Source organism: Glutamicibacter sp. PAEs-4, assembly GCF_051161755.1.
Lineage (GTDB): Bacteria > Actinomycetota > Actinomycetes > Actinomycetales > Micrococcaceae > Glutamicibacter > Glutamicibacter nicotianae.
Genome location: NZ_CP195017.1, coordinates 2,754,626 through 2,812,296, shown reverse-complemented (window position 1 = coordinate 2,812,296; position 57,671 = coordinate 2,754,626). Strand labels below are relative to the sequence as shown.

The following is a 57,671-nucleotide window of genomic DNA, read 5'->3' as shown; positions in this document are numbered from 1 at the left end:
GGCGATTTCGCGCCTGCAGGAGAACGGGTTGGCGTTGGCCATCGAGCGGGAAAACGAGCCCAAGCGCGGACGCGTACCGGAGCACTATGCGCTGGACAGCAGCTTCGGCCACCTGCTGGCCCTGTGCCTGCAGGCTGAATTCCTGCAGGTCCGCGCCACCGACCTGGCCGGGCAAACCCTGGTGGACCGCCTCTACCCGCTCACCGCGCAAACCACTGCAGCGGAAGTAGCGCAAATGGGTGCCCGGGAGATTTCGCGCGTGGCCGCCGAGCTCGGCTCCCCGCTGCTGGCCGCGGCCGTGAGCCAATCGGCCCCGGTGGAGCGCGATGGCGAGCTGCGCGTGCTGGCTACCCCGATTTTCCCTTCCTCCGGAGCTGACCTTGCAGGCCAATTCGCTGACGGTGTTCCGGTGCTGCTGGATAACGACGTGAACTGGATGGCCCTGGCCGAAGCGGGCGATCAGGCAGACTCCTTGATGATGATCTATATCGGATCTGGCCTGGGCGCAGGACTGGTCATCGACGGTGCGCTGCACCGCGGCAAGCACGGCACCGCTGGCGAGCTGGAGACCCAGGTGGTGGGCGGGACAAACCTGCGCGAAGCGCTCGCCGAGGCGGGGATGTTCCAGACCCGCGTGCTTTGGGAGAAGCTGGCCGACGAACGGAACTGGCCGGCATTCCTTACGCCGTTCGGCCAGGTCCTGGCGAACTTGATTGGCTTCGTCGATCCGCAGCGGGTGGTGGCCATCGGTCCGGGCCTGACCCCTGAATTGTGCGCGGCACTGGAGAGCAAGCTGAATGGGTTGCTGCCCAAGCCGGTCCATGTGCAGCTTTCCGCATTGGGAACCGAAGCCGCGGCACGCGGGGCACTGGCTGGTGCCCGGGAGCTCGCCTTGGGCAACTTGTGGGAAAATTACCGGGCACGTTGACCAAAGTGATCCAAGCTATATATTGTAAAGAGTCCTTAAAATTCTATTTGCATCACCGGGGAGACCACTGATGGCACCATCTGACGCATCGGCATCCACGTCGCAGTTCGCTGCCATCGGCCTTGATCTGGGCGGCTCGTCCATCAAGTACGGATTGGTTGGAACCGACGGCAAGCTCGTTGAGAGCACCTTCAGCAAGGCCGCCACCCCAGAAGGCGCGCATCCGGAGGCCGTCGCCCAGGTGATGACAGGAATCATTGCCGACCTGCAGGAGTTCACCGGCGATGAGCTGGCCGGGATCCCCGCCGGTGTCACCGTGCCCGGCATCGTCATCGACGGCGTCGTGCACTCTGCGGCCAATATCGACAAGGCCTGGATCGGCTTGGATGTCACCGCCTCGTTCAGTGCGCTCCTGGGCCGCGACGTCTTTGTGCTCAATGACGCGGATGCCGCCGGCGTCGCCGAGGTCTACGCGGGTGCGGGAGCCGAGAATGGCAAGCCTGTCAAGGGCAGCACCTTGCTGCTCACCCTGGGCACCGGCATTGGCTCGGCCTTCTTCCGCGACGGAGTGCTCTTCCCTAACGTCGAATTCGGCCACCTCGAAATCGACGGCTTCAATGCCGAGAGCAAGGCCGCCGCGCGAGTCATGCACGAGGAAAACCTCAGCTGGGAACAGTACATCGCCCGCCTGCAGCGCTACCTGTCCCACGTGGAATTCCTCTGCAGCCCGGATCTGATCATTATCGGCGGAGCGATCTCCGAAGACCACGAGAAATTCCTGCCGCAGCTGGAACTGCGTGCCAAGATCGTGCCCGCCCGCTTCAACAACGCCGCCGGGGTATTGGGCGCCGCGCATCGCGCGCTGAATCCCGGCAACTAGGAACCCATGCATACGATTGACCCGAACGCCCAGATCAAGCTCGTCGCCGTTGACATGGACGGCACCTTCCTGGACGGCGAGGGCCAAATCCCGGAGGCATCCTGGGCGCTCATCGACCGGCTCCAGGAACGCGGCATCAAGTTCGTGCCGGCTTCCGGGCGCCAGTTCGCCACCCTGCGCGAGCAGTTCGCCCCCTTGGGCGAGATCGCGATCATTGCCGAGAACGGCACCGTCGTGATGCATGGCGAGAACGAGATCTACTCCAACATCATCGGTAAGTCCTCGGTTGACGCGGTCATCCAGGCCGTCCGCGCGCAATCTGCGCTCGATGCCGGATTGGTGCTGTGCGGACGCCGCACCGCCTATGTGGAGCGCGCCGATGAAGCGTTCGCCGCCGCGATTGCACCGTATTACCGTGCAGTGCAGGTGGTTGAAGACCTGGCCCAGGTCGACGACGAGATCATCAAGATGGCCGTCAACGTCGGCACCGGCGCCGTGCAGGAAATGGCGGCAGCGCTGGAAGTTCCGCTGCAGGTCGTGATCTCCGGCAGCCACTGGGTGGATGCCATGAACCACGGCGTGCACAAGGGCTTGGCTCTGAACGCGCTGCAGGAGAAGCTGGGAATCAGCGCCGATGAAACAGCAGTTTTCGGCGACTACCCCAACGACCTGGAAATGATCAAGGCCGCCACCTACTCTTTTGCGATGGCTAATGCCCACCCCGTGGTGGCAGAAGCCGCGAATTTCACTGCGCCGTCCAACCTTGATCACGGCGTGCTGCAGGTGCTCGGCGCCTACCTCGACGGGCGCGCCCAGCTCTGACACGCCGGGGAAGCTGAAACAGCTCAGGGTCTGGGTGAAGGAAATTTTCCTTCACCCAGGCCCTACGCGCTCTTGTTGGCTAGTTAGGCGCCGAGATAATGGCGAATTCCGGCCAAGGCTGCGCGCACGCCGGAATCCAACGCTCCACGGTACTCAGGCAGGAAGAACGGGGAGTGGTTGCCAGCCGGTGCCGGGTCCTGCGGGTCGGCGCCGCCGAACATCCAGAACACATACGGCACGCCGATGGCATCGCCCAGCGAACCGAAGTCCTCGGATCCCATCAGCGGCGGCACCAGGCGGACCTGCTCCTCGCCGAACTCCTGGCGCAGCGCGCCGACGACATTGCCGGTGTGCTCCGGGTCGTTGTACAGCCGCGGGAAGGTGTAGAGCTGCTCGATCTTCGGCTGCGGTGCTCCCGAGGCGTCTGCTTCGGCATTGATGATCCGGGTGACTGCTTCCAGGACCTTCTCGCGCACCGGCTCGGTGAGCGTGCGGATGTTCAGCGTGAATACCGCGGTGTCGGGGATGATATTTTCCTTCAGGCCCGCGTGGAAGGAGCCGCAGGTGACCACGGCCGAATCCAGCGGATGCAGCTCGCGCGAGGTGATGGTCTGGAGCCGGGTGATGATATTGGCTCCGAGCACAATCGGGTCGATGGAATCCTGCGGCTGGGAACCGTGGGCCTGCTTGCCGTAGAGGGTGACCTCCAGCGAGTTGGCCATGGCCATCGCCGATTCCGGGGTGATATGAATGGTGCCGGTGGCAAAGGGGAATACGTGCTGGCCGAGGACCGCGGTTGGCCGCGGTGCCCGATCCCACAGGCCGTCAGCGAGCATTGCGGCGGCTCCCGCGCTGGTTTCCTCGCCGGGCTGGAAGATGAACACCACGGTGCCGGCCCACACATCGGTGCTGCGCACGAGCACCCGGGCCGCGCCCAGGGCGCTGGCCACATGGGTGTCATGGCCGCAGCCGTGCATTACCGGGACCTCGGTGCCATCTGCCAAAAAGCCCTTGGCGGTGGAGGCGTACTCCGCCTTGGTGTCCTCGGCAATCGGCAGGCCGTCGCTGTCGGCGCGGAAGGCCACCACCGGGCCTTCGCCGTTGCGCAGGATGCCCACCACGCCGGTGCCGCCGCAACGGAAGTGCTCGATGCCCAGTTCGCTGAGCTTGGATTCGATGAACGCAGCGGTGTTGTGCTCCTGCATGGACAGCTCCGGGTTGCGGTGCAGGTGCAGGTAGTCCTCGTGCAAGGCCTGGGTTTCGGCGTCGGTGAGTCCGTAGGTGTTCAGCATGCGATGATCCTCTAGCTTTCTGAAGTGTGGATTTTCTTGCGGTCGCGCAGGACCCAGGAGAAGACAATGGAGGCGATGACCACGATGGCGGTGGCGAACATGCCGATGGCCGGAGCCATCGGGACAACGACGAAGTTCATCACCAGGGCCAGCACGATCGCGATGACCGTCGGGCGCAGGGACTTCATGGCCACGATGCATTGCACGAGGACCGCGCCCATCAGCGACGGCAGGATGTACAGGCGGGCCACATCAATGACATCGGCGGGGATCATGGACACCAGCCAGGTGCCCAGCAGGCCGACGAACAGCAGCAAGCTGGTCAGGTGGACGGTGGCGGCACCGCAGATGGCCATCACCGCGGCCAGGTCGCCGCGCTTGGTTCCGGGCCTGGCGCCAATGGTCGATTGCGCCACGATGGCCGCGGGCAGCAGCTTGTTGGAGATGTTGCCGATCATGAAGGCCTGGTACATGGCGGCCGAACCCAGGATGGGGAAATAGGTCAGCGGCTCGACGAACCAGAGCACCCCGAAGGTGCCGGCTACGGTCAGGAAGGCCACCCAGATCATTGTGCTGGTGATCTCCAGCCCGCTGAAGAAAGCGATGTAGATCGGGCCAATCAGGGACAGGACCAAGCCGATGAGCATCGTGATGGACCCGTAGCGGGAAGTCTGCTTCTCGAAGCGCGCCATCGAAGCGTCGGCGCTGGACAATTGGGATGTCGTAGTCATGATCGGTCCTTAGGCGGTGTGCAGGAAGTAGGCGGCGACGATGGAGATGACGATCGAGATGCCCAGGGCCCATTCCTTCAGCCACTTGAGCTCCAGCACCTTGGCCAGGTAGAGGCACAAGCCCATGGCCGCAGCGGAGATGCCGACCAGGATCAGGTGCACATTGGACTTGGGCAGCTCGGCGATGGTCAGGGCGGAGAAGGCGCCGAGCAGGGCGGCGGCGGGGATCAGCGCCATCACTGCCGGGTTGCGCTTGGCCAGCGTGGAGCCGCCCTTCTTCAGCAGCGGTGTCATGATCAGCGTGCAGATCATCCACATTGCGCCGGACAGGCTCATCGCCATGAATGCGACGCCGAAGACCTGCTGCGTGTAGCTGTCGCCGCCCAGCTGGGCGCCCATGGTGCCCGCGGCGATGCTGGCCGAAGCAGTTTCGGCCGCGGCAGAGCCGATCAGGCCGATGCGCACCAGCACAGCCGGAGTGCCGAACAGGGCCAGCAGGGCAATAGCCACGAGGACCACGGCCAGCGAAGGCCCGATGGAGGCTACCGCGCCAGCGCGGAAGGATTCCTTGACCTCATTGATTGGCATGTCCACGTGCGGGGCGGCCTTCTTCGCTGCACGCGAGTACAGGATGCACTGGACGAAGATGACCGCGAAGACGCCCAGAGCGCAAATCCAGAGAACGGGGGAGTTGGCGACAGCCCAGATATCGGTTGAACCAGGATCACCTGCCGCCATGACGAGTTGCGGATTCATTTGCGCTCCTAGGGTCTGAAAATCAATGTGAGGTGGATCTCTTTCGGGTTCAACGATCCGGGATTAGAATGCTTCTGGCAAGATATGGATAGATTGGCCATAATTCTGGCCAATTCCTCCAAATCGACCCGAATTGCATCCCGGATATCGGGGATTTAGACGAATGTATCGGGCGTTTTTTCGTATAGTTCGTAAAAGTACCGGCGATGAACGACGGTTGTGGCCTGAAAGTAGGAATGATGAAGGATTTGACCGAGCTCAGCGACCTGGAACGCCGAATTATTGTCGCGTTGCAGGTGGATGGCAGGGCAACGTGGCGCAAGATCGCCAGGGTGATTGGCGAACCGGAACGCACCGTAGCCCGCTACGGATCAGCGATGCTTGAGCAGGGCAAGGTGAAGATCGCGGCCATTTCCCATCGCTCCGGCGCTGTCATCGCTTCGCTGAGCTGCGCGCCGGGAACGATCCCGGTTGCCAGCCAGGCGCTCTCCGCGCGAACCGACACCAGCTTCACCTATATGGTCACTGGTGAGAGCGACGTCGTGAGCGAACTGCACTATGACGGCGGGCTGCAGGACATCCTCACGCTGCAGCTGCCAGCGACACCGGGCCTGAGCAATATCCAGATCTACCCGATCCTGAAATACTTCAAGACCATTCGCGCCTGGCGCGGCGGGGAGCTGAGCCAGGGGCAGGAAGCGGCGTTGTCTCCCAGCGCAGGAGGCGAATTAATTGCATGGAACCCTATCGGGGAGCTAGGCGAAAGCGATCACCTCATAATCGACGTGCTGCGCAAGGACGGACGCGCCAGCATCGAGGCCATTTCGCGCCAGGTGCGCATGAGCGAAACGTCGGTCTCCCGCCGGGTCGACTGGCTGTTGCGCGGCGAGCACATCAGCATCCGTGCACTGGTTGACCCGGCACTGATGGGGTTCAAGGTCGAAGCGCTGCTCTGGGTCCAGGTCTCCCCTGCCGATGTGGATGCGCTGGGAACCCTGCTCGCTGGATTGCCGCAGGTCAGATACGTTGCAGCGGTGGCCGGTGATGCCCAGCTGCTGGTCGATGTCACGGTGCCAACCCAGCGGGATCTCTATGAATTCATTGCCAAGACCAACTGGGGCGAAATGGTCCAGCTGCGCACCTCGATGGTGCTCGGGGCGCGCAAGCGCGGCGGGCAGCCCGCGGAATCCTGAGCGGTCGGCAAGGCAAAAGAATTCAGCGATAATTCACCGGTTTCTGGCTCTTGCTTCCGGTTCATTCCACCTGCGGTAAACGCTGGGTGAACACTTCATCGAATGACGAAAATAATGCGTAATATCGCCGAAACGGTTCGAAACGGTTCCGGAAGTGGCATAGTCTCTCGATACCGAGCGGGGCAGCTGTGCTCGCGCGGTTAACAACCAGTTAACTCTGCAGGGGCGAAAGGAAGACCGGCAACCGTGAGCAAGAGGTTGACCTACGGGACGAACCAAGGAACGGCGACGCCCGAAAGCGCGTGGCGCAAGCGCAAGGATGCGTGGGAGCACTTGGGTTATGTACTCAGCGAGATTTCTTCTGAATACCAGGAGGAAGAACGCCGCACAGAACATGAGCTGGAAGCCGGCCGGTTGATGGGGCTACTGGCAGCCATCGAACCGTACTGGGCGAATCCCGGCATCGACTACTTCAACGAGGTTTCCCGGCTCATGTCCGGCGGGCAGTATGAAGATGCCATGAAGCTGGTCTACCAAGCGAACCAGACCTTCAGGAACCAGACCCAATATGTCGACATGGACGGCCATGAAGGGGCGGAAGCGGATCCGGCCCAGCTGGGCAATGTCGCACCGGGCCCCGGCAAGGCACAGGTCCCGATGGTGGAAATCCTGCTGGTGGACAATGGGCCTGCGGAAGAAATTGAGCGTTTCAAGGACGAAATCGCCGAACAGCGCCAGCATACCGATCCTTTCCACTACAACTTCGTGGTGGTGCCCAGCGTGGAAGACGCCTTGGCCGCGATCCTGATCAATCCCGGCATCCAGGCGGTCGTGCTGACTGCCCGCTTTGATGTCTGCACGCGCCGCCGGCTCTCCTCGACGCTCAAGAATTTCATTGCCCGGCGGATGGAGGGCTACTTCCAATCCACCAAGCAGATCCGCGGCCTGCTGGATTTGGAAAACATCCTTGACCAGTTGCGGCCCGAAGTTCCGGTGTACCTGATCGCGGGAGTTGCGTTGGAATCCATCGCCCACGAAATCACCGGGCGCTTCCGCAGGATCTTCTCGCGCAACGACCGGATGGACCTGCACCTGTCGATTGTCTCGGAAGTGCTCGAACGGTACCAGACCCCGTTCTTCAATGCCCTGCAAAAGTACGCCAAACGGCCCGGTGGAGTCTTCCATGCCATGCCGATTTCCCGTGCCGGATCGGTGCAGAACTCCCCGTGGGCACGGGACCTGGTGGACTTCTACGGCAAGAACCTGCTGCTGGCAGAAACCTCGGCCACCTCCGGTGGGCTCGATTCCCTCTTGGATCCGCAGAGTTCCATCAAGAAGGCCCACGAGCTGGCGGCCCGCGCTTTCGGCAGCCACCGAACCTACTTCGTCACCAACGGCACCTCGACGGCCAACAAGATCGTGCACCAGTCGATCCTCGCCCCGGGGGACATCGTGCTGGTGGACCGCAACTGCCACAAGTCGCACCATTATTCCCTGGTGCTGGCCGGAGCGAACGTGAGTTACCTGGAGGCCTACCCGCTCAACGGGCACTCCATGTACGGGGCGGTGCCGCTGGAAGAGATCAAGGGACGGCTGCTGCAGTTGCGCCGCGAGGGCCTGCTGCACAAGGTCAAGATGCTGACGCTGACCAACTGCACCTTCGACGGGATCATCTATGACCCGCGCCGGGTGATGGAAGAATGCCTGGCGATCAAACCCGATTTGGTATTCCTCTGGGACGAGGCCTGGTTCGCCTTCGCCGGGTTCCACCCGGTGTACCGACGGCGCACCGCGATGACCGTGGCTGGGGTGCTGGAAGCAGAACTGGACAGCGCCGAATACCGCGAGCGCTACGCCGCGCAGCAGCTTGCGCTGCCGGAACCGGGCACCATTGCGCACCCAGAGAACGACCAGGCCTGGCTGGACACCCGGTTGATTCCGGATCCGGAGCAGGTCCGCCTGCGCGTGTACTCCACCCAGTCCACGCACAAGACCCTGACCTCCTTGCGCCAGGGCTCGATGATCCACATCTATGACCAGGATTTCGCGGTGCGCAACCTCAACGCCTTCCGTGAGGCCTACATGACCCACACCTCCACCTCGCCGAACTACCAGATCCTTGCCTCGCTGGATATCGGCCGCCGGCAGGCAGAGCTGGAAGGCTATGCGCTGGTGCAGCGACAGGTCGATTTGGCGCAGTCGATTTCGCGGGCCATGGCGCGCAACGAGCTGCTGGGCAAGTATTTCAAGATCCTGCACTCGACGGATCTGATTCCGCAGAAGTACCGTCACTCCGCGACGCAGAACCCGGTGCGCGACGGCCTGGCGGCTTGGGACGAAGCCTGGGCGGCAGACGAGTTCGTGGTGGACCCCTCGCGCTTGACCTTGGACATCAGCCGCACCGGCGTGGACGGGGACACCTTCAAGCACGAGTACCTGATGGATGGGCACTCGATCCAGGTCAACAAGACCAGCCGCACCTCGGTGCTGCTGATGACCAATATCGGCACCACGCGTTCCGCAGTGGCGCACCTGATCGAGGTGCTGGTGAAGATCGCCGAGGAACTGGACCGCAAGCGCCGGCTGGATGGCCGCGTGCTGGCGCTGGGGAAGAAGCCTGCGACCGAAGAGATTCCACTGCCGGACTTTAGCGCCTTCGCTCCTGAATTCTCCCGAGGCGGCGGAAGCGGCGACATGCGCTCGGCCTACTACCTGACTTACCAGGATCCGGCGACGCATTTCCTGTCCTCGGCGCAGATCCGTACCCAGCTGCTGGCGGGGGACCGCGTGGTCTCGGCGGTGTTCGTCACCCCGTACCCGCCGGGCTTCCCGGTGCTGGTTCCGGGGCAGGAGATCACCTTGGGCATCTTGGACTACATGGACCGGCTCGATACCCGCGAGATCCACGGGTACCACCAGGACTTGGGCTACCAGGTATTCACCTGCGAAGCCCTGGAACAGGTCGCGGCGCAGCAGTCCTGAGCGTGCAGAGCGGCTTGAGCTGAACACAGTGCGAATCCGCCCGGTTTTGCCGGGCGGATTCGCGCATCAGTTGTGCAGGGACTGGAGCGCAGGATGGCCGCCGGCACAACGTCCTAGGCCCTGGTTCGCGCACGATGCGCAAACCAAGGCCTTGGCCAGTGGCCTGGAGGCTATACTTTCCGTTCCGCCAGATGCGCCGAGATCGCCTCGAACGCGCGAATGGTCGGGAACAGCTTGGAAGCGTCCTGCGGCAGCGGCCAGCTGGAGAGCTTGACCGCGACCAGCTTGGTCGCCGGATCCATGTAGATCATCTGTCCATGGATGCCCAGGGCCACCGCGGCCCCGGTGGCAGGGTTCGGGAACCAGATCTGGTTCCGGTAGTGCCCGCCGGGCATCATGTTATCGCCCGGCGATTGGGAAAAAGCCTGGACCAGCGCGGGATCATCGATGAAGGTATCGGCAATCCATTCCTCGGAGAGCACCTGCTTGCCGGTCAGCGCCCGCCCGCCATTGACATAGAGATGGCCGAACCGCGCCAAATCGCGCAGGCAGGCGTTGAAGCCGCCATCGAACATGCCGGTGCCGAACTGGTCAACACCCATCACCAGGTCTTGCTGGGCCCCGAGCTTCGACCAGACATAGTCTGAGAGCAGTTCCTGCATCGGGGCGCCGCCGGCGGCTTCCAGCACCCAGCCGAGGGCATCTGTTTCGCAGGAACGGTATTCGAACACCGAGCCGTGCGGTCCCTTGGCCTCCAAGGTCAGCAGGAACTCGTACATCCCGATCGGGCCGATGTCGCCACGCTGCGGCGCCCAGCCGATGGCTTCCTCCAGCTGGCGCACCTCGGCCTGCGGATCCAGGTACTCCTCGGAAAACCTGATCCCCGAACGCATATCCAGCAGGTCGCGCACGCGGGCGCCGGCATAGCCGCTGCGCTCCAAGGCCGGCACGTAGGTGGTCACCGTCTGCTCGGTATCGAGCTTTCCGGCATCCACCAGCGCACCGGCCAGGGAGCCCACCAGGGTCTTGCTGACCGACATCAGCAGATGATCGGTCAGCGAGGTCATGGTGTTGTAGTACTTCTCCCAGAGGATCCGTCCGTTGTGCATGACCAGCACGGCATCGGTATTCGTCGCGTGCATTACCCCGCGCACGGTCAGTGCAGGGTCGGTAATGCTCGCTTTGGCAACTTCCAGCTTGCCCAGCTTCTCCTCGGCCAGGTGCAACCTGACGATCGGGCCGTCTCCGCGCGAAACCTTCACGGTGGGATGGATCCGGGCGATGTTCTGGAAAGAGCGCTTGATGTTCTGCGGGTACTGCCAGGTGGCGATGTTCAGCGCCTTGCTGGGAGGACCTGCGAGGTTAGCCGCCATGTGCCCGGCGGCATCAGTCGCTTCAGTTGCCATGCTCTGCTGGCGGAACGTCAATTCCCTTGTACTGGGATCGGATGCAGGAGATGAAGTGCTTGGCATCGATGCTGAGCTTGGTTTTCTTCTTGCCTTCGTACTGCAGCTTGGCCTTGGTGACCAGGACCCCAAGATCGGCTCCCTTCCATCGGTAATCCTCAACGCCGTAGATGCGCAGGAAGAATGCTTCCTTGTGGGTCTGCAGCTGGTGCCAGTCCAAGGCGGAACGGGAGAACTGCAGCTTGCCCCGCGAGTCGAGGTAGTAGTTGCCAGTGCGCGGCGCGTGGGTGATGTACTGCAGGATGTCATCGGTTTCCTTGATGATCATGTGGCTCCAGACATCGGCCCCGCTCATCTCTTCCCAGCGGGCGTTGATCTCGTCGACATCCAGCTCGAAGTCCACATCGAGGTATTCGAGCAGGTGGAAGAGGAACAGCGGCACGTCGGCGTAGGCGCCGGCGGTGACGTTGGTGATGGCGCTGGCTCCGGAAATGCGCGGGTTCAGCTCGCCGAGGTACACCTCGTCGGTGTCGGTGTCCACCAGCACGTCCACCTCGAAGAACCCGCGGTAGCCGGTGTCCTTGAGGCCGTTGCCCACCTTGCGTACCAGGTCGATGGCGCGCGAGCGCTGGGAATCGGTGACCACATCCGGGTGCATCTCGTTGCCGCACCAGCCGCCCTTGTACGGGGTCAGCTCCTTGTATCCTGCCAGTTCGGTCAGGATCGGACCGACCACGGTGCCGCATTCGGTCAGCACCGCTTCGACGGCCACCGGCTGGTTGTTGATGCGCTTCATGATCTTCAGCTGCTCGCCGATGATGTTCTTGGAATGCTGCTTGAACTGCGCCTTGGAATCGATGAAGAAGGTCGTCTTGCCCGAATCGCCGTACGGGGTTTGCACCACCAGGTCATCGCCCAGGCCGGCTTCCTCGGCCAGTTTTATGAGCTCCTCGTAGCTATCGGTGGTGCCCAGCACGTTGGGCACCGATGGGGCGCCAGCCGCATTGCCCAGCTTGGTGGTGACGATCTTGGAATCCAGTTCGGTGCGCAGTGCCGCCGAAGGCAGGATCAGGTCGTAGCCCAGCTCCTCGCAGATCGCTTCGGTTTCCTCGTCGAAGAAAACCATCGCGATCTTCGGGCGCGGACCGCCCGGGGTGCACTGGGAATCGATGTATTCGCGGACCTCGGAGTTCTCCAGCAGCCAGTTGTTGATCTCTTCGGCGCTCTGGAAATCGACATAGGGCTTCTCGGCGGGGGTGAAGACCCGCGGGTGGTGGCCGTCCCAGCCGTCGTAGTAGGTGATGTAGCTGAATTTGCGGACCCAGCGGTCAAGGCCCAGCAGGTTGACCGGGGTGGCGCCGAGGAAGAAGATCGGGGTGGTGTTGGTGCGGAAGAAATGGCGGACTTCGCTCATGTTCTTCAGCTTGCGGTCCATGCGCAGGACCTTAGCCGGGAGATTTGCCGGTTCGGACTCGTTGTAGGCCGCGTCGACCGCGACGTTGGCGCTGAGCTGATCGGTGACGGTGCGTGCCTTGTGGCGCAGCTTGTCGAGATCGCTGGGTTTGGGCATGCGGTGGCGAGAAGCCGGGGCGTGGGCTTCAAGAATGTTGGCCATGATGTGGAGATGTCCTTTGAAACTGTCCGAAGTAGGGCAATGGCACGGCGCAATGCGTGACAGTTTCATGCTCAGGGCTCTTTGCAAGCACCGGCACACGTTCTGCTTAACGGGTGGTGAACATTGCGCCAGCACCCGCTGTTGCAGCTTGTGACTTGGCATGCAACGGCGGGCGCGGGATCAATGCGCGGTGAAGATTACTCCTTATTGCAGCAGGGCACGGACGCTAGCTGGATACCGTGGCCGCGAAATCCAGCTGCTGGAACTCGAATCCTGCCTGCTGCAGGACTTCGCTGGTGACCTTGCGTCCGGTCAACGCGACCCGGGCGTTGGAGCCCATGACCGCGGCGCCGACCTTCGGAAGCACCGAACCGGTGGGCAGGCCAGGCAACCCGGCGATGGAGCGCAAGGCTGCCATGACCTCGGCATTGCGCAGCGGTTTCGGGCAGGCTGCATGCACCAGGCCGGCAGGGATGGCCGGCTCCTCGAAGCCGAGCAGGCAGCGGATCAGGCGCAACCAGTCTTCCAGCCCGATCCAGCTGAACCACTGCTTGCCATCGCCCATCGGACCGCCCAGGCCGGTATTCACCAGCAGGTTCAGCGGGCCGAGCAGCGGAGCGTCGGGGTGCATCACCAGCGAGGTGCGCAGCAGGTAGCGCTGCTCGGCATTGACCTCGGCCCCGGTGAAGGCCTGTTCCCAGGCGGAGGCGACCCCGGTCATTTCCGGCAGGGCGCGCTGGTCGGTGGGAACCGGGCTGGATTCGGTCAGCTCCTCTTCGCCGGCATCGCCGAAGATCGCGGTGGTGCTGGCCTGGATCCAGGTGGCAAGCTTCGGTGCCGCCGCAGCGGCTTCGGCCAAGGTCTGGGTGGAGGCCACGCGCGAACCGGTGAGCGCCGCCAGGTTTTCCGGGGTGTTGCGCTTGTCGACGCGCTCGCCGGCCAGGTTGACCAGGTGCACCGGATGCTTGCTGGCCAGCACATTGGCCCAGGCACCTTGGTGGACTCCGTCCCAGCTGTACTGCTCGGCAGGGAAATCATCCTCCGGGTTGCGAGTCAGCACCGAAACTGACATGCCGCGGCAGACCAGGTCCGCGACCAGGTTGCGGCCGAGGAATCCGCGTCCGCCGGAGATGACCACCTGGGCATCGCGCTTGCGGTGCGCGCTCGGGGCGATGATCCGGTAGAGGCGGGCCGCGGCGATGGCGAAGTCCTTGCACAACGCGTTGGCCACGGTGAATTTGAAGGCGGTGGTGCCCGGGCCGTTGAGCTCAACGGTGAAGCGCAGCACGCAGCCGTGGTCATGCGGCTCGACCTGCCAGCGCAAGACCATCTCGCCGGCGGGCTGCGGCTGGGTGAACTCCACCATCAGGGTGTCCTGGTTGCGCCGGGTGATGGAACCCAACGGGGCGGTGCTGCGGTGCAATGGGCCGAAGAGCTTGCCCGGCGGCAGCAGGTCGACCTTGGTGCCCACCCCGCGCTGGTCATCGTGCACGATGAAGCCGTCGAAGCTCTTCATCCACTGCCCGGTCTGCGACAGGTTGCCCACGATCGAGTAGACGGCTTGCGGGTCAGCGGCCAGGAATTGCGACTCGGTGCGCTGCCAGTGCGTGAACTTGCTCGTGGTGCTCATCTTGGAATCGTTCCTTCCAGCTCGGTTGCTCGGGCATAGCTCTAGGCTACTGTGCCCGGTGCGCTTCAGCGGGCAGGAGCTGAAAGCCTGGCCGAACTGTTACACCGGGTCCTGCAATGGGAAAGCTCCCCTGGCCCAGGTGGCCAAGGGAGCTTTGCACGGGAGCGACGGCTAGGCGGTGACCTTCGCGCCGACTTCCTGTTCCATTTCGGTGAACTCGGCTTCGATCTCCGCGTTCGGGCGGTAGGTGGCCTTGGAGACCAGCCATGCGACCACGAGGGCGGCGAGGAAGCCCGGGACGATTTCGTACATGGCCGAGGCCAGCACGTCCACGTTGCCCCAGACGAAGACCACGACGGCACCGGTGACCATGCCGGCGAAACCGCCCACGGCGGTCAGCTTGCGCCAGTACAGGGCCAGCAGCACGATCGGGCCGAAGGCGCCGCCGAAGCCTGCCCAGGCGAAGGAGACCAGCTCCAGGATCGAGGAGTTCGGGTTCAGCGCCAGCAGCGCGGCGATGATCGCGATCAGCAGCACGCCGCCGCGACCCAGGTTGACCAGGGCCTTCGGCGAGGCCTTGCGGCCGGTGATGTTGTACAGGTCCTCCACCAGTGCTGAGGAGCAGACGATCAGCTGCGAGGACATGGTGGACATGATCGCGGCCAGCACCGCGGCGAGCACCAGGCCGGCGATCAGCGGGTGGAAGAAGATCTGGCTGAGCAGCAGGAAGACGGTCTCGCTGCTGGCCTCATCCAGCGGCTCCTTGGCGAAGTAGGCGACGCCGATGAACGCGGTGGCCACGGCGCCCAGGGTGGTCAGGAACATCCAGCCGATGCCGATGCGTCGTGCGGTCTTGGCCTCGGCGGGGGTGCGCAGCGCCATGAAGCGCACGATGATGTGCGGCTGGCCGAAATAGCCCAGGCCCCAGGCGGCGGTGGAGAAGATGGCCACGGTGGCAAGGATCGCACCGTTGTCATTGAAGGAGGAGAACAGGTTGAAGGCTTCCGGGTTCACCGCGGTGATGCGCGAACCCAGGGTCTCGATATCGCCAATGCGGATCACCGCCACAATCGGCACGGCAATCAGCGCCGCGAACATCAGCACGCCCTGGACCATGTCGGTCAGCGAGGCGCCGAGGAAACCACCGAACAGCGTGTAGAGCAGGGTGATCCCCGCAACGACTAGCATGCCGGTAAGGTATTGCCAGCCGAAGGATGCCTGGAAGAACTTGCCTGCGGCCACCATGCCCGAGGAGACATAGAAGGTGAAGAACACCAGGATGATCAGCGAGGAGCCGATGCGCAGCAGGTGCGCCTTGTCCTTCAGGCGCTTTTCGAAGAAGCTCGGGATGGTGATGGCGTTCTGCGCGATTGCGGTGTAGGAGCGCAGGCGCGGGGCGACGAACTTCCAGTTCAGCCAGGCGCCGATGAGCAGGCCGATGCCGATCCACGACTCGTGCAGGCCGCCGAGGTAGATGGCGCCGGGCAGGCCCATGAGCAGCCAGCCTGACATGTCGGAGGCGCCGGCGGACAGGGCGGCAACCCAGGGCTTCAGGCCGCGGTCGGCCAGCATGTAGTCGTCAATGTTGTTGGTGCGGCGATATGCAATGTAGCCGATGCCAAGCATCGCGGCCATGTAAATTGCGATCGCAATCATCTGGAAAGTCTGGTCGGACATTTTTCCTCATTACCGTTTGTGCCCGCGGCTATTCCCAGCCGCCAAAGGCGCGGATTTCTGTGGTGCGAGTCACCACTATGGCACTATTTCCCGGGTTTGTCGCCGGGTGCCATTCGGTCTGTGATCTATCTGTTATCTAGTCGACCGTATCGAAGTCTGCGGGTGTAGCCAAAATCGCCGAGTTGCTTGCATCACTCATTCCGGGCTGGGCATGCAGCGATTTGCGTACCGCGCGGATGGCCGGAGACTGGACGGAAGAATGCCTCATGGCGGTGAAGATCGTGCGCTCGGGAGCGCCGGGAAGATCCACAGTGCGCAGCGCGTGGCGCTGGTCGCGCAGCACCAGATCCGGGAGCATCGCCACGGCATTTCCCGAGGCGACAAGCTGCACGTGAGCCTGCAAATCAGCGGTTTCGTAGCGCAGGTCCGGCTCGAACCCTGCAAGCCGGCAAGCCTGCAGGGCCCAGTGCCGGCTGGCGGCCCCGTCGGGCTCGACCACCCAGGGCAGGGAATTGGCGTGCTCCAGGTGGTGCACCCGGTCGAATTCGGCGTTCCCGGCTCCGCCTCGCGCTGGCAAGGCCAGGCGGATCGGATCGTGAGTCAGAACACGCCGATCGAGGTTGCCGTAGTGCGGCGCCGAGTGCCCCGAGTACTGCTCGGCGACCACCAGGTCGAAGTTGCGGCTGCTGGTTTCATTCAGTGCATCGGCTGGTTCCTGCTGGCTCATTTCCACTCGCAGGTTGGGGTGCTTGGTGCGCAGTTCGCGCAGCGCCGGCGGCATGAGGCGCAGCATTGCGGTCTGGAAAACCGCTAGTCGGACGGTTCCTGAAACGGTGGACATGGCCGCGGACAAATCCGCTTCGGCGCGCTCCATGGAGTCGAGCAGTTCCTCGGTGTGGGCCACCAGGATCTGCGCCTGCGGGGTGAGCTTGAGCGTGCGCCCGGTGCGCCGCAGGAGCTCCACCCCGGTTTCCGCTTCCAGCTGGCTCAGCTGCTGCGACACCGAGGAGGGCGAGTAGCTCAGCGCATCGGCCACCTCGGCAATGGTTCCGCGGATATGCAGCTCGCGAAGCAGGCGCAATCTTCTCAGTTCAAGCACGGTTTTACCGCCATTCAGTTAATGCGGACTCACGGAGCCCAGATACTTTGGCAAAACCGAACGATCATCTTCGGCTTTGTTCACTTTTGCTTAAGACAATAAGGGTTCATACTCGATCTTGCACACAGCTTTTCCTTGCGCTCCGCCGGCCACGGCGAAACGCCAAGAAAAGCCATAACGACATCAGCGTTCGGTGCCGAACCACAAGTACGAATTGCATCGAAGGGACCACCAGTGTCTTTCACCCATACCCAGCAGGCAGTGCCAGCCGCACTGGATGCCGACGGCAACCCGCTCACCTCGCCGGCCGAACTTGCTGACGACGTCATCAAGCTGGTGCGCCGCTGGCTCACCGAAGCCTCCGACTACCCGGTGGATGCCGCCGCCGCCCGCCTGGCCGGCGTGCTCAAGGATCCCAAGGGCCTGGACTTCACCGTGGGCTTCGTCGACGGCGTGATCCGCCCCGAAGACCTGAAGGTCGCGGCGGCCAACCTCAAGCAGCTGGCCCCCATGGTTCCAGGCTTCCTGCCCTGGTACATGCGCAAGGCCGTCGCCGTCGGCGGCGCCCTGGCCCCGGCTATGCCTCAGGTAGTTGTCCCCATCGCCCGCAGGGTCCTGCGCGAAATGGTGGGCCACCTGATCATCGACGCTTCGGATGCCAAGCTCGGCGGCGCGATCTCCAAGATCAAGCGCGAGGGCGTGCACCTGAACGTCAACCTGCTCGGCGAGGCCATCCTCGGCGAAGGCGAAGCCGCCCGCCGGCTGGATGGCACCACCAAGCTGCTTGAACGCGATGACGTGGACTACGTATCGATCAAGGTTTCCTCCACCGTCGCCCCGCACAACCACTGGGCCTTCGACGAAGCAGTGGAGCACATCGTTCAAAAGCTGCAGCCGCTGTACCAGCTGGCTGCCAGCAGCCCGAAGAAGAAGTTCATCAACCTGGACATGGAAGAGTACAAGGACCTGGAGCTGACCATGGCGGTCTTCACCAAGATCCTGTCCAAGCCGGAGTTCAAGGAGCTGCCAGCCGGCATCGTGCTGCAGGCCTACCTGCCCGATGCCCTGGGCGCGATGATCCAGCTGCAGGAATTCTCCGCGGCCCGCGTGGCCGACGGCGGCGCGCCAATCAAGGTCCGCGTGGTCAAGGGCGCCAACCTGCCTATGGAAACCATGGAAGCAGACATCCACGGCTGGCCGCTGGCCACCTGGCACACCAAGCAGGACTCCGACACCAGCTACAAGTCGGTGCTGGAATACGCCCTGCGCCCGGAACATGTGGAGAACATCCGCATCGGCATTGCCGGGCACAACCTCTTCGATGTCGCCCTGGCCTGGCTGCTGGCCAAGTCGCGCAACGTCACCGACGGCATCGAGTTCGAAATGCTGCTGGGCATGGCCACCGGCCAGGCCGAAGCGGTGCGCAAGGAAGTCGGCTCGCTGCTGCTCTACACCCCGGTGGTGCACCCGCAGGAATTCGACGTGGCCATCGCCTACCTGATCCGCCGCCTCGAAGAAGGCGCCAGCCAGGAAAACTTCATGTCGGCAGTCTTCGAGCTGGCCAAGAACGAGGAATTGTTCGAACGCGAGAAGAACCGCTTCCTCGCGTCGCTGGAAACCATGACCAATGTGGTTCCCGCCCCGCACCGGGTGCAGAACCGCCAGGTCCAGGACCCCGAGCTGGGCGCCCGCGTGGCAGGTTTCGCCGACGGCACCACCAGGTTCTTCAACACCCCTGATACCGACCCGGATCTGGCGCAGAACCGTGCCTGGGGACGCGAGATCCTGTCCAAGATGCAGGACTCGCCGCTGGGCAAGGACCTGGTGAAAGGCAATACGCTGAACAGTGCCGGCGAGCTCGACGAAGCCATCGCCATGGGCGTGGCTGCCGCCGCCGGCTGGCAGCAGCTGGGCTCGGCCGAGCGTGCGCAGATCCTGCACCGCGCCGGCCTGCTCTTCGAGGAGCGCCGCGCCACCTTGCTGGAGGTGCTGGGCTCCGAATGCGGCAAGACCATCGACCAGGGCGATGTGGAAGTCTCCGAAGCCATCGACTTCGCGCACTACTATGCCGAACTGGGCCGCGAACTGGATGCCGTGGACGGCGCGAAGTTCGTCCCCTCGAAGCTGACCGTGGTGACCCCGCCATGGAACTTCCCGATGGCGATCCCTGCCGGCTCCACGCTCTCGGCGCTGGCTGCCGGGTCCGCGGTGATCATCAAGCCTGCCACCCAGGCCGCCCGTGTGGGCGCCGTCATGGTGCAGTGCCTGTGGGATGCCGGGGTGCCCAAGGACGTGCTGCAGCTGGTCTTCGTGGGCGACCGCTCGCTGGGCCAGCAGCTGGTTGCCGATGAGCGCGTTGACCGCCTGATCCTCACCGGCGGCTACGAGACCGCCGAGCTGTTCCGCTCCTTCCGCAAGGACCTGCCGCTGCTGGCCGAAACCTCCGGTAAGAACGCCATCATCGTCACCCCGAACGCGGACCTGGACCTGGCCGCCCGCGATGTCGTGGCCTCGGCCTTCGGCCACGCCGGACAGAAGTGCTCGGCCGCCTCGCTGGTGGTGCTGGTGGGCTCTGTGGCAGAATCCCGCCGTTTCAACAACCAGCTGATCGACGGGGTGAAGTCGCTGAAGGTCGGCTACCCGTGGAACCCGGAATCGCAGATGGGCCCGCTGATCGGCGAGCCGGGCGAGAAGCTCAAGCGCGGTTTGACTACCCTGGGCGCCGGGGAGCGCTGGGCCATCGAGCCGAAGCAGCTCGATGATTCGGGCAAGCTCTACTCGCCGGGCGTGCGCTACGGCGTGGCCCGCGGCAGCGAATACCACAAGACCGAATACTTCGGTCCGATCCTCGGCGTGATGACCGCCGATACGCTGGAAGAAGCGGTAGAGATTGTCAACGAGGTGGACTACGGACTGACCTCGGGCCTGCACTCGCTGGATTCGGCGGAGATGGGCTACTGGCTGGAGAACATCCAGGCGGGCAACATCTACGCCAACCGCGGCATCACCGGCGCCATCGTGCAGCGCCAGCCATTTGGCGGCTGGAAGAAGTCGGCCATCGGCGCAGGCACCAAGGCCGGCGGCCCGAACTACCTGGTCGGCATGGGTTCCTGGACCGATGCCCCGGCCAAGCAGGGTGCGGCGCTCTCGGCCTTCGATGAACGCCTGCTGAACACCGCCGAACTGGAAGCCGATCAGGCGCAGTGGCTGCGCTCCGCGCTGGCCAGCGACAAGCTGTGGTGGAACAACGAGTTCAACCAGGCCAAGGACCGCTCGGGCCTGCTCGCAGAACGCAACATCCTGCGCTACCGTCCGGTCGATGTCACCGTGCGCTTCGAGGAAGCCACCAGCGGCCACGGCCTGGCCGAGGCGCTGCGCGTCATCGCCGCCGGCGTCACTGCAGGGTCCCGCGTGCTCTTCTCCGCTGATGTGCCGCTGCCGCTAGGCGTGCGCAACCTGCTGGCCGAGAACTCGGTCACCGTGGTGCGCGAGGATGCCGCGGCCTTCGCCGCCCGCGCGGCGAAGCTGGCTGCGAAGACCGGCCCGGATTCCGCTGCCCGCATCCGCCTGATCGGCGGCTCGGTGAAGGCGGTTGCCGAGGCGACCAACGGCAAGCCGGACGTGGCCGTCTATGCTTCTCCGGTAACCGCTGCCGGGCGTGTGGAAATGCTTCCGTTCCTGCATGAGCAGGCGGTATCCATTACCGCGCACCGCTTCGGCACCCCTAATCACCTCAGCGATGAGTTGATCTAGCGAGTAAGCACATATGGCTGTGGCCAGCATCCAGGTGAATGGATGCTGGCCACAGCCTTTTTCTTGAGAACTATCTACTTCTTGCGTTCCTTGAGCTTGGCGGCCAGGAAATCGGCCGCGGCGGCGAGCAGCGCAGGAACAAGGTAGCGCGCCAAGGTCGCCAGGGTGAAGGCGAAGACGGATCCGCTGGCTGAACCTGCAACCGACAGGGCAACGAAGCCCAGGCCCACCGCGGAGAGCAGGCCGACGATCCAGCCGGCGAGCTTGCGCGGACGCAGGATGAACCAGCCGGCCAGCGACAGCACCGGGAGCACGATGCCCCACACGGTGAAGTAGCCGGTGTACATGCCGGTCAGATCCAGCGCGGAGACCAGGAACCAGTCGCCGTACTCCACGGTGTCCAGCACTGGCAGCTTCAGCAGGATGTCCAGGACCAGCGACAGCAGGACCAGCAGCATCGCGAAGATCTTCGTGTCCTTGCGTGCTTCGAGCAGCCAGAAGCTGCCGATCGCCACGAGCCTGATCACCCAGAGGGCAATCAGCGAGAACAGGCTGCCACCGGTGACATAGTCGGCGGTGGACAGCAGCGTGGATCCGGTAATGCCAACGATCAGCACCAGCCAGACAATGATCAGGCGGGCCGGCAGATGCAACAGTGGTTTTTCTTCGCTCACTTGTTCAAGTCTAGTGACGCTGGCTGTGCAACGTCTTGGTCCCGCTTCACCGGCTCAGACCTCGAGCTTCAGTGCCTTGCGCAAGGTCAGCGCGCCACCGGTGTGCATTACCGCCCGGCGGTAGATCCGCTCCGCGAACAGCAAGACGAGCCAGCAGGCGGCAAGCAGGATGGCCAGGGAAAGCACCGGTTCCCAGATCGCTACTTCGCCGGAGAGCAGGCGGATGGGCATCGCCGCCGAGGAGACGATGGGAATGTAGGAAGCGACCACCAGGAAGCTGCCCTTGGCATACAACCCGATGAACAGCACCGCCATCAACAGCCCTACCACCGGCCCGCTGGACTGTTGCAGATCCTCGGTGCGGGTAGCCAAGGACCCCAGGGCCGCCCAGATCCCGGCCAGGAGCAGGAAGCCGCCGAAGAAGAACACCACGAACCATCCGGCCACCTGGGTGACGATTCCGAGGAACGGGATCTGGATCGGGGAAATGTAGGCGGCCAGCAAGCCGATGCTGAGGAAGGCCAGCAGCTGGAGCATCGCCAGAATGACATTGCCGATGATTTTTCCTGCCAGCAGCTGGCGCAGGCGGATGGTGCTGGCCAGGATCTCGACCACGCGGTTCTGCTTTTCCTCAATCACCGAATTGGCTATGGGCATGCCGAAGAGGAACGCCGCCATGTAGAAGAGGAAGGAGAAGACCAGTCCCATGACACTGGCCATCGCCGCCCGTTCGGAGTCGCCGTGAAGCTGGTCGGTGACCAAGTCGTCATTATCGGGCAGGCTGGATGATTCCAGTCCGGCCTCGGCGAGTAGTTGATCGGTCATCACCGATTTCATCGCCTCGCGGACCAGGGAGCTGAGTTCCTGGTCAACCTCGTTGAAACCGGTCAACGTGAATTCCTGTGCGTCATCCGAAGCGGACAAGATGGCGCTCAGCTGCTCGGCGGAGAGCTGCTGCTTGGCATTCTCTGGAGTAAGCCGTGAAATGCTCAATTCCACATCGTCGGGGCGATCCTTGATCACCTGCTCCAGCACCTGGTAACTCGTATCGTCGGTGGCTGCCACGGTGAAATGCGAGGTGCGATTGCCCAGGACGCCGGTAATGGCCACCGAGCCGACGATGAACAGCAAGGTCACGATGGTGCTTATGATGAAGGCCTTGTCGCGCAGCTTCGTTTCGACTTCGCGCAGGGCAACGATGAGCCATGGGGCTTTGGAAGCGTTCACTTGATGATCTCCCGGTAGATGTCGGCCAGCGAAGGGCGGTGGACCGCGAACTCTGCCACCGGGCCGCGGCTCATGGCGGTGGCCAGCACGCGTTGGGCATCTGATTCGGAATCGAAATTCACCAAAGCCTCGTGGCCCGAAATATCGATGACGGTGACGCCAGGTTCGCTGCGCAGCCACCCGGTGTCGGAACCCAGGGAGAGCCGGTGGCGGGAAGCCTGGGTTGCACGGAGCTCATCAGCCGAGGAATCAGCCAGGATCCTGCCGTCCTGGATGATCACCAGATGATCCACTAGCACATCGAGCAGATCCAGCTGATGCGACGAGAAGAGCACCGGAACGCCGCGCGCCGCATAGTCGCGCAAGATCGAACTCATCGCATCAACGGCGATGGGGTCGAGGCCGCTGAAGGGTTCGTCGAGGATGAGCACATCGGGTTCGTGCAGCAGTGCCGCGGTGACCTGCACGCGTTGCTGGTTGCCCAGGGACAGCGATTCGAGCTTCGACTTGGCTCGGTCATCGAGTCCGAAGCGGGCCAGCAGTTCCATGGCGCGTTTGCGCGCACCGGAGCGGTAGAGGCCATGCAGCTGTCCGAGGTAGACCAGCTGGTCGATGACGGGCTGCTTGGGATACAGGCCGCGCTCTTCGGGCATGTAGCCGAAGTTGGGGCGCGTAGCCCCGGTCAGCGGCTGGCCGTTGAGCGTCACGGAACCCGAATCGGCGCTGAGCAATCCCATGATGATGCGCATGGTGGTGGTCTTGCCGGCACCATTGGCGCCGACGAATCCGGTCAGCGCCCCGCCCGGTACGGTGAAGCTGATGTCGTTCAAGACTGGATTCTGCGCGAATGACCGCGACACATGATGTAGCTCAAGCATGCTTTCCTCTGCCAGATATTGTTCCTGCTCATCAGCTTAGGAAAAGACGGCGCATTTGCGCTCCCTCTGGGGAATGAAACTATTGGATGAGTCCGGCGCGGTGGGCGAAGAGGACACCCTGGACCCGGTCGCGCAGGTGCAGTTTTGCCAACAGGTTGGACAGGTGGGTCTTCACCGTGGCTTCAGACAGCGAGAGCACCGCTGCGATTTCCTGGTTGTTCTTGCCCTGGGCCAGCTCGGACAAGACCTGGCGTTCGCGTTCGGTGAGCGTTTCAAGCCGTTGCGCTTCGGCAGTTGGCTCTGCCGAATCCGCGCCAGCGCCAGCCCTGGTGCCACGCTGGATGAGCTTCAGCGTGACTTCGGGGGAGAGCAGGCCATGGCCGGCGGCGACCTGGTGCACAGCGGTGACCAGCATTTCAGGTTCGGCATTCTTCAGCAGGAAACCGCTGGCGCCGGCATCCATGGCGTCAAAGAGGTAGTCGTCGCGGTTGAAGGTGGTCAGCACGATGACCTTGGTCTGCGTGGTGCTGGCGATGAGCTTGGTGGCTTCGATGCCGTCCATCTGCGGCATCTGGATATCCATCAGCGCCACCGTGGGATTCAGCTCGCGGACCAGGTCCAGGCCCGCTTGGCCGTTCTCTGCCGTGCCGATGACCTGGATCTGCGGGTCGGTTTGCAAGATCAATTTCAGCGACGACAGGATCAGGGACTGATCGTCGCAGATCACCACGGTAATTTTGCTCATGATGACAGTCTAGTTGCCGCGTCGGAGACCACCCGCAACCGGGCTCGGGTACGCCAGCCGTGCGGAATGCGCGGGCCGATTTCCACCAACCCGTGATGCAGCTTGGCGCGTTCGCGGATGCCGCGCAGGCCGTAGCCGCCTCCGGCTGAATCGAGACGCGGGCGGCCGTTGTCGGTGACTTCGACTTCTACCCATGCGCCCTCCGCATCGGTTCCCGAACGCAGCGACAGGGTGGCGGTGCGGGCAGTGGAATGCGCGCGGACGTTGGCCAAGGCCTCGCCGCTGATGCGGTAGAGCGCGAGCGACAGGCCGGCTGGCAGGGAAGAAATGAAACCGGGCTGGTGCTCATCGCACGAGAGCTGGATGCTCAGTCCCTGCCGCTCATTCGTGGCGATCAGCTCGTCGAGCTGCGCCATGGACGGTTCGGGGTTCCGTGCGCCCTCGGCCGAGCCCGGCACATCGTCCGGGTCGTCATGTTCGCGCAATACGCCCAGCAGGGCCCGTGTTTCGCTGACTGCGCTGCGCGCCGAGGATTCGATGCCGCGCATCAGCTCGATTGACTGCTGGGGATCCCGGTCATGCACCATGCGGGCGGCCGAAGCCTGGACGCCCACCGAGGCGATGTGGTGGGCGATGACATCGTGCAATTCGCGGGCAATGCGCAGCCGTTCCTGGTTGACCGCGCGGTCTGCCAGCTGCTGTGACTGCTCGGCAATGCGCTGCGCCTGGATTTCGACGATCTGGCTGGCATAGGCATTGGTCCAGCTGACCATGCCAAGGAAGATCGCACCTCCGAAGAACATCAGGTTCATCAGCAGGTTGTAGAGGACGAAGGCCGTGGTTGTGGGCAGGACGCCTGCCGGTTCTTCGACCATGGAGGTGCCTGTGGCCTTGAACAGGTCCGAGGAGAAAAAGGAAATGATCAGCCAGGTGGCCATGAACAACAGCACCACGCTCATTGCCGTCCACAGGCCCCGGCGGTTCTTCGACCAGGTAACCGCCGTGTAGATGCCAATGAAATAGGCCAGCTGCGCGCAGAGTTCCATGCCGACCCGGTAGGTGTTCTCGTTACCTGCGCCGAAGAAGGCAGCCGAGCCGATGAGCATCATCGAAATCGGCCAGCGCCGGCGGAACATCAGCGGCACGATCAAGGACGCCAGCACCAGGTAGGAGAGCAGGCGATCTGGCGCGTCCTCCCGTTCGGTCAGGGACTGCATTAGTTCGTGCATGGCCAGCCCCAGCAGCAGGAAGCCCGCGGCAACGATCACATCTCGGCGCAGTCCATTCCGATCGGGAGCGGGGCGTTCCCAATCCACCGGAGGCAGCGTGGGGAGCCGACGGTGAACTAGCTCGGGCAGTCGGCGCATGATGTTCCTTGTTTGTTGCGTTGGCCAGGCATTGGAACCGACTTTACCGTTTTGCGCTGTTCCGGACATGAGCCTGGAGGCTTAGTCTCGATGCTGAGCTGGGAAGGACATGATCTAGGAATAAAGGTTACTAACGAGTAATGTGATGGTATGCACATGATTTTCCGAATTCTCATGGTCTACCTGAAAAGCAAGAAGGCTTCCAAGCTGACCTTGTTCGACACCAGCTCAGTGGACATGCGCGCCACGCTGACCGATATCGACTTTGCCGGCCACATCAACAACGGCATGTACTTCTCCATCTTCGACCTCGGGCGTTTCGATCTGATGTTCCGCTCAGGCGTCTGGGACATCATGTCCAAGAACAAGTGGGTTCCGGTCGTGCAGACCGAGACCGTCACCTTCCGCAAGTCGGTCCGCCTGGGAACCAAGTTCTCGCAGGAAACCCGGCTGATCGGCATGGACGACAAGTGCATCTACTTCGAGCAGCGCATCGTGGTGAAGGGCGAGATCTACGCCCGCGCCTACATTGCCACCCGCATGACCTCGAAAAAGGGCGCGGTGCCCAATGAGGAAATCCTGGCAGCTGTCGGCTTGGAAATGCCAGAAGACCTGGTCCTGCCTCAATGGCTGCACCAATGGCGAGAGGACGGTGCGCTGCCCAGCACCCGCAAGCCGGCCCCGCATAACTGGATCCGCTGATTCAGCTGTCGCGGGGAGCTTGGCTAGGCCTTGGCCGCTTCGATGAAACTGGCGATCAGCTTGGGTTCCTTGACCCCGCGAGCTGACTCCACGCCCGAGGAGACATCGGCGCCGAAAGCGCCGGAGGCGGCCAAGGCTTCAGCCACATTCTGCGCGGACAGCCCGCCGGCCACCAGCCAGCGGCGTCCCGCGGCCAGGTCCTTCACCGCCGCATAGTCCCAGCTTTCGCCGCTGCCTGGAACCGAGGCGTCGATGAGCAGCAGCTCCTCGCCCCAATCGGCGAACTGCTCTTCGGGGTCATTGCGGCGTACCGCACGGATGACCTTGAACCCCGCCTCGTGAGCGGCTGCCACATCCGCGGCCGTGCGCTGCCCATGCAGCTGCACCCAGCCCACGCCGGCCTGTCCGGCCCGCTCCAGCACCGTGCCGATGTCCTCGCCGCGGAAGACTGCCACGGTGGCAATGCCTGCGGGAACCGCCTTGACCAGTTCGGCAGCGCGCTGGACCGGAATTTCGCGGACGCTTTCGGTCAGCACGAACCCGATGGCATCGGCGCCGTGGGCCACGGCAACGGCCACGTCCTGGGCTGTGGAGAGGCCGCAAACCTTGACGAATGGCTTATCTGTGCTCACTTGGCGTTCTCCTCGGCCAGATGCACTGGGGTGTAGCCGCCGGGCGCGTTCGCTCGGATGGCCAGCAGGTCGCGGGCGTGATTCCAGAGCCGCCGGTCCTCCTCGGAGACCGGGACCCACGGCTTAACCGGAACAGCAGTCCCGGTTTCATCCCGCGTGACCATCACGGTCAGGCAGTAGGTTGTCAGCTGCATGTCGGTGGTCTTCGGATCGCCCGAACGCACATGCACGGCAATGTGCATGCCCTTGTTGCCGGTATAGACCAGGCGGGCTTCGACCTCCACCAGGTGGCCGATCAGCAGCGGCCGGTAGAAGCGCACCCCGCCGGAGAACACCGCAACTGTTTCCTGCTGGCAGTAGCGGGCCGCGCACAGCTCCGCGGCATCATCGATCCACTTCATCACGATGCCGCCGTGCACCTTGCCGCCCCAGTTCACATCGGTCGGCGCCGCCAAAAAGCGCAGGACAACCCGCTCGGCGGTGCCTTCATCGGTGTAGACCTGGCCATTCATGGACGCGACAATCTGCTCGCGGATCTCGATGCGCGCCAGCGCATTCTCGCGCATGGCGATTTCCTTGGCCGTGCCCGGGGTGAACGTTGGAACCGGTGTCGGCTTGCCCTCCTCGTCCACCGCTACGAAGATCACCAGGCAGCTGCTGGATTTCACCGGCCGCAATTCGCGCGGATCGCTGAAGGACACCTCGGTATGGATATGCATCGAGCTGGTGCCGGTGTACACCACCGAAGCGGTGACCTCCACCAGATCGCCGGAGTGGATCGGGTCCTCGAAGTGGATGTTGCCGACATAGGCGGTGACGCAATAGCTGGAGGACCACCCCACCGCCGCGGCGTAGGCGGCCTTGTCGACCCATTCGAGAACGGTGCCCGCAGCCACGATCCCGGTGACATCGACGTCGGTCGGCGCGGCAAGGAACCGCAGGGTGACAGAATGCGGACGTTGTTTCAGCTCCGGAGTGCTCATGCACTCCAGTTTCGCGCACTTCGCAGGCCACGGGCAATGTATGACGCTTCACGGCCCGCGCCTTGACGGCACATTCCGCGGCGGGAGGCTGCCGGGTGGCTCTGGCCTAGGATAGGAGGGTGCGTAGGGTCTTTGGAATTTTTTCGGCGTCAACAGCCATCGTGGTGGCACTGAGCCTGATTGCCGCGGCCGGAACCGCCGGCCTGGTGATCGTCGTGGGCCAGGGCCTGGATGAGCTCTTGTCCGATCGCCGGCTGGGCACCCAATGGTATTTCAGCGCCGTCGGCGAGCTGCTGGCCATGGCCGTCGCCACTTTCTTGATTCCCGTGGTGATCTCGCGCAACAGCCAAGACCTCACCGAGCACCACCGCATGAAGCTGCTCAAGCACTATCTGTCCATCGGCCCGCTGGCAGTGCGTGCCGCAGGCGAGGGGGAACTGGTCCATGCTGCCATGGATTCGGTGGAACGGTCGGTGAAGTACCGTTCAAGCTTCATCGGCCCGGCCGTCTCCGCGGTGGCCACCCCGGTGTTGATCCTGTGCTTCATCGCCTTTGCCATTGACCCGCTCAGCGCACTGCTGATGCTGGTTCCCACCGCACTGGTTCCGGTCATCGTGCTGGGCTTCCAGCGGCGCTTCGGCGCCTCGAACGGAGAATACCGCCGAGCCCAGGGCATCCTCTCGGCGGCCTTCCTTGATGCGCTGCGTTCCCTGGGCATGCTCAAGCTCAACGGCGGCAGCCGCTGGATGGGCGCCCGCATCGAAAAGGCCACCGAACGGGTACGACAGCAGGTGATGAAGCTGCTGGCCCGCAACCAGCTGATCCTGCTGGTCATCGATTCAAGCTTTGCCGTGCTGCTGCTCGCCACCGCCTGCCTGCTGGCCTGGTGGCGCGCCGGCTCCGGGGCGATCTCCCCGGGCGCAGCGCTGTCCCTGGTGATCCTGAGCTTCTTGATGCTCGCGCCGGTGAACTACGTGGGCAGCTTCTTCTACATCGGGATGACAGGGAAAGCCGCCGAGAAGAAGCTGGCAGAGGTCGCCGGCATCCCGATGCACCGCTCCATGGCCAACCCGCTGGACGTGGACCTGCGCCACCGCGATCTGATCCTGGACGGCGTCAGCGCCAGCTACGACAGCGGGCAGCAGGCGCTGTCCGGCATTTCCTGGCATTTCCCGGCAGGCTCGCGGACCGCCATCATCGGGCCATCGGGCAGCGGCAAGACGACCCTGCTGCGCGTGCTCCAGGGACAGCTCGAAGCGTCGGACGGCACCATCCGCGATGCCCGCCAGGCCATGGGCCCGGCAACCCTGAAAGCCAGCACCGCCGTGGTGGAACAGCAGGCAACGCTCTTTGGCATGAGCCTGCGCGAGAACCTCCTGCTCGGTGCGCCAGGCGCCAGCGACGGAGAACTGCTCCACACGCTGCGCCGGGTCGGGTTGGGACCGTGGTTCGAGGGGCAACCCGATGGATTGGACCAACGCCTGGGCGAGGGCGGGTCACGCCTCTCCGGCGGCCAAGCCCAACGCCTGGCGCTCGCCCGGGCCTTGCTTGCGCAGCGACCGATACTGCTGCTCGATGAACCGACCAGCGCCCTGGATGTGCAGAGCGAAGCGGAAGTGCTCGGAACTCTGCGCGGCTTGGACCGCAGCACCACGGTCATTACCGTCACCCACCGTCTGGGCCTGCTCGCCGACTACGACTATGTGCTGGTCATGGACCAGGGACAGCTCATCCAAGCCGGAAGCCGCGAAGAACTGCTGGCCACCGATGGCTATCTCAAAGAGGCAATGGACGGATTCCGCCACCGCGCCGAAGCCCTGCACTCCGGCGGCCGGACCGAAATGGGGGAGGGGAACTAATGCATACGCAGAAAACCTCCACGCTCACGACCGTCGCCTGGCTGCTGGGCAGCACCAGGGATCTGCTCCCGCCGCTGCTGCTGGCCTGCGTGCTCGCCTGCGCCACCCGGCTGGCGTCCCTGGGAATCTACGTCATCGCCGGCCTCGGCCTGGCCAAGGCCCTGCAGCTGGACACCGGGTTGCTGCCAGCCGGCACCGGCTGGGGCATGCTGGCAGCCGCGGTCATCGTCCTGGGACTGGCCAAGGGAGCACTGCGCTACCTGGAACAGTATGTTGGCCACCGGGTGGCGTTCCTGTCGCTGGCACGATTGCGCAACCGCATGTACGAGGCCTTCGAACGCCAAGCGCCGTTCACCGCCGGCACCAAGAATTCCGGCGGGATGCTCGCCAAGGCCACCAGCGACATCGACAAGGTAGAGGTGTTCTTCGCGCACACCCTGCCCCCGGCCGTAGCGGCCGTAGTAGTCAGCGCCCTGGCAACCTGGGGCACCTGGTCGCTCTTCGGCAGCGAACCGGCCCTGGTGCTGCTCGCCGGCTATGTGCTCATTGGCGTGCTCATCCCGGCCATCGGCGTCGGCTCCCTGCGCTCCAGCGCCCGGAGCACCGCCGCCGCCCGCGGCGTCCAGAATCAGCTGCTGACCGACACGCTGGCCGGCATCGACGTGATCCACGGCTTCAACGCCGGCAAACCGGTCATGGAGAGCCTGCGCGGCAGCCTGCAGCAGACCAGTCAGGCCGCCCGCTCGACTGGTAGCTGGACCGCGGTACGGGCCACGCTGACCCAGCTGGTGATCTGGGGCAGCCTGCTCACGCTCTTTGTCCTGCTGGGATCCGCCGGGGAATTCGGCACGCTGCTCCTGCTGTGCTGCGCCCTGGTCCCGTCCTATGAAGCGGTGCGCGCCGTGGACGGCTTCATCCTGGGCCTGCAGGATTCGCTGGCCAGCGCTCGCCGGCTGCATGCCACCGCGGCAGCAAGCCATCCGGTGCATGAAACAGCCAACCCGGAGCCCCTGCCTGCCACCGGCACCTTGCGTGTTGCGGATCTCTGTGTTGAATTCGAAGGCTATCGCGCAGTTCGGGGCGTGGACTTCGACCTCGAATCGGGATCCTTGATCGCCCTGGTGGGCGAGAGCGGCTCCGGCAAGTCCTCGATCGCCGCCGCCCTGGTGCGGTCGGTGGAAGCGGAAGGCATGGCGAGCTTTGCTGGCGTGCAGCTGGAAGACGCGAGCTTGGCGCAATTGCGCCAGCGGATCATCCTGGTCTCCCAAGAGGCGGTGATGATCCGCGGCACGCTGCGCGAGAACCTGCTGCTCGGTGCCGAGGGGATCAGCGACGCGGCGATGGAAGCGGTCCTTGAAGAGCTGGGAATGGGGCCATGGCTGCGCAAGCAGAAGGACGGTTTGCAGACCCGGCTGGGGGACCGCTTTGCACGGCTTTCCGGCGGCCAGCGGCAGCGGGTGGCCCTGGCCAGGGCGCTGCTGCGCCAGCCTGCGGTGCTGATCCTCGATGAATCCACCAGCGCGTTGGATGCCAGCAGCGAGCAGCTGGTCCTGGATGCTGTGGAGCGCCGGCGCGCCGAAGGGATGGCGGTGCTGATGATCAGCCACCGGCTCTCGATCCTGCACCGGGCGCAAAGCGTGCTGGTGCTCCGCGATGGCCGGGTGTGCGAACGCGGTGCGGCGCAGGATCTGCTGGCCGACGAGCAATCCTTGTTCTCCCGCATGTCCGTGCGCGAAGCAGACAGGGTCCTGCCCAGCTGATTCATGGGCGCTGGCTTGAGGAGACTGACAAGCTGGAAGGGACGTACTAGGCTCGCAATATGATGCGAATAGTGGTTCTCCTGTTTCTGGCTGTCCTATTCACTGGCTTCGTGGTGACGGCGATCCTTGCCGGCACCTCCGGAGAATGGGTCTGGTGGATCCTTGTCGTGCTGACCGGCTTGCTGGTGCTGCTGGGCATCAGGGACCTGTGGCAGAAGAAGCACGCGATCCTGCGCAACTTCCCGATCGTCGGGCACGCCCGCTACCTTTTCGAATTCATCCGCCCCGAGATCCAGCAGTATTTCATCGAGCGCAATACCGATGGACGTCCCTTCAGCCGCGATACCCGCTCCCTGATCTATGCACGGGCCAAGGGCGCAGATAGCCACAAGGCCTTCGGCACGGAGCTGAACGTCAATGAAGTCGGCCACGAATACCTGCTGCACTCAGCGGCCCCGGTGGCTCCGGCAACCTCGCAGCACCGCGTCCGGGTGGGCTCCAGCCAATGCTCGAAGCCCTATGAGATCTCGCTGATGAACATCTCCTCGATGAGCTTCGGTTCGCTGTCCGCCAACGCCGTGCTGGCCATGAACAAGGGAGCGGCGATGGGCGAGTTCGTCCACGAAACCGGCGAGGGCGGGCTGACCAAATACCACCTGGAATACGGTGCCGACCTGTTCTGGGAAATCGGTTCGGGCTACTTCGGTTGCCGCACCCCGGAAGGCCGTTTCAACCCTGAAACCTTTGCGGCCAAGGCGAACCACGAGAACGTCAAGGGCATCACCATCAAGCTCTCGCAGGGCGCCAAGCCCGGGCTCGGTGGCGTGCTGCCAGCTGCCAAGGTCACCGAAGAGATCTCCGCGGCCCGCGATGTCCCCATGGGCGTGGACTGCATTTCGCCCGCCAGCCACGCAGAATTCTCCACCCCGCGCGAATTGATGCATTTCGTGGCGAAGCTCCGGGAACTGAGTGGCGGCAAGCCGGTGGGGATCAAGTTCTGCGTCGGTTCCCGCACCGACGTCATGGCCTTGTGCAAGGGCATGCTGGAAACCGGAATCCTGGTGGATTTCATCACCATCGACGGTGCCGAGGGCGGCACCGGCGCCGCCCCACTGGAATACGAAGACCATGTCGGCGCGCCGCTGACCGAAGGCTTGATGCTGGTGCACAACACCCTGGTGGGTGCCGGATTGCGCGATGAAATCCGCCTCGCCGCCGCGGGCAAGGTCGCCAACGGCTCGGACATCATCAAGCGGCTGATCCAGGGGGCGGACTTCACCATCTCGGCACGCTCCATGATGATGGCCACCGGCTGCATCCAAGCCCAGCAATGCCACACCAACCACTGCCCGGTTGGCGTGGCTACGCAGAACAAGCGACTGATGCGCGCACTGGATGTGGAGGACAAGGGGCACCGCGTCTACAACTACCATCGCCTGACCGTCACCGAATGCGCGCAGATCATAGCATCGATGGGGCTGACCAGCCCGGAGCAGCTGAACACCAGGATGCTGCGCCGCCGGGTGAACCTGCAGTCCACCCGCTCCTACGCTTCGCTGTTCCAGTGGCTGCGTCCCGGCGAGCTGCTAGAGGACATTCCAAGTTCCTGGAAGGAGGATTGGGATGAGGCGGATGCGGACCACTTCGGCGAGCATGCGCCGCTGGACTATGCGGCACCCAGGAGCGTGGACATCACCCCGTCGACGGTCCACGAACCAGAAGATGCGGTGAGCGCGCCGCGCATCGAGCCGAGGGAATCAGCAAAGGTGCGCCCGGTGCATGCAGATGTCACCCGGCCCGAGGGCAAGCCCGGGGCCGATAGCTAGTCTTCGGAACCAGCAGCCAGGGACCGCAAGGCCGCGTGGTCGACGTCGTCCAGCGAAGCCGGAATCCATGTGGGATTGCGGTCCTTGTCAATGACCTGGGCGCGGATGCCCTCGGCAAGATCCGGGCGGTGCATCAGGTAGCGGGCCGAGCGCAGTTCGCGGTCCAATGCCGAACGCAGGTCCTGCTCAGCACGGGCGGCACGCACGTTGTAGAACGCGCTGGCCATGCTGGTGGGGCAGTTCGCCGCCAGCAGCTGCGCCGCGCGCTGCGCCGCGGGATGGACCATCTGCCCCAAGCGCTCGATGACTTCCTGCGGGGAGCCGGCGCTGAAAGCATGGTCGATCCAGCCGCGATCCATCTCCAGTGCGAAGGACTCCGGGGCTCCGTGCATGACCTCGATGGCCGCCGCGATCTCGCCGGCATTCAGCCCGGCGAACTCCTCGAGCTCATCGAGGATGTTCGCGGCGAATTCCTCGGTGACCACGACGTCGGCGAAACCGAGAAGCACTGCATCTGCTCCGGTGAAGGACTGCGCGCTCATGGCGTAGTACTCGCCGAAGTGTCCTGGGGCGTTGGCCAGCAGGTGGCTGCCGCCCACATCAGGGGTGTAGCCGATCTTCGCTTCGGGCATTCCCATGGCGGCGTTCGGGGTCACCAGGCGCACCGGTGCGTGCGAGGCCAACCCGATGCCTCCGCCCATGGTGATGCCGTGGGCCAGGCTGATCAGCGGCTTGGGGTAGGCGGAGATCAGATAGTCGAGCTCGAATTCGGTGGAGAGCAGATCGACAAAATCCTGGTGCCGTCCGGTGGTGACCGCTGCATGGAAATCGGCAATGTCCCCGCCGGCGCAGAAGGCGCGTTCGCCGCGGCCGGTGAGCAGTACCAGGGAAATCGCCGGGTCCGCGGCCCAGGCGCGCAGCACCCGGCTCAGCTCGGTGAGCATCTGAAGGGTCAGTGCGTTGAGCTTGCTGGCGCGGTTCAGCTGGATGTGGCCGATGGGGCCATGCACGGCCGCGATGACCACGCTGTCACTGGAAATTGCAGGGCTTGGGTTCTCCACCGGGGAATTCCTCTTTCTTGGGACTCAGGCGGCCATCGCTGGGGCCGCGGCGCAATGAATTAGCGGGAGAGGACCTGGGCGAGCCGGTCCAAGACCAGGGCTGCCTTCGGCTTCTTCGAATTCTCCGGCTTCAGCGCGAAGATGGAGCGGGCCAGGCGGATCTCTGGTGCATCCACAATGCGGATGCCTTCCGGAGCGTTGGCCATGGCCAGATCGGGGACCAATGCGGCTCCCAGACCCGAGGACACCAGGCTCAGCGACGCATTGAAGTCATCGCAGTAGGCGGCCACCTGCGGGTGGATGTTGTAGGACGAGAACAAGCGGGAAATCAGGGTGGCGTCCGAGGTGCCCGGGTGGTGGAAGATCCATGGCCATTCGGCCAATTGGTCCACGGTCAGCTGGGAGTCTTCGGCGATGGGCCAGGATGCCGGGATGACCACGCGGAACTGGTCATCGCCCAGCCAGGTGCGTTCAAGGGATGCCGGCCAGGACAGCCCTCCGGGGCCCACCTGGAAGATCAGTGCGAGGTCGAGGTCGCCGCCGGTACCAAGGCCCGCGACAGTCTGCTGGGGTTCGCCGATCCACAGGCGCAGGTTGATGCCCAGGGAGGACCAATCCGGGGCCTTGAGAATTTGCGGCAGTGCGTAGGTGGCCAGCGACGGGAAGATGCCAAGCTTGATTTCCTCAAGGTCGGTAGCTTCGGTGGAGATCGTGGCGACGTCCGCCATGAGCGCGTCGAGGTCGGTCAGGACTCGTTTGGCGTGGCGCACCATGCGCAGCGCGCCGGGCGTCGGGGTAATGGAGCGTGCGCCGCGCAGGAACAGCGTGGTTCCGGTGCTCCGCTCCAATGCTGTCATCTGCTGGGAGACAGCGCTGGCCGTGTAGCCCAAGCGGGTTGCGGCCGTGGCAAAGGAACGATGCGCCACCACTTCGAGCAATGTGCGCAGATGAACTGGATTAATCACTTCTAAAGTCTATGGCCTTTAGCCCAAGATTTGCTTAGCCCGCGGACTAGAGTTCATCCTCCAGATCAACGAGCTCCGAACTTTCCTCGCCCTCGTCATCTTCTGAGGCGAATTCGTTGTCCAGATCATCCTCGGTTTCCAGATCATCGTCATAGAGGTAGTGGCGTTGTGCCAGCGGGTCGAGATTGCGCATCGTCTCGGGCATGTCGCTGGAGCCCTCGTAAGCCTGGGAATCCCGTCCGTCATCCGGTTCGTAGATATCGTTGCCGTATTCGGGCGCAAATTCTGTGGTGTCGAAATCCTTGCTCATTGCGTACTCCTTCGTCGAATACGAGGGATCCGCCGGAAGCCGGGGATTTACCTCGTGACTTCTCGTATTCCCAGAGTAGGACCCGAATACTCGAAACGAAAGACTTGTTTTCTGCAGTGGAAAGTGAATGACTTCCTAGTGGTCATGTTCCGCATAATGCTCCAGCAGGGGAGCGGCGCGGTAGGCCAAATGCGTATGGAGCGCGAAGGTTGTTTCCGAACGGGTGACCCCCTTGATGCGCAGGATCTGGCGCAACGCCGATTGCAGCTGGTGGGTGTCGGTGGCGATGAGCCGCACCCAGACATCGCCGCGTCCGGAGGTCTCATGGATTTCGAGCACGTTGGGGATCTGGCGCAGTGCGGTGATGACCGAATCCAGGTCGCGGTGGTTCACTTCCAGGGTCACGAAGGCCAGGACGTCGTAGCCGAGCTTGCTCAAATCGATGTCGCGGCCGCCATCACGCAGGATTTCGGCACGCTGCAACCGGCGCAAGCGCGACTGCGCTGTGTTGCGCGCAACACCGACCTCATCTGCGAGTTCAGAGATCTGGATGCGGGGATCCTTGATCAGCGCGAGCAGCACTTTCAGGTCTACATCATCTAATCGCACTATATGCTCACTCCGGGTCAACTACGTGGCCAAATTTTTGAACAAACTGCTCAAATTCTAGCAAGAAATATCCCTGGTTGCTTCTGGTGAGCGGATATTAGTGATTGAACGGTCTGTTGCAGTAGACAAACGCAAGCAGAACGCTCAACTCACCGGTGGGGCAGCGAGTGGCCCCACCGGTAAAAACTCTTCCGGGCACCTTTCTTGCCCAATTGGTAGTGGCTACTTTGATTCTGGGAGTGAATTTGTCGGTCATCAGCGAGCTGCGCATGCAGCCCATGAACCATCGCGTCATCTCCTGGAACCCGGGGCTCACCGCCCGGCTGGTGATCACCGTGGCAGTCAGCTTCCTGCTGCTGGTCGGGGCCAACCTGGCCACACCGTTATACCCGGCGCTGCAGGCCGAATTGCACCTGGGCGCCATGGGAACCACAGTGGCCTTCGCAAGCTATGTCTGTTCGCTGATGGTCTTCCTTTCCACGGTGGGGCACTGGTCGGATCATATCGGCCGCCGTGCAGCTCTGGTGGTAGCAGTCGTCGTCTCGATCGCCGGTACGCTCGTGTTCGCTTCGGCCAGCAATCTGCTGGAACTGTGCCTTGGCCGTGGTCTGCAGGGCACCGGGGTCGCCTTGGCTACCGGCGCCAGCGCAGCAGCGCTTCGCGAGCTGCTTCCATCCCGGCCAGAGTGGGCCTCGCGCTTCACGTTGCTGGCATCTTCTGGAGGTGTCGCCTTCGGTCCGGTTCTCGGCGGCGCGCTAGCGGATCTGCCCGGTGGACGCCACACAGTGTTCGTGGTGCAGGCATTCTTGCTGCTGCTGGTCTTGATTCCCTTGAGCACCCTGCAGGCACGTCCCGCAATCGCACTGGCCGAACGCGGTCAGCGGAGCAAAGCACTGGCCCCACGCCGCTTGGGCATCCCCAGCTCGGCGCGGGAGCAATTCTGGCTCGCTGCCCTGGTCGGCTTCTTGAGCTTTGCCATCTTCGGGTTCGTGCTGTCGTTGGCCCCGGGCTATTTTGCCGGTGCCTTCGGCTTGGAGTCGCTGTTGGCCATTGGCCTGATCGCCGGCCTGCCCTTGGGCATCTCCGCCCTGTCGCAGCTGGTGGTGCGTGGCGGGAAGAGGCTCCTGCCGATTGGACTGGGGCTGATGGCGACCTCCACCGTAGGGTTGGCGGTGGCCGCCGAGCATCGCCAGCTGGCCTGGGCGATCGCTGCCTTGGTGCTCCTTGGCCTGGGCCAGGGCATTGCTTTCCGCACCGCATTCGCCTCCGCTGTTGATGCGGTCAGCGACCAGCAGCACGCCCAGACGGTGTCCACCATCTACCTGGTGACCTACCTTGGCAGCGCTGTTCCGGTCATCGCGCTGGGCTGGGCCGTGGGAGCCTTCGGACAGCAGCAAAGCATCTTGGTCTTCTCCCTCTTCTGCTCCGCGGTGGCCGCTGCGCTCACGCTCTGGGCATGGATGGGACTGCGCCGAGCAAGCTAGGATCCGGCGTACTGTGGAGGCATGACTAGTTCTCTGCAGACCCCCTCCACGGGCGCCAAGTGGGCTGTAGTCGCACGGATCTACATTCCTGCACTGTGGCTCGGGCTGATTATCGGCATCTCGTTCATTGAGGCGCCACTTAAATTCACCGCACCCGGGATTACCATTCCCTTGGGTTTGGGCATTGGCCGCCGGGTCTTTTTCGCCATGAACATGGTCGAGATCCTGTTCTTCATCGCCCTGCTGGCCGGTTCGCTCAAGCGTGGTACCGGCAAGGCATGGAGTTGGGGCATAGGGCTGGTCGGACTGATGCTGCTGCTTAAAACCGCAGCGATCCGCCCTGGACTTTCGGCGCGTACCGATGCGGTACTTGCTGGAAACTCCGATGGCGGATCGCTATGGCACTATGCCTATATAGGCGTCGAGCTCTGCTTGACCCTCGCCCTGATTGCGCTGCTGGTGATGGCAGCAAAGCGCTGGATCGGAATTACTGGGCGATAGCCAGCTGGCAGGCCTCGGCGGTAATCATCACCGAATCCAGCCGGGCCTGCTCCTCGGTGGGGTAATGGATGGTGATGAGCTCATCCGCCTGCGCTGCCGAAGCGAAGTGGCGCAAGTACTCAGCTACCTGCTCCCCGGTGCCCACTGCCGTGTAGCGCATCATGTCCAGGATCTGCTGCGCCTGCGGAGTATCCATGAGCATATCGATCTCCGCTTCGGTGAACTCCTTCTTCGCCGAGCGTCCGATGAAGCTGGCGACCCGATGGCGCTGGGCAACTTCCAGCAGTTCATGCGCGCGCTCGGCAGTTTCCGCAGCCAGTACGCCTACTCCGGCAATGACATACGGTTCAGCCAGCTGCTCTGATGGGGTGAATTCGTCGCGGTAGATGCGGATTGCCTCATGCAGCGCCGCAGGTGCGAAATGCGAAGCGAAGGAATATGGAAGGCCCAGCTGGGCTGCGAGCTTTGCGCCGAAAAGCGAGGATCCCAAAATGTACAGCGGGACGTTGGTCCCTGCACCCGGGGTTGCCGCCACGGTGGGAACCCGGGAATCGCCAGCCAGGTAAGCCTGCAGTTCCAGCACGTCATGCGGGAAGGAATCTGCAGCCGAGGGATCACGGCGCAAGGCGCGCAAGGTGGTCATGTCGGTTCCCGGGGCGCGGCCCAAGCCCAGGTCGATGCGGTCGCCGTAGATTTCGGCCAGCGTGCCGAACTGCTCGGCGATCACCAGCGGGGAGTGGTTCGGCAGCATGATGCCGCCCGAGCCCAGCCGGATGGTTTCGGTGTGGTGGGCAATGTGGCTGATCAGCAGCGAGGTCGCGCTGGAAGCGATGGTGGGCATATTGTGATGTTCCGCGTACCAGACGCGTTCATACCCATGGCGTTCTGCGGTTTGCGCCAGTCGGACGGAGGACTTGAAAGAATCGGAAATCGTTGACCCGGGTGCAACCGGTGCCAGATCCAGAATAGAAAGCTTCACATCCGGTACAACCGCCGATAGCTAGGAAGTATTCCTGCAATTACTGCCGCAGACGCAGGAAACGGCTACCCGCTGTGCGGATAGCCGTTTCCTGGGCTAAGTCTGGCGTAAGTGCCAAAGCCCTGCTTTAGAGAGCGCGAATGTCTGCAGCCTGCAGACCCTTTGGACCCTCAACGACTTCGAACTCCACCTTCTGGCCCTCGTCCAGGGTGCGGAAGCCCTGGGTCTGGATTGCGGAGAAATGTGCGAAGACGTCTGGATCGCCGCTGTCTGGAGCGATGAAGCCGAAGCCCTTTTCAGCGTTGAACCACTTGACGATTCCGGTTGCCATATTCTTATTTGGTCCTTTCAGACGTTTCTCGCCGTTTAGCTGGCGAGCTTGGTTGTAATCTACGCACCGTTCGGCATCCGGGAAGGATGACGAATGATGCGAAGCAGCCAAGTCATTCACTTCACGTCTAGAAGGGGCTCGCGTCAACCGAGGTGGTAAGACATTCACAAACTTCTAACGGGTACTTCGCGAATTACTTTGGAACTACATTGCCTAGCCTACGTGTTTGCTGGCGACAAATGAACAACTTTGAACCAATTAATCAAAAATTTGGGTAACTGGTTCGCCGAGTTCATCGAAATGCCGGTTTGATAACGCGGAACACCACTGCGGCGGCGATCAGCGACAAGACGGCGGCAATGCCTGAGGTGAGCACCACGCCGTGGTCGAAGGCCAGCGCGGCGGCGTCCAGCAGGGCTTGCGCGTCGGCAGGCTGCAGCGAAGCGGCCACCTGATGTGCACCACCCAATGTCTCACCTGCCAGCTGCGCCTGGGTGTCGGTGAGCGAGCCTGGAACCAGCAGCCGAGAGGTATAGACGGTATTCAAGATGGTTCCCAGTACCGCGACACCCAGCACCGATCCCACCTCGTAGGCGGTTTCCGAGATGGCCGAGGCCGCGCCGGCCTTGGAGGCTGGAACCGCGGCGAGCACCATGTCATTGGACAAGGTCTCGGTCATGCCGATGCCCGTGCCCAGGACAGCGAATGCGGCCAGCAGCAGGAAGGTGTTGGAGCCTTCTCCTGCCATGATCACCATGAGGTAGGCGACCGCGGAGAGGATCAGGCCAATGGCCATGACATTCGGCGTGCCGAAACGGCGGGACAGTGCCACCGAGAGCAATCCGAAGCCCATGGTCAGCACCAGGCCGGGTGTCATCCAGAGCCCGGCCTGGAGCGGGGAGAACCCTGCAATGAGCTGCAGATGCTGGGAGACGAAGTAGATGAAGCCCACCAGCGAGAAGATGCCGATCAGGTTGACCATCAGCGCGCCCGAGAACAGCGCGTTGCTGAATAGGCGGACATCGAGCATCGGCTGCTGGGACTTGAGCTGGCGGCGCACGAAAGCAACGCCGCACACAATGGCGAGGACGATGGCCGCGGCTGAGAAGTACCACGGCGCGCTGACCGCGGTCTTGATCGCGTAAACGAAAGGCAGCAGGGTGAAGACGACCAGCAGGATCGAGAATGGATCCACACGGCCAGGGTTCGGGTCCTTGGATTCGGGAACAAGGATCATGCCGCCGATCAGCAGGGGAAGCAGCATTGGCACGGCCATCAGGAAGACCGAGCCCCACCAGAAGTGCTCCAGCAGCACGCCGCCGACAATTGGGCCCAGCACTGCGCCGCCGGAGAATGCAGCCGCCCAGACCGCAATGGCGGTGCGGCGTTCAACATCATCCGGGAAGATGTTTCGGATCAGCGACAGCGTGGCCGGCATCAGCATGGCGCCGAAGATGCCCAGCAGGGCGCGGGCTGCGACCAGCTGTGTGGCGTCCGTGGCGAAGGCTGCCAGTGCCGAGACCAGCGCGAAGCCGGTAGCGCCGATCAGCAGCAGCTTGCGCCGGCCGATGCGGTCGCCCAGCGAACCCATCGGCACCAGCAATCCGGCCAGGATCAGCGGGTAGATGTCGATGATCCACAGCAGCTGGTTTCCGGTTGGGGACAGCGCTTCGGTGATTGCCGGCACCGCGAAGGAAAGCACGGTGTTGTCGACGGAAATCAGCAGGACGGGGAACAGCAGGACAACCAGCGCCGCCCAACGGCGCGGCTTGCTGAGCATGAGTGCGCGTTCGGAGATATTCGAGGTCATGACGTTCGCCCTTGGGTAGGAAGTGGAATGCGCGGTTCTCTGCCGCAATTAATAACTGTACCGTCTAGACGGTATAGTTACAATTGTTGGTAAAGTCAGATCGATCACGAACTATGCCCTGGAAAAGGAGAACTATGGCTCGCCCACCCGCTGCCCGCGGCAAAGTGCTTGACGCCTACATCGCACTATTGTGCGAAGAAGGGGAGCGGGCTGCCACGCTGGACGCCACGGCCGCACGCGCTGGAGTCTCCAAGGGAGGGCTGCTGTACCACTTCGCCTCCAAGGAAGCCTTGGCCGACGCAGTCATCGAAGCCGCGGAGGAGCATGTTGCCCGGGATGCAGAGTCGATGCGCACCGCGGCGGAGGGCGCGTCGGTTTATTACGTGCGCACCAGCGCGGAAGTCGATACCGAACTGGACCGGCATCTGGTGGCCCTGCAGCGCCTGGCCCAGGCCGGGGTCAAGGCGGCGACGGAGAAAATCGAGAGCACCAATGAGCGGTGGTACCGGTGCATTCTGGATGAAGTCGGCAGCAAGGACATCGCGCATCTGGTGATGCTTGCCGGCGAGGGGCTCTACGCAAACCTCGCCCTGCCCGGGACTTGGTACGAGCGCAATTTTGATGGTGAGCTCGATCGCTTACTAGAGTTGGTTTCGAAAATAAAAAAGTTGGGAAACCTCAACGAATAGCGAGCAGGTAGAAAACAATGAAGAACCAGAGCGTTGCTTCTCCAATCAGAGGACGAGTTGGAGCGCTGCTTGGCATCCTGCTGCTGGCGCTCTCGCTCCGCGCCGCAGTGGTCTCCGTATCCCCACTGCTCTCCCGCATTGAGTCGGACATCGAATTCACGGAGTTCACCACCGGCCTGCTGGCCATGCTCGCACCCATTGCGTTCGCGGTCTTCGGGTTGCTCACCCCGCGGCTGATCAAGGCGTTCGGTCTGGAAAAAACCCTGATGATCTCGCTGGCATTGGCAGTCATCGGCCAGGTCGCCCGGGTCTTCATGCCCGAGGTCTACTCCTTCCTCGCCCTGTCGATCATCACCTTGGCCGGCTACGGCATGGGCAACGTGGTGCTGCCGCCATTGGTCAAGAAGTACTTCCCGGACCGCATCGGCATGGTCACCAGCGGCTATGTCACGATGCTGGCCGTCGGCACCTGGATGGCCCCGCAGTTCTCTGTCCCGCTGGCCAACCTCAGCGACTGGAAGGTGTCCATCGGCTCCTGGGCCGCCCTGTCTGGCATCGTCCTGGTGCCCTGGCTGGTGCAGCTCGTCGCCGACCGCGGGACGCAACGCCCGGATAACCCGGTGCACCCCAGCGGGATCGCGCAGCCGATCGCCAAGATCAACCCCTGGAAGTCCAAGGTGGCATGGGGCCTGGCAATTTTCCTGGCCGGAAACTCGGCACAGACCTACGTCTACTTCACCTGGCTTCCGCCGTACCTGCAGGACCGCGGCCTGGACGAACTGGCCGCCGGCAACATGCTCGCGCTCTTCGCCATCCTCGGCCTGCCGGTCAGCCTCCTGGTCCCGCTCTGGGTGCCACGCCTGAAGCACCCGATCATTGCAGTGCTGGTCTTCACCGCCTGCTGGATCTCCGGGCACCTGGGCATCTACCTGTCGCCAACGCAGAACACCGCGCTGTGGATCTGCCTGGCCGGGCTCGGGCAGGGCACCTTTGCCGTCGCCTTGCTGATGATGAATCTGCGCTCGCGCACCACCTACGGCTCGGGAGTGCTCTCCGGTTTCGCCCAGGGCCTGGGCTATGCAGGCGCTGCGGTGGTTCCGATGCTCTTCGGCGTGGTGCAGAAGGCCACCGATTCGTGGGGAGCCGCCTTCTCCATGCTGGGCGGCTGCGTCGTGGTGATGCTGATCGGTGCGATCATCATCAACCCTCCGCGCACCATCGAAGACGATTCGCCAGGCACCGAAGAGCTGGGCAAGCTCGAGCGCATCGACTAGTAGTGGCGCTGGGGGCCATCGTTGCTCCCAGGCGCGGGATGGGATCGATGCCAATGGCCCGCGGCCAACGGCACCGACCAGCTGAAGCGGATGGACGCGACGCGGATGGCAAACGCCAAGGTGGCAATGCCCGCACCGACGGGAACGTTCATCACACCCAGATGCCATGCCACGGCGGTAAGCGCCGCACCCACCATTGCGGCCAGCGCATAGATGTCGCGCGGGTTGAACAAATCCGGGGTCACATTGGAGATGACATCGCGCATCAAGCCGCCGCCCACGCTGGTGATGACACCGAGCAGGACCGCGGTGACCGGATTGAAGTCGTTTTCAAGGGCCTTGAGCGTACCGGTGACGCAGAATAGGCCCAATCCTGCCGCATCGAAGAGCTGGACCAGCCGGTGCAGCTTCTGCACCGCGGGGGTAAATGCATAAACGCAAAGGGCAGCGAGCACCGGAGGCACAAAGTAGACCGGGTGCTCGAACGTCGCTGGTGATTGATTGAGAATCAAATCCCGCACCACTCCGCCGCCCAAGCCGCAGACTCCGCCGAGGAAGGCCGAGCCGAGCAGGTCGAAGCCGCGGCGCGCAGCCATCAAGGAACCCGCGACGGCGAAGAAGAAGATGCCAATGAGTTCGATCAGGATGTACATTCCGGAGTCTTTTGCAGGTCAATCAGGGGGACAAGGCTCAATTATTGCTCACCGGAGATCTCAGCCAAGAATCTTTGCGACCTTGACCAGGGTGTTGTGGTTCCGGGTCGTCACCAGCCGGTGCTTCGCCTGGGCGTCCATGAGCTTCCCGATGGGATTCGTGGTGCTCTGCCCCTTGCGGACAATCCATGCCACGGCACGGTCCTGGATCAGATGGGTTGCGGGCTCAGCCAGGTCCTGGATGGCAGCGCCCAACGCCTGGGCATCCGCAGCTGATTCGCAGAGCGTGAAATACCCGTGGTGCTCGCTGGCCGGTTCAGGCAGGGGCAGCGGGAAAGGCTGGGACAGCCGCTGGACCTCCTTGACGGTGCAGACAATCGTGGGAATCGGTCGCTGGTAGTGCTCGGCCAGGACCGCATCGCATTTTTCCTTGACGGCCAGCGGGTCATCGGTGCGTGCGCTGAGCACGGCATTGCCACTGGCCAATAGTGTTTTCACGTCGGTGAAACCAGCATCTTCTAGCAGATGGACCAGGTCTTTCATCAGGACTTTGACCCCGCCGACGTTCACACCACGCAGGAAAACTGCATATCTCGTCATGGATCAATCCAAGCGCACCGAATTGATGCTTGTCGAGGGTCGTGATGAATCGCAAAGATCGCTAGGATCAAGAATATGCCTACGCACTTGCCCTTTGGATCCTGGCCATCATCGATTTCCGCGCATGACGTTGCAGCAGGAACCAAGCCACTGGGCGGTGCCTGCTTCTACGGGGACAAGCTGATTGTCCAAGAAGGCCGTCCCGCCGAGGGCGGGCGCATCACCCTTATGGAATACGGCACCGACGGCACGCCCGGCGCAGAACTCATCCAGACCCCGTACAACGTGCGCTCCCGAGTCCACGAATACGGCGGCGCCAGCTGGATGCTCATTGAAGGCAGCACGCCGGCCATTGTCTTCGTGAACTTCGCTGACCAGCGGGTGTACTCCCAAGCCGCAGGCACGCACAACCCGACGGCACTGACTCCGGCTAGCGGCAACGGCGCAGATCCGCAGCTGAGATTCGCAGAATTCACCGAAGGCCCGGAAGATTCCATCCTGGCCATCATGGAAGACCTGCGAGCAGAACCGGTACGCCATATCGTGCAAATCCCGCTGGACGGCAGCGCCGCCGAGGACCTGGACAAGATCCGCGTGCTCAGCGCCCCGGCACGATTTGTCGCAGCGCCTCGGATGAATCCAGCTGGAACGCGGTTGTCCTGGATCAGCTGGGAACACCCGAATATGCCGTGGGACTCCACCGAACTGCACCTGGCCGATTTCGCTGGCGAAGGCGAACTCAAGGACACTGTCATTGCTGGTGGAGCAGATATCTCGGTTATGCAGCCAGAGTGGCTTGATGATGACCAGTTGGCCTTCATCTCCGATGCCAGCGGCTGGTGGAACCCTTACCTCTACCAGGACAGCTCGGCGCGCATCACCCGGCTGGTTGACCGTCCCGCAGAATTCGCTGGCCCGCTCTGGCAGGTAGGTACCGGGTGGTACCTGGCAGAAAGCGCCCGCACCATGCTCTGCTCCTACGGCACCGGCACCACCAGACTGGCACGTCTGCACGCGGATACCGGTGGACTGGAGGACTTCGACCTGCCGTTTACCCGCATCCGCCCCTTCGCTGTGCGTGAGGGCTGGCTGCTCGCCGGCACGTCATCGATGACTCAGGGTGAAGAAATCACCTTGATCAACCTCGACACCTTGGAGCATCACGCGGTGACCCGTGCGATCGCCCAGCTGCCGGATCCGGCGATGCTTCCAGCCGTCGAGGAATTCGAGTGCAAGAACCTCGCGGGACAATCCGTCCATGCCTTGCTCTACCGGCCATCCCAGGAAGGCTATGCAGGAATGGAGGGCGAATTGCCGCCATTCGTCACCTTCGTGCACGGCGGGCCGACCAGCCAGGCTTCGCCGACGCTCAGCGCCACGGTGGCCTACTACACCTCGCGCGGAATCGGCGTCGTTGACGTGAACTATGGCGGCTCCACCGGCTACGGCCGTGAATACCGCAACCGCCTGCGCGGTGCCTGGGGCGTGGTCGATGTGTCCGATACTGTCGCCGTGGTCAATGCGCTGGTGGCGCAGGGTATCGCCGACCCCGCACGCATCGGCATCGAAGGCGGCAGCGCTGGCGGGTGGACCGTGCTGTGCGCACTGACCTTCTCGGATGCCTTCACCGCAGGCATCAGCCGCTATGGCGTTTCGGATCTGGTGGGCCTGGTGCAGGACACCCACGACTTCGAATCGCAGTACATGTTCTCGCTGGTGGGACCGTACCCGGAAGCCGCTGAACTGTATGAGAAACGCGCGCCAATCAACCACGTGTCCAAGATTTCCTGCCCGGTACTGCTGCTGCAGGGCGATGAAGACAAGGTGGTGCCGCCGGCGCAGTCGCAGGTGGTGGCTGACGCGCTCGCCGAACGCGGCATCGACCATGCCTACATCCTCTTTGAAGGGGAACAGCACGGTTTCAGGAAGTCGGAGAACATCATCAAGGCGTTGGAAAGCTCCCTGGCTTTCTACGCGCAGATCTTCGGATTCACCACCGACGTTCCGGCGATAGAGCTGTCCTAGAACAGATCAGCATCTGGCGCTGGGGCCTGCCAGGAATCCCGCAAGCGGTCCATTTCGCGGCGGTCTTTCTTGGTGGGCCGGCCGGCGCCACGCTCGCGAATCGGTACCTGGGGAATGACCAGGCGCTCGCGGGGCGGGGTGTGGTCGATGTAGCACTTGGCGGCAACGGGCGCGCCAACACGCTTAGAGATCAGCCCGCTGACTTCCAGATCGCGGTCGAAACCGTCTTTGCGCACACGGATGCGATCACCGGAAACCACAGCTTGAGAAGCCTTTACCGGGTCGCCGTTCAAGCGGACGTGCCCGGCGCGGCAGGCGGTGGTCGCAGCCGAACGGGTCTTGTAGATGCGCACCGCCCACAGCCATGCATCGAGACGTACTTTGCCGCTTGTTGGAATTTCGACCATGAGAAAAGTCTAGATCAGCCGATACTTGGTGCGGCCAACGGCGACTAGTTGGAAATTGTCGCTTCGTCGCAAATCTCGACCAGGCGCTGCTGCAGGGCTTCAGGTGCCTGGTCTCCGGAGTTCGCCAGCTCTTGGAGCACATCAACCAATTCCTGTGGCAGGCCGCCGCCTTGAACTGATTTCACGATGGATGAGAGGACGCGAAGTTCGCTTGCGTCGATCGTGCCGTCCTGGACGGGAGCGCAGGCCTGGCGCACGATTTCCTTGGACGCTGCATCAGTCAGCTGGTTGGCTGCATCGGCCGCAGTGTCCTCGACAAATGCGCATCCGCTGCTCAAAAGCGCCATGCTTGAAATAGCAATTAGCGCCGCTGACTTTCGAACTTTCACAATCCCCATAACAACAAATCATAGCTACGGAGATTGAGTTTCTGCTGAATGCCAACCGAGTCGATCATCAGAAGATCGGACCGCATGATGCACAATGGATCGGTGACTAGCGAGCAGAAGAACACCGCAAAAGACAGCGCGACCGGGCAGCACATCATTGCTCAACTGGCCAGGGAACTTTCCAGCGAATCCGCTGTGGCACCATGGCAGATCAAGGCAGCGATCGAGCTCTTGGACTCCGGATCAACGGTTCCCTTTATTGCCCGCTACCGCAAGGAAGTCACAGGGATGCTCAGCGATAGCCAGCTGCGTTTGCTCGAAGAACGTCTGCGGTACCTGCGCGAGCTGGAGGACCGCCGAGCGGCTGTCCTTGAAGCCATTGCCGAATCCGGAAAGCTGACAGACCAGCTGGCCCAGGCCATTCGTGCGGCCGGCACCAAGGCGGAGCTCGAAGACCTTTACCTGCCATTCAAGTCAAAGCGCCGCACCAAAGCCCAGATTGCCCGCGAAGCCGGATTGGAACCCCTGGCTGATCTGCTGCTCTCTGATCCATCGACGGATCCGGGGCAGGCAGCTGCCGGCTACCTTAACCCGGAGGCAGGTTTTGCCACCGATGCCGATGTGCTGTCTGGCGCGCGTTCCATCGTGACCGAGCGGGTATCCCAAGACGTTGTTCTCGCTGGGGAATTGCGCGAACGCCTGTGGAAGACGGGAAAAATTGGTGCCAGCGTCGCCGCCGGCGCGACCGCAGAAGGACAGGGAAAGTACTCCGATTACCTGGACTACGTGGCAGATCTTGATCGCTTGCCCTCGCACCGGGTCCTTGCCCTGTTGCGCGGCGAACGTGAAGGGGTGCTGAATCTGCAGCTTGCCGAAGCTGACCCACGGGATGAACAGGCTTTGGCCGACGCCCGCGGCAATTATGAGAACGCCATTGCCGCGTACCTGGGGCTGAACGTTCCCAGCGATGCACCTGCCGCCAAATGGATTGCGCAAACCGTGCGGTTGGCGTGGAAGGCCCGCCTGCTGACCCGTTTCGAATCCGACCTGCGTTCGCGATTGTTCGAAGCCGCCGAAGATGAATCGGTGAAGATCTTCGCGGCGAACCTGCGCGACGTCTTGCTGGCTGCGCCGGCTGGCAACAAGGCTGTGTTGGGCTTGGACCCAGGCCTGCGCACCGGTGTGAAGGTTGCCGTGGTGGACCTGACCGGCAAATCGGTGGAAACCGAGACGATCTATCCGCACGCACCAGCCAATAAGTGGAATGAATCCATCGCAGTGCTGGCTAATCTGGCAAAGAAGCACGGCACGACGCTGATTGCGGTGGGCAATGGCACGGCCGGGCGTGAAACGGACCGACTGGCGGCTGAAGTCATCAAGGCGCTGGGCGGCGAGGGCATCAGCAAGGTCATCGTTTCGGAAGCTGGCGCTTCCGTGTACTCGGCCTCGGAACTGGCCAGCCAGGAACTGCCGGATATGGACGTGTCACTGCGTGGTGCGGTATCGATTGCCCGCCGCTTGCAGGACCCGCTGGCCGAGCTGGTGAAGATTGATCCGAAGTCCATCGGCGTGGGGCAATACCAGCATGATGTCACTGCCTCGAAGCTGGACCGCGCACTGGACGCGGTGGTCGAGGACTGCGTGAATGCCGTGGGTGTCGATGTGAATACAGCATCTCCGTCGCTGCTGGCCCGTGTGGCCGGCGTGGGACCGCTGCTCAGCCGCAACATCGTGGATCACCGCAACGCAAACGGACCGTTCGCCACCCGCAAGGATTTGCTGAAAGTACCGCGTCTGGGAGCCAAGGCTTTCGAGCAGTGCGCGGGATTCCTGCGCATCACCGGAGGCGAGGAGAAGCTTGACGCTTCCTCGGTGCACCCTGAAGCCTACGCGTTGGCCAAGACCCTGCAGGCCAGCGCCGAGGCCCAGGGCCGCCGGCTTGAGGAGCTGAACCCGCAGGACTTCGCCACTGAGCAGTTTGGCGAGCCAACCATTCGCGACGTGATCGCCGAGCTGCGGCGGCCTGCCCGTGACCCGCGCGGTGAGTTCGTGACGGCTACGCTGAAGGAAGGCGTGGAGACCATCAAGGACGTCAAGCCGGGGATGATCATGGAAGGCACAGTCTCCAATGTTGCGGCTTTCGGTGCGTTCGTGGATCTCGGTGTCCATCAGGACGGCCTGATTCACGTCTCAGCAATGAGCAACAAGTTCATTTCGGATCCTCGCGAGGTCGTCAGCTCCGGCCAGATTGTAAAGGTCAAGGTGCTGGACGTGGACATTGCGCGCAAGCGCATCTCGCTGACCCTGCGCCTGGACGATGAACTGCCCGCGGCCGGGGAAACAGCCAAGGGCTCCGGACCGCGCGAGCGGAAGGGGCAGGGAACCGGTGGTTCTGCACGCACTGGCCAGCACCGGAACGGGCAGAACCGAAATGCCCGTTCCGCCCAGGGCAAACCTGCTGCGCCGGGCAACACCGCGATGGCTGAGGCACTGCGTCGGGCAGGGTTGGGCAAGTAGATTGCGAGCGGTTCGGTTGGCCTAACCTAGGTTAGTATCGGCTATGTTAACTTGATCCCAACTTGGGATGATTCCCTAATTCAGGTTGGACTAAGTGAGTCCAAACTTCGGTGACAAGGCCCTTGTGCAGGGTTATTCTGGAGGCATGGAACTTACAGGAAAACTGGCAGAAGCCTTCAGCACCCAGGTAACTCTCGAACTAACCGCAGCCACGGTTTACCGTCAGCTGGCAGTTGAAATGGACGTTTTGAGCCTCCCAGGCATTGCTAGCTGGTTCCGCGCCCAGGCTGGCGAGGAAATCGTGCACGCGGAAAAGTTCATGACCCACATGACCGACCGTTCGGCCCACCCGAAGATTGGCGAGCAGCCTGCACCGACCGTCAACGTGAACAGTGTTGCCGACGCGTTCGCTGCCTCGTTGGCGCACGAGCAGAAGGTCTCCGAAGCAATCCGCGAGCTGTACCGCTTGGCACAGACCGAGGGAGACATCGACTCCATGCCGCTGCTGCACTGGTTCATCGACGAGCAGGTGGAAGAGGAAGCCACCGTTAGTGAAATCCTGGACCGCGTCAAGATGATCGGCAACGACGGAAGCGGCCTGCTGCGACTGGACGCAGAACTCGGTTCGCGCTCTTCCGCATCCTAAGAGACTGCGAAGCACGCATCTTCTAAATATGGAATAAACTTAGGGAAGCAACCGGTGGTTGCTTCCCTAAGTTTTTCAGTTGAGGTGGTCGTGAACCAGGTGGGCTTTCCACATCAGTCGGCGCGGACGTCGTCCGTTGCCAATACCCACCGGACGACTGCCTCGCTCAAGCTGCGCAAGGGCGCCGGCCGCCACTATGTAGTGCAAAGCCATCTGGAGCAAGGCACCGAGCTGGTGCTGATCGAGGTCAAAGGCTCGTGGGCGCACGTTCTCGTGCACCATACGTATGGCTGGTTGCCGAATATCTATCTTGAACCGATTCCAGCGGTATTCGACGAGCCGGCAGTTGCAGAAGACGACGACGAACTGGCCGAGCCGGTTCTTTCACGTTATTCATTGATCGAAGCCACCCATGTGACGACAGCTACGTTGAATCTGCGCAAGGGCAGCGGCACAGGTTATCCGGTACTCAAGGTCATTGACCAGGGTTCCAAGGTCCGGTCGATGCTCCAGCAGGGACTATGGTCCCAAGTGCAGTGCGGCAAATTGCTCGGCTGGGTTCCAAGCATGTACTTGCAGGAGATTCCATCGCGTCCAGCCAAAGGCGGATTGATTGCCGTTCCCAACCAGCGTGCGCTGACCACCATTGGCTTGAACGCGCGTCGCGGTCCTGGCGATCACTATTCGTTGGCGCGAATCCTGCCTGCAGATACTGCAGTTGTCATCGTGGCCCGTCAGGGCGCGTGGCGGAGGATCGACCGTGACGGCGAAGAAATGTGGATCCCTGCCAGCCAACTACGTACCGTATATTAGCGGGCCGGAAGCATTACCTAGGCGATTTGCAGGTCTGCCGAGGACACCAATCCGGTTTCTGTGGCGATGACCGCAAGCTGGACCCTATTGGTCACCTCAAGTTCCTCCATGATGCGAGCCAAGTGGAGCTTGACCGATCCTTCGGAGATATGCGCGATGCGCGCAATCTGCGAATTCGTCATCCCGGCAGCTACCAGGCGCGTTAGGCTGCGATCACGTTCGCTGAGATTGATTATGGCAGCTTGCTGCGTTGCTCGGCGCACAGTGCGCGTTGGCGGCTCCCAGCCATCCTCGGGTTCAGCGAAAAGCTGGTATCCAGCGGTGAGCATACGCAAGGCGCTAGGTAATTCCGAGCTGATGGAGCTTTTTGAAAGCAGTGCTGCGCTGCCGGCATCGTAGGCCTTGAAGATCTCGTCCCTCCGGTATCGGGTAGCCAACACGACAATCTTGGTAGTTGGCGTCTTTTCCGAAATTTCGCGGATCGAACTGAGCAAATCTGTCCCGTTCAGTGATGATTCCAGGATGACAATGTCTGGCTTCAATTCGGATGCCGCTTGGACTGCTTCGGTCATGGAGTCCGAAACGTGCTCGATCTGCATGTCATCAGCTTCAGACAAGACGCCAGCAATTCCGGCCCTTGAAAAATGGTCACTATCGGCCAAGTGAATACGCATTTGCTCCATACAAGAATCCTCAGTTCTGAAAACCGTCGCTATCCTGACCGGCTTAATCAACTCATCCAGACGTGACGTGAGCTAGCCGATGAAGCCCAGTCTATGGTCAACTGGCCTAATTCGTTAGCTTGACAGGTAGCATTATAAGGCTATTGTCACATTGTTACTTTCCTGTTCAGGTAAATGTTCAGGTCAGAATCTGAAAGTAGATTATTTACTCTAATGGCATGAACTTAAATTACTAGTCAGTATTACCTGCTGGTCATTGATTTTGGCCGCCTGGCTAAGAAGTTTGACCTGAGTATGCAAAGAAATGGCTGAAAGCAACCTGTGGGCCGTGGTTTTTCAACCGTAGAGTCAAATACGGAGATCGTGCACCTGTGCGTTCTCCGCGCTCGGCACCTAATTACGGTGGGCACCGGTTTCAACGTCCGGTGTCCAATAGCTGACGCACTTGAGAAGGCTACAACCATCGGAAGGTAACGGGACAGATTACTGTGAAGAATCAAGAAAACCCGGCACTAAGTCGAAAGAAGGGGGCGGGCACTGTGGCCCTCGGCACGACTGCAGCAGTTGTGTTTGGCTCATTGCTCTGCGCTCCTCAAGCAATTGCAGACACCGTAGAGACCGACGCGGTCTCCGCAGCACATGGACATGGCATTTTTGTTGAAGGCTTGGGTCTGGATGTAGTTGGGAGCGCTAAGGCGGACTCCGATTTCCCAGACAACATTGGTGCAAACGGCAACGACCTCAACGTTGCGCTGCTTGAAGCACTCAATCTAAACTTAGGTTCGTTGAACATCCCTCTTATTAAGGGATCGGCCGAAGAACCAGGCCTTCTTCAGTTGGGTAACCTCGGAGCGTTGTCTAGCTACGCGATTTCGGAATCCGAAACCACCTCCACCGCTTCTGCCGGTATTCTGGGTGACAACGGGGCCTTGAACGTCGACGGAGATCCAGGTAATGGTACTGATCCGTCGAAGGTCAACCTTACTGATCTGCTGTCACAGGTTCTGACACCAGAACTCGTAAACGACGTGCTGAACGAAGCTTCTATCACCATTGGTGCACTCGGCTCGACCGCTTCCGAGAATGCTGGTGCAGTCACTTCCGAGTACGCAGTTGCCGATCTCCAGGTAGACATCAGCAGCCCCCTCGTTGGCGGCCTCGCTACTGAAGTTAACAGCGCAGTAGAAGCCGCGATCGGTCCCGTAACGAGTCTCTTGGACTCGGGTGGCGCAATTGAGACTCTAGTAAGTGGCGTCGTCGATGGCATTGGCAACTTGCCGCTTGTAAATGCAGAGCTCAATGGCCTTTCGATTAATACCGAGCCGTTGCTCACGTCAATTCGCACACAGCTGCTGGCAAGCCCAGTTGAAAACACTGACGGCAGTGTTTCTGTAAACCTTGCCAATGGAACTGTTCATGTGGATCTGGCGCAGCTGATCGTTGACTCCACTGGATCAACCGATCTAAACTCGCTGCCGGCAAACACTTCCGTCCTATCGGGTGATGTAGTCAACTTGATCGTTGACGGTGTGCAGGATGCATTGATCGGCGACGGCCCAAACTCGTTGGTCACCAAGGCAGTAAACCTTGTCAACGACGGTATTTACGACCTTGAACTTAATGTCGAAATTCAGGCTGACATTAGCCTTCCAAATCCGGTTCCAACTCTTCCGGATATCCAACTGGTTAATGCTCCGGTTTCTGTAAACGGCACTTTGGGCGGCTTCATGGGTCAACCTGAACATGCAGAGCCGATTGTCGACACAAGTGAAATCAACGTCGCTGGTATCCCAGCAGGCACAGTCCTGCAGCCTATTGTTGAACTGCTGACCGGTCTTGTATCTGATATCGGTAGCGAACTTGAGCCGGTAATCAACGCTTCGCTGGCGCAGGTAGGACCAACCTTATCGACCACTCTAGGAACCGTGATTACTCCGTTGCTCGACGAGGCACTGGATCCAGTGCTGTCACAGCTCGTTGCCATTACAATCAACGAGCAGCCAACCGTGGGTGATCTAGGTGCGGATAGCTTCACCGTTCGCGCGCTGGCACTTGATGTTTTGCCTGGTACTGCAAACCTAGGCGTTGACCTCGGTTCTTCGAGCATTAAGGCACTGGACGAGGCTCCTGCGGCCGAGGCGGTAAATATTCTGACTCCGACCGAAGGCGAAGAACTTCCTGTTGGCCCCGTTGACGTGACTGGTACCGGTGAGCCTGGTACCGAAGTAACTGTCTCGATCCCGGGACAGGATGATCAGGTGACCACTGTTGGCGAAGACGGTACTTGGACTGTTACGTTCCCTGACGTGCCAGCTGGTGACCACACCGCTACTGCAACGGACGAGAACGGTTCCACCGATGTAGTGAACTTCGTAGTTGTTGAAGAGGCAGCTGCCGATGCGACTGCTGACGCTACTGCCGATGCAACTGCTGATTCGACCGCTGACGCGACTGCCGATGCAACTGCTGATTCGACCGCTGACGCGACTGCCGATGCAACTGCTGACGCGACTGCCGATGCAACTGCTGACGCGACTGCCGATGCAACTGCTGATTCGACCGCTGATTCGACCGCTGACGCAACTGCTGATTCGACCGCTGACGCAACTGCTGATTCGACCGCTGACGCAACTGCTGATTCGACCGCTGACGCAACTGCTGATTCGACCGCTGACGCTACTGCCGATGCAACTGCTGATTCGACCGCTGATGCAACTGCTGATTCGACCGCTGACGCTACTGCCGATGCAACTGCTGATTCGACCGCTGATGCAACTGCTGATTCGACCGCTGACGCTACTGCTGATGCAACTGCTGATTCGACCGCTGACGCTACTGCCGATGCAACTGCTGATTCGACCGCTGATGCAACTGCTGATTCGACCGCTGACGCTACTGCTGATGCAACTGCTGATTCGACCGCTGACGCAACTGCTGATTCGACCGCTGACGCAACTGCCGACGCAGAGGCTGACGCGACTGCTGATTCGACCGCTGACGCAACTGCTGATTCGACCGCTGACGCAACTGCTGATGCAACTGCTGATTCGACCGCTGACGCAACTGCTGATGCAACTGCTGATTCGACCGCTGACGCAACTGCTGATGCAACTGCTGATTCGACCGCTGACGCAACTGCTGATTCGACCGCTGACGCAACTGCCGACGCAGAGGCTGACGCGACTGCTGATTCGACCGCTGACGCTACTGCCGATGCAACTGCTGATTCGACCGCTGACGCAACTGCCGACGCAGAGGCTGACGCGACTGCTGATTCGACCGCTGACGCAACTGCCGATGCAACTGCTGATTCGACCGCTGACGCAACTGCCGATGCAACTGCTGATTCGACCGCTGACGCAACTGCCGATGCAACTGCTGATTCGACCGCTGACGCAACTGCCGATGCAACTGCTGATTCGACCGCTGACGCAACTGCCGACGCAGAGGCTGACGCGACTGCTGATTCGACCGCTGACGCAACTGCCGATGCAACTGCTGACGCGACTGCTGACGCTGATGCTGACGCTGAAGCTGACGCGACTGCTGACGCTGATGCTGACGCTGACGCGACCGCTAACGCTGAAGCTGACGCAGCATCCGCGGGCGATTCTGCATCGAATGGATCTGACGAAGACTCCAGCTCCAACGGTCAGAACGATGGCAAGAACGATGACAAGCTGGCTGATACCGGCGCATCGGGTGTTCTCCTGGCAGGCGGTGCAGCAGTACTGCTGGCGCTGGCTGGTGCGGGCATCATGATTGCTCGTCGCAAGCGTGCCTAGTAGCTTGACCTTGTAATAAATACGGCAAGCCGGGCTGACCCGAGGGTCAGCCCGGCTTATCGTCTATTCTGTGCTTAATATGTTGGGTGCAAAACCCCAAATAGGAAATGAAATTGAAGATTGGCTACTCGTAGAATGACGATCCATTCTACGAGCGAAAATCGGATTCCCGAACGGACAGGAATGGGAAATGACGGTATCTTCTGGCACCGCCAAGAGTAGGAAATATCCGTTATGGCTTCGGCTAGTTGGATTCGTCTGTGTCTTGCTCACTGCTTGGCATATTTTTGCGACGTTCCTCTGGGTGGCTCCCGCAAATGAGATTCGCAAAATAGTTCCAGACAATGCGTTGCGCAACTACATGATGCCCATGTTTGGACAAAGCTGGTCGGTATTTGCTCCCAAACCGGTCGATGGCGACTATTCCTTCGAAGTTCGTGCCAGCATCGTGGATGATGCAGGCGAAGAACGCACCACGGCATGGATTGATCCTGTGAAGCGCGAAATGGACATGATCCATCACAATCTCTTCCCGCCGAGGGCCGCGCTAGCGGGAGACCGGCTCTCAAGCGTTTACCAGAATTCATGGCGAAAACTAAACGACAATCAGCAAGAATCAGTCGAGCTCAGTTACTTCAAAGGTGATGACTGGACTCAACGCATGACTAACCGCCTCAATAGCCAAATTACGAAGAACTCGAGCAACTCGAAAAATAGAACGGCTGATTTCCTGGTCGCAGAAAAGCAGGCAAGTGCCTACGCCACTCAAGTTGCAAAGGCGGTCTGGGGCGATGAAAAGATTACTAGAATCCAGTTCAGGGCGGGTCGCCAAGGAGTCATTCCTTTTTCGCATAGAAATGATGAAAATGCGAAACGGCCAAAGCCTGTCACCATCGAATCAGGTTGGCGTGGAATGACGGTAATGGATGGTCAAAGCCAAGAAAACTTCGCCAAGGTCTTCAACTCGTTGGAAGGGGTGAATGCAGGTAAATGAGTATAGCTTCGAAGGTTTTGACCGCGATTGCTCGCATATGGTCCGCATTCTGGCGTGAGGGTCCACCGTACTTCCTCAATGTTTGCAAGAACGTAGTTGCTACCGTAGAGGGCTGGCTGTATGACCAGAAACGCGCTCTCTATGGCATCGCTGTGGCTCGTATCCTGTTCGGGTCGGCTGCATTAGGCCTGCTGCTGACTAATTTCAACACCCGTTTCTACACCTATGGAAGCGGTGCAGCATGGTCCGGGCAACTTGAGGCACCAATTAGCTCATTTGGCGAAAGCGGCTTTTTCGATTTCTTCTTCTCGATTGCGAAGAATGATACGTCGGTGACCATCTTCTTCCTAATGATGATGATTCTGGCTGTAACCCTCATAGTTGGCTACCGCGCACGTATCTTGCTTCCAATATTCCTGTGGCTATGGATTGGGTTCATTGAAACCCCGTTCTTTGGCAGCGACCAGGGGGACAACGCGATGCGTATCGCCATGTTCCTGATGATGTTCACTGATCACTCGGCTCGATGGTCACTTGATGCACGCCGTCGTGGACGCAATGCCGAATTCAGCGGGAACGTGTTCCAAAAGCTGTGGAATGGTGCCCGCGTACTGCCAACTTCGCTGACCGCTCTCTGGCACAATCTGGCCATTATCGCTTTGGCCTGCCAGGTGTTCATGATTTATGTTTCGGGAGCCTTATACAAGTCCACCGGTGAACCGTGGCAAG

The 57,671-nt window shown here is 62.0% G+C and carries 48 protein-coding genes and 1 pseudogene (2 of these 49 running past the window's edge); 22 read left to right on the top strand and 27 right to left on the bottom strand.

All coding sequences use genetic code 11. The features are described 5' to 3' along the window. From ACR9WD_RS13235 to ACR9WD_RS13225, 3 genes are all read left to right on the top strand, one after another. Positions 1 to 928, top strand: partial view of an ROK family transcriptional regulator gene (locus tag ACR9WD_RS13235; protein ID WP_423299146.1) — the 3' portion only. Its footprint begins 137 nt before the window's first position; the window shows 928 of its 1,065 coding nt (coding positions 138-1,065); its start codon lies beyond the left edge, outside the window; it ends in the stop codon at positions 926 to 928. A 70-nt stretch (positions 929 to 998) separates the two neighbouring features. Next, the gene (gene ppgK, locus ACR9WD_RS13230; protein WP_423299145.1) at positions 999 to 1,808 is read left to right on the top strand and encodes a polyphosphate--glucose phosphotransferase; all 810 of its coding nucleotides are present in this window, start codon (positions 999 to 1,001) and stop codon (positions 1,806 to 1,808) included. A gap of 6 nt (positions 1,809 to 1,814) precedes the next feature. Continuing rightward, entirely contained in the window at positions 1,815 to 2,630 is an 816-nt protein-coding gene (locus ACR9WD_RS13225; RefSeq protein WP_434922193.1) for a Cof-type HAD-IIB family hydrolase, read from the top strand. A gap of 83 nt (positions 2,631 to 2,713) precedes the next feature. Here ACR9WD_RS13225 and ACR9WD_RS13220 read toward each other — a convergent pair whose 3' ends face one another. The 3 genes from ACR9WD_RS13220 to ACR9WD_RS13210 are packed head-to-tail and all read right to left on the bottom strand — an operon-like array spanning position 2,714 to position 5,409. Further along, positions 2,714 to 3,922: an amidohydrolase gene (locus ACR9WD_RS13220; protein WP_149597272.1), complete on the bottom strand. Its 1,209-nt coding sequence runs from the start codon at positions 3,920 to 3,922 to the stop codon at positions 2,714 to 2,716. Positions 3,923 to 3,933: 11 nt separating this feature from the next. Continuing rightward, complete coding sequence (locus tag ACR9WD_RS13215; RefSeq protein ID WP_073707892.1) at positions 3,934 to 4,653, bottom strand: hypothetical protein; 720 nt, start codon at positions 4,651 to 4,653, stop codon at positions 3,934 to 3,936. A 9-nt stretch (positions 4,654 to 4,662) separates the two neighbouring features. Then, on the bottom strand, positions 4,663 to 5,409 hold the full coding sequence (locus ACR9WD_RS13210; protein ID WP_073707893.1) for a DUF5058 family protein: 747 nt from the start codon (positions 5,407 to 5,409) through the stop codon (positions 4,663 to 4,665). A gap of 239 nt (positions 5,410 to 5,648) precedes the next feature. Here ACR9WD_RS13210 and ACR9WD_RS13205 point away from each other — a divergent pair, with 239 nt between their 5' ends. After that, positions 5,649 to 6,602: an Lrp/AsnC family transcriptional regulator gene (locus tag ACR9WD_RS13205; RefSeq protein ID WP_073707942.1), complete on the top strand. Its 954-nt coding sequence runs from the start codon at positions 5,649 to 5,651 to the stop codon at positions 6,600 to 6,602. Between the two features lie 246 nt (positions 6,603 to 6,848). Beyond that, complete coding sequence (locus tag ACR9WD_RS13200) at positions 6,849 to 9,584, top strand: aminotransferase class I/II-fold pyridoxal phosphate-dependent enzyme (RefSeq protein WP_073707894.1); 2,736 nt, start codon at positions 6,849 to 6,851, stop codon at positions 9,582 to 9,584. Between the two features lie 170 nt (positions 9,585 to 9,754). On the opposite strand, the gene ACR9WD_RS13195 is transcribed toward ACR9WD_RS13200, so the two are convergent. The 5 genes from ACR9WD_RS13195 to ACR9WD_RS13175 form a co-directional block, all read right to left on the bottom strand. After that, positions 9,755 to 10,990, bottom strand: a complete 1,236-nt coding sequence (locus ACR9WD_RS13195) for a serine hydrolase domain-containing protein (RefSeq protein WP_083586975.1) — start codon at positions 10,988 to 10,990, stop codon at positions 9,755 to 9,757. Then, the gene (locus ACR9WD_RS13190; RefSeq protein ID WP_434922192.1) at positions 10,980 to 12,605 is read right to left on the bottom strand and encodes a biotin carboxylase; all 1,626 of its coding nucleotides are present in this window, start codon (positions 12,603 to 12,605) and stop codon (positions 10,980 to 10,982) included. The genes ACR9WD_RS13195 and ACR9WD_RS13190 overlap by 11 nt, the downstream gene beginning before the upstream one ends. 226 nt (positions 12,606 to 12,831) lie before the next feature. After that, positions 12,832 to 14,235 carry an NAD-dependent epimerase/dehydratase family protein gene (locus ACR9WD_RS13185; RefSeq protein ID WP_434922191.1) on the bottom strand — a complete coding sequence of 468 codons (1,404 nt, stop codon included), beginning with the start codon at positions 14,233 to 14,235 and terminating at the stop codon, positions 12,832 to 12,834. Between the two features lie 171 nt (positions 14,236 to 14,406). Further along, on the bottom strand, positions 14,407 to 15,912 hold the full coding sequence (putP, locus tag ACR9WD_RS13180; protein WP_121867286.1) for a sodium/proline symporter PutP: 1,506 nt from the start codon (positions 15,910 to 15,912) through the stop codon (positions 14,407 to 14,409). A gap of 136 nt (positions 15,913 to 16,048) precedes the next feature. Then, positions 16,049 to 17,011 carry a LysR family transcriptional regulator gene (locus ACR9WD_RS13175; protein WP_190263906.1) on the bottom strand — a complete coding sequence of 321 codons (963 nt, stop codon included), beginning with the start codon at positions 17,009 to 17,011 and terminating at the stop codon, positions 16,049 to 16,051. A gap of 234 nt (positions 17,012 to 17,245) precedes the next feature. Between ACR9WD_RS13175 and ACR9WD_RS13170 the strand changes: the two genes are divergently transcribed. Continuing rightward, positions 17,246 to 20,764 carry a bifunctional proline dehydrogenase/L-glutamate gamma-semialdehyde dehydrogenase gene (locus ACR9WD_RS13170; protein WP_434922190.1) on the top strand — a complete coding sequence of 1,173 codons (3,519 nt, stop codon included), beginning with the start codon at positions 17,246 to 17,248 and terminating at the stop codon, positions 20,762 to 20,764. 74 nt (positions 20,765 to 20,838) lie between these two features. Here the strand turns inward: ACR9WD_RS13170 and ACR9WD_RS13165 are convergent, their stop codons facing one another. From ACR9WD_RS13165 to ACR9WD_RS13145, 5 genes are all read right to left on the bottom strand, one after another. Next, the gene (locus tag ACR9WD_RS13165; protein ID WP_121867284.1) at positions 20,839 to 21,438 is read right to left on the bottom strand and encodes a hypothetical protein; all 600 of its coding nucleotides are present in this window, start codon (positions 21,436 to 21,438) and stop codon (positions 20,839 to 20,841) included. A 54-nt stretch (positions 21,439 to 21,492) separates the two neighbouring features. Further along, on the bottom strand, positions 21,493 to 22,665 hold the full coding sequence (locus tag ACR9WD_RS13160; protein WP_434922189.1) for an ABC transporter permease: 1,173 nt from the start codon (positions 22,663 to 22,665) through the stop codon (positions 21,493 to 21,495). Further along, positions 22,662 to 23,543, bottom strand: coding sequence for an ABC transporter ATP-binding protein (locus tag ACR9WD_RS13155; protein ID WP_434922188.1), 882 nt, complete (start codon positions 23,541 to 23,543; stop codon positions 22,662 to 22,664). The genes ACR9WD_RS13160 and ACR9WD_RS13155 overlap by 4 nt, the downstream gene beginning before the upstream one ends. Before the next feature lie 79 nt (positions 23,544 to 23,622). Further along, positions 23,623 to 24,288: a response regulator gene (locus tag ACR9WD_RS13150; protein WP_190263903.1), complete on the bottom strand. Its 666-nt coding sequence runs from the start codon at positions 24,286 to 24,288 to the stop codon at positions 23,623 to 23,625. Then, the gene (locus ACR9WD_RS13145; RefSeq protein WP_434922187.1) at positions 24,285 to 25,655 is read right to left on the bottom strand and encodes a sensor histidine kinase; all 1,371 of its coding nucleotides are present in this window, start codon (positions 25,653 to 25,655) and stop codon (positions 24,285 to 24,287) included. Before ACR9WD_RS13145 ends, ACR9WD_RS13150 begins: the two co-directional genes overlap by 4 nt. A gap of 150 nt (positions 25,656 to 25,805) precedes the next feature. On the opposite strand from ACR9WD_RS13145, the gene ACR9WD_RS13140 reads away from it, so the two are divergent. Next, the gene (locus ACR9WD_RS13140) at positions 25,806 to 26,357 is read left to right on the top strand and encodes an acyl-CoA thioesterase (RefSeq protein WP_121867277.1); all 552 of its coding nucleotides are present in this window, start codon (positions 25,806 to 25,808) and stop codon (positions 26,355 to 26,357) included. 23 nt (positions 26,358 to 26,380) lie between these two features. On the opposite strand, the gene ACR9WD_RS13135 is transcribed toward ACR9WD_RS13140, so the two are convergent. Further along, the gene (locus ACR9WD_RS13135) at positions 26,381 to 26,989 is read right to left on the bottom strand and encodes a phosphoribosylanthranilate isomerase (RefSeq protein WP_121867276.1); all 609 of its coding nucleotides are present in this window, start codon (positions 26,987 to 26,989) and stop codon (positions 26,381 to 26,383) included. Continuing rightward, positions 26,986 to 27,972 (bottom strand): acyl-CoA thioesterase, encoded by a 987-nt coding sequence (locus tag ACR9WD_RS13130; RefSeq protein ID WP_038991620.1) that lies wholly within the window; start codon positions 27,970 to 27,972, stop codon positions 26,986 to 26,988. The genes ACR9WD_RS13135 and ACR9WD_RS13130 overlap by 4 nt, the downstream gene beginning before the upstream one ends. Before the next feature lie 119 nt (positions 27,973 to 28,091). Between ACR9WD_RS13130 and ACR9WD_RS13125 the strand changes: the two genes are divergently transcribed. The 3 genes from ACR9WD_RS13125 to ACR9WD_RS13115 all read left to right on the top strand — a co-directional run bounded on the left by ACR9WD_RS13125 (position 28,092) and on the right by ACR9WD_RS13115 (position 33,417). Next, positions 28,092 to 29,831, top strand: coding sequence for an ABC transporter ATP-binding protein/permease (locus tag ACR9WD_RS13125; protein ID WP_434922186.1), 1,740 nt, complete (start codon positions 28,092 to 28,094; stop codon positions 29,829 to 29,831). Continuing rightward, the gene (locus ACR9WD_RS13120) at positions 29,831 to 31,591 is read left to right on the top strand and encodes an amino acid ABC transporter ATP-binding/permease protein (protein ID WP_434922185.1); all 1,761 of its coding nucleotides are present in this window, start codon (positions 29,831 to 29,833) and stop codon (positions 31,589 to 31,591) included. Before ACR9WD_RS13125 ends, ACR9WD_RS13120 begins: the two co-directional genes overlap by 1 nt. Before the next feature lie 62 nt (positions 31,592 to 31,653). Then, positions 31,654 to 33,417, top strand: a complete 1,764-nt coding sequence (locus ACR9WD_RS13115) for an FMN-binding glutamate synthase family protein (protein WP_434923212.1) — start codon at positions 31,654 to 31,656, stop codon at positions 33,415 to 33,417. Here the strand turns inward: ACR9WD_RS13115 and ACR9WD_RS13110 are convergent. The 4 genes from ACR9WD_RS13110 to ACR9WD_RS13095 all read right to left on the bottom strand — a co-directional run bounded on the left by ACR9WD_RS13110 (position 33,414) and on the right by ACR9WD_RS13095 (position 36,362). After that, a complete protein-coding gene (locus ACR9WD_RS13110) occupies positions 33,414 to 34,478 on the bottom strand; it encodes an enoyl-CoA hydratase/isomerase family protein (RefSeq protein WP_285673969.1) in 1,065 nt (354 codons plus the stop codon). The genes ACR9WD_RS13115 and ACR9WD_RS13110 overlap by 4 nt on opposite strands. 59 nt (positions 34,479 to 34,537) lie before the next feature. Next, complete coding sequence (locus tag ACR9WD_RS13105; protein ID WP_038991624.1) at positions 34,538 to 35,443, bottom strand: LysR family transcriptional regulator; 906 nt, start codon at positions 35,441 to 35,443, stop codon at positions 34,538 to 34,540. A gap of 46 nt (positions 35,444 to 35,489) precedes the next feature. Beyond that, on the bottom strand, positions 35,490 to 35,753 hold the full coding sequence (locus ACR9WD_RS13100; protein ID WP_285673967.1) for a hypothetical protein: 264 nt from the start codon (positions 35,751 to 35,753) through the stop codon (positions 35,490 to 35,492). Between the two features lie 135 nt (positions 35,754 to 35,888). Continuing rightward, positions 35,889 to 36,362 (bottom strand): Lrp/AsnC family transcriptional regulator, encoded by a 474-nt coding sequence (locus ACR9WD_RS13095; RefSeq protein WP_174520626.1) that lies wholly within the window; start codon positions 36,360 to 36,362, stop codon positions 35,889 to 35,891. A 239-nt stretch (positions 36,363 to 36,601) separates the two neighbouring features. Here ACR9WD_RS13095 and ACR9WD_RS13090 point away from each other — a divergent pair, with 239 nt between their 5' ends. Together ACR9WD_RS13090 and ACR9WD_RS13085 are read left to right on the top strand one after the other, a co-directional pair. Further along, entirely contained in the window at positions 36,602 to 37,846 is a 1,245-nt protein-coding gene (locus ACR9WD_RS13090) for an MFS transporter (RefSeq protein ID WP_434923211.1), read from the top strand. Between the two features lie 21 nt (positions 37,847 to 37,867). Beyond that, a complete protein-coding gene (locus tag ACR9WD_RS13085; protein ID WP_434922184.1) occupies positions 37,868 to 38,347 on the top strand; it encodes a hypothetical protein in 480 nt (159 codons plus the stop codon). Here ACR9WD_RS13085 and ACR9WD_RS13080 read toward each other — a convergent pair. From ACR9WD_RS13080 to ACR9WD_RS13070, 3 genes are all read right to left on the bottom strand, one after another. After that, on the bottom strand, positions 38,334 to 39,326 hold the full coding sequence (locus tag ACR9WD_RS13080) for an LLM class flavin-dependent oxidoreductase (RefSeq protein WP_141359012.1): 993 nt from the start codon (positions 39,324 to 39,326) through the stop codon (positions 38,334 to 38,336). The two genes, ACR9WD_RS13085 and ACR9WD_RS13080, sit on opposite strands and share 14 nt — an antisense overlap. 127 nt (positions 39,327 to 39,453) lie before the next feature. After that, on the bottom strand, positions 39,454 to 39,657 hold the full coding sequence (locus ACR9WD_RS13075; protein ID WP_013349999.1) for a cold-shock protein: 204 nt from the start codon (positions 39,655 to 39,657) through the stop codon (positions 39,454 to 39,456). Positions 39,658 to 39,949: 292 nt separating this feature from the next. Continuing rightward, a complete protein-coding gene (locus ACR9WD_RS13070) occupies positions 39,950 to 41,467 on the bottom strand; it encodes an MFS transporter (protein WP_038991628.1) in 1,518 nt (505 codons plus the stop codon). A gap of 134 nt (positions 41,468 to 41,601) precedes the next feature. Here ACR9WD_RS13070 and ACR9WD_RS13065 point away from each other — a divergent pair, with 134 nt between their 5' ends. Together ACR9WD_RS13065 and ACR9WD_RS13060 are read left to right on the top strand one after the other, a co-directional pair. Then, entirely contained in the window at positions 41,602 to 42,156 is a 555-nt protein-coding gene (locus ACR9WD_RS13065) for a TetR/AcrR family transcriptional regulator (protein ID WP_038991629.1), read from the top strand. A gap of 17 nt (positions 42,157 to 42,173) precedes the next feature. Further along, positions 42,174 to 43,430: an MFS transporter gene (locus ACR9WD_RS13060; protein WP_121867269.1), complete on the top strand. Its 1,257-nt coding sequence runs from the start codon at positions 42,174 to 42,176 to the stop codon at positions 43,428 to 43,430. Here the strand turns inward: ACR9WD_RS13060 and ACR9WD_RS13055 are convergent. Beyond that, positions 43,427 to 44,083, bottom strand: coding sequence for a trimeric intracellular cation channel family protein (locus ACR9WD_RS13055; protein ID WP_434922183.1), 657 nt, complete (start codon positions 44,081 to 44,083; stop codon positions 43,427 to 43,429). The genes ACR9WD_RS13060 and ACR9WD_RS13055 overlap by 4 nt on opposite strands. A 60-nt stretch (positions 44,084 to 44,143) precedes the next feature. After that, entirely contained in the window at positions 44,144 to 44,683 is a 540-nt protein-coding gene (locus tag ACR9WD_RS13050; RefSeq protein ID WP_434922182.1) for a DUF1697 domain-containing protein, read from the bottom strand. 75 nt (positions 44,684 to 44,758) lie between these two features. On the opposite strand from ACR9WD_RS13050, the gene ACR9WD_RS13045 reads away from it, so the two are divergent. Continuing rightward, on the top strand, positions 44,759 to 46,708 hold the full coding sequence (locus tag ACR9WD_RS13045) for a prolyl oligopeptidase family serine peptidase (protein WP_434922181.1): 1,950 nt from the start codon (positions 44,759 to 44,761) through the stop codon (positions 46,706 to 46,708). Here ACR9WD_RS13045 and ACR9WD_RS13040 read toward each other — a convergent pair. Beyond that, positions 46,705 to 47,115 (bottom strand): RNA-binding S4 domain-containing protein, encoded by a 411-nt coding sequence (locus ACR9WD_RS13040; RefSeq protein WP_073707916.1) that lies wholly within the window; start codon positions 47,113 to 47,115, stop codon positions 46,705 to 46,707. The genes ACR9WD_RS13045 and ACR9WD_RS13040 overlap by 4 nt on opposite strands. Before the next feature lie 44 nt (positions 47,116 to 47,159). Further along, on the bottom strand, positions 47,160 to 47,462 hold the full coding sequence (locus tag ACR9WD_RS13035) for a hypothetical protein (protein WP_223308772.1): 303 nt from the start codon (positions 47,460 to 47,462) through the stop codon (positions 47,160 to 47,162). Positions 47,463 to 47,588: 126 nt separating this feature from the next. Here ACR9WD_RS13035 and ACR9WD_RS13030 point away from each other — a divergent pair, with 126 nt between their 5' ends. From ACR9WD_RS13030 to ACR9WD_RS13020, 3 genes are all read left to right on the top strand, one after another. Then, complete coding sequence (locus tag ACR9WD_RS13030; protein WP_434922180.1) at positions 47,589 to 50,021, top strand: Tex family protein; 2,433 nt, start codon at positions 47,589 to 47,591, stop codon at positions 50,019 to 50,021. Between the two features lie 145 nt (positions 50,022 to 50,166). Next, positions 50,167 to 50,667 carry a ferritin gene (locus tag ACR9WD_RS13025; RefSeq protein ID WP_434922179.1) on the top strand — a complete coding sequence of 167 codons (501 nt, stop codon included), beginning with the start codon at positions 50,167 to 50,169 and terminating at the stop codon, positions 50,665 to 50,667. Positions 50,668 to 50,766: 99 nt separating this feature from the next. Beyond that, positions 50,767 to 51,480: an SH3 domain-containing protein gene (locus tag ACR9WD_RS13020; protein WP_143181157.1), complete on the top strand. Its 714-nt coding sequence runs from the start codon at positions 50,767 to 50,769 to the stop codon at positions 51,478 to 51,480. 17 nt (positions 51,481 to 51,497) lie between these two features. Here ACR9WD_RS13020 and ACR9WD_RS13015 read toward each other — a convergent pair whose 3' ends face one another. Further along, the gene (locus tag ACR9WD_RS13015) at positions 51,498 to 52,214 is read right to left on the bottom strand and encodes a LuxR C-terminal-related transcriptional regulator (protein WP_162989339.1); all 717 of its coding nucleotides are present in this window, start codon (positions 52,212 to 52,214) and stop codon (positions 51,498 to 51,500) included. A 437-nt stretch (positions 52,215 to 52,651) separates the two neighbouring features. Here ACR9WD_RS13015 and ACR9WD_RS13010 point away from each other — a divergent pair. From ACR9WD_RS13010 to ACR9WD_RS12995, 4 genes and pseudogenes are all read left to right on the top strand, one after another. Further along, positions 52,652 to 53,644, top strand: a pseudogene (locus ACR9WD_RS13010) (choice-of-anchor G family protein); the annotation flags it as partial. A gap of 444 nt (positions 53,645 to 54,088) precedes the next feature. After that, positions 54,089 to 55,948 carry a hypothetical protein gene (locus tag ACR9WD_RS13005; protein WP_434923222.1) on the top strand — a complete coding sequence of 620 codons (1,860 nt, stop codon included), beginning with the start codon at positions 54,089 to 54,091 and terminating at the stop codon, positions 55,946 to 55,948. A gap of 190 nt (positions 55,949 to 56,138) precedes the next feature. Continuing rightward, entirely contained in the window at positions 56,139 to 56,942 is an 804-nt protein-coding gene (locus tag ACR9WD_RS13000; protein ID WP_434922178.1) for a DUF5819 family protein, read from the top strand. Continuing rightward, positions 56,939 to 57,671, top strand: the 5' portion of a protein-coding gene (locus ACR9WD_RS12995; RefSeq protein WP_434922177.1) for an HTTM domain-containing protein. Its footprint extends 410 nt past the window's final position; only the first 733 of its 1,143 coding nucleotides appear in the window; it begins with the start codon at positions 56,939 to 56,941; its stop codon lies beyond the right edge, outside the window. The genes ACR9WD_RS13000 and ACR9WD_RS12995 overlap by 4 nt, the downstream gene beginning before the upstream one ends.

Bases quoted from the DNA above. Each gene is read 5' to 3' on its own strand.
- ppgK (WP_423299145.1), top strand. From the start codon at position 999: ATGGCACCATCTGACGCATCGGCATCCACGTCGCAGTTCGCTGCCATC.
- ACR9WD_RS13225 (WP_434922193.1), top strand. From the start codon at position 1,815: ATGCATACGATTGACCCGAACGCCCAGATCAAGCTCGTCGCCGTTGAC.
- ACR9WD_RS13220 (WP_149597272.1), bottom strand. From the start codon at position 3,922: ATGCTGAACACCTACGGACTCACCGACGCCGAAACCCAGGCCTTGCAC.
- ACR9WD_RS13215 (WP_073707892.1), bottom strand. From the start codon at position 4,653: ATGACTACGACATCCCAATTGTCCAGCGCCGACGCTTCGATGGCGCGC.
- ACR9WD_RS13210 (WP_073707893.1), bottom strand. From the start codon at position 5,409: ATGAATCCGCAACTCGTCATGGCGGCAGGTGATCCTGGTTCAACCGAT.
- ACR9WD_RS13205 (WP_073707942.1), top strand. From the start codon at position 5,649: ATGAAGGATTTGACCGAGCTCAGCGACCTGGAACGCCGAATTATTGTC.
- ACR9WD_RS13195 (WP_083586975.1), bottom strand. From the start codon at position 10,990: ATGGCAACTGAAGCGACTGATGCCGCCGGGCACATGGCGGCTAACCTC.
- ACR9WD_RS13190 (WP_434922192.1), bottom strand. From the start codon at position 12,605: ATGGCCAACATTCTTGAAGCCCACGCCCCGGCTTCTCGCCACCGCATG.
- ACR9WD_RS13185 (WP_434922191.1), bottom strand. From the start codon at position 14,235: ATGAGCACCACGAGCAAGTTCACGCACTGGCAGCGCACCGAGTCGCAA.
- putP (WP_121867286.1), bottom strand. From the start codon at position 15,912: ATGTCCGACCAGACTTTCCAGATGATTGCGATCGCAATTTACATGGCC.
- ACR9WD_RS13155 (WP_434922188.1), bottom strand. From the start codon at position 23,543: ATGCTTGAGCTACATCATGTGTCGCGGTCATTCGCGCAGAATCCAGTC.
- ACR9WD_RS13150 (WP_190263903.1), bottom strand. From the start codon at position 24,288: ATGAGCAAAATTACCGTGGTGATCTGCGACGATCAGTCCCTGATCCTG.
- ACR9WD_RS13145 (WP_434922187.1), bottom strand. From the start codon at position 25,655: ATGCGCCGACTGCCCGAGCTAGTTCACCGTCGGCTCCCCACGCTGCCT.
- ACR9WD_RS13140 (WP_121867277.1), top strand. From the start codon at position 25,806: ATGCACATGATTTTCCGAATTCTCATGGTCTACCTGAAAAGCAAGAAG.
- ACR9WD_RS13130 (WP_038991620.1), bottom strand. From the start codon at position 27,972: ATGAGCACTCCGGAGCTGAAACAACGTCCGCATTCTGTCACCCTGCGG.
- ACR9WD_RS13120 (WP_434922185.1), top strand. From the start codon at position 29,831: ATGCATACGCAGAAAACCTCCACGCTCACGACCGTCGCCTGGCTGCTG.
- ACR9WD_RS13115 (WP_434923212.1), top strand. From the start codon at position 31,654: ATGCGAATAGTGGTTCTCCTGTTTCTGGCTGTCCTATTCACTGGCTTC.
- ACR9WD_RS13100 (WP_285673967.1), bottom strand. From the start codon at position 35,753: ATGAGCAAGGATTTCGACACCACAGAATTTGCGCCCGAATACGGCAAC.
- ACR9WD_RS13085 (WP_434922184.1), top strand. From the start codon at position 37,868: ATGACTAGTTCTCTGCAGACCCCCTCCACGGGCGCCAAGTGGGCTGTA.
- ACR9WD_RS13075 (WP_013349999.1), bottom strand. From the start codon at position 39,657: ATGGCAACCGGAATCGTCAAGTGGTTCAACGCTGAAAAGGGCTTCGGC.
- ACR9WD_RS13070 (WP_038991628.1), bottom strand. From the start codon at position 41,467: ATGACCTCGAATATCTCCGAACGCGCACTCATGCTCAGCAAGCCGCGC.
- ACR9WD_RS13065 (WP_038991629.1), top strand. From the start codon at position 41,602: ATGGCTCGCCCACCCGCTGCCCGCGGCAAAGTGCTTGACGCCTACATC.
- ACR9WD_RS13060 (WP_121867269.1), top strand. From the start codon at position 42,174: ATGAAGAACCAGAGCGTTGCTTCTCCAATCAGAGGACGAGTTGGAGCG.
- ACR9WD_RS13055 (WP_434922183.1), bottom strand. From the start codon at position 44,083: ATGTACATCCTGATCGAACTCATTGGCATCTTCTTCTTCGCCGTCGCG.
- ACR9WD_RS13050 (WP_434922182.1), bottom strand. From the start codon at position 44,683: ATGACGAGATATGCAGTTTTCCTGCGTGGTGTGAACGTCGGCGGGGTC.
- ACR9WD_RS13045 (WP_434922181.1), top strand. From the start codon at position 44,759: ATGCCTACGCACTTGCCCTTTGGATCCTGGCCATCATCGATTTCCGCG.
- ACR9WD_RS13040 (WP_073707916.1), bottom strand. From the start codon at position 47,115: ATGGTCGAAATTCCAACAAGCGGCAAAGTACGTCTCGATGCATGGCTG.
- ACR9WD_RS13035 (WP_223308772.1), bottom strand. From the start codon at position 47,462: ATGGCGCTTTTGAGCAGCGGATGCGCATTTGTCGAGGACACTGCGGCC.
- ACR9WD_RS13030 (WP_434922180.1), top strand. From the start codon at position 47,589: ATGATGCACAATGGATCGGTGACTAGCGAGCAGAAGAACACCGCAAAA.
- ACR9WD_RS13025 (WP_434922179.1), top strand. From the start codon at position 50,167: ATGGAACTTACAGGAAAACTGGCAGAAGCCTTCAGCACCCAGGTAACT.
- ACR9WD_RS13000 (WP_434922178.1), top strand. From the start codon at position 56,139: ATGACGGTATCTTCTGGCACCGCCAAGAGTAGGAAATATCCGTTATGG.